The organism is Dyadobacter soli (assembly GCF_900101885.1).
GTDB classification, from domain to species: Bacteria; Bacteroidota; Bacteroidia; order Cytophagales; family Spirosomataceae; genus Dyadobacter; species Dyadobacter soli.
In genome coordinates, this window is sequence record NZ_FNAN01000022.1 from 1 (window position 1) to 56,789 (window position 56,789).

Sequence of the window (56,789 nt, forward strand, 5' to 3'; positions counted from 1 at the left end):
TGTCTTGGTATTAAGCCATCTGCGGCGTTTGATGTGAAGGAAGACCTTATGGCCCCGAATTGGAAAATCCTGAACAGTAATCATCGGAAAGAACCCTTTGGAGAGCAAATTCTTCCTCTCCGGGTCATTCTCATCCGCATTCTTCTCATCTATATGCACGTGAAATACTCCATCCTGACGGTCGATGGATGTCAATTCAAAATTTTCAAGGATAAACTCTGGTAATAGAAACTGGATAATAGGCAAGAAACTCTCCAAAACGAACTAGGTTGATTAAAAACACAAACCTAGAAAATCCTATGCGCTCCACAAGTTTTTGATTTGATCCGCGATGGGCATGGAGCATTGCCGCGTCTGCGCCGAGATGTGCAGGTTGTGTGCGGCAAAGTGCGAAACGATGGCTACGGCTGTCTGAAATGGGCGTAAAAAAAACACGCAGGTTTCAAAATGAACCCGCGTGTCAAATTACACTTCATCAACAAACTAAAAACCAAATAAAACTAATACGAAAAAAATCGCTTGTCAAGTTTTTTTTGCTGTAGGAGGGGGATTCGAACCACCCACGGTGCGGTTAGCTACGGTACAAATACTGTTGGTGGTCCACCCCAGTCGACTTGCGTCGGCATTATGCCGCGTTTATCCCTTATTCACCACCCCCGAGACAGGAGGGCATGGCTGCCAATTTCATCACCCTACAATGTGATCCCGAATTGAGTAAAAGCGATATTGCTACCAGCTTTTTCTAATTTGGTTCTGCAAAACTAAAACTTCTGATCTGAATTATAAAATATTTTCATTTAAAATTGTTAAAATTTACGATTCTTTCATAAATTGACTCTCATTGTTGCAAAGAATTCAAACTTTCGACACGGAATGCATAAATATTCAGATATTGATAATACCGACCTCCGCATCCTTTCGCTGCTGATTGAGAACGCAGCGTTACCGTACACGGAAATCGGAAAGCGGGTGTTTGTCTCGGGTGGGACGGTGCACGTGCGCATGAAAAAACTGGAACAAATGGGTATCGTAAAGGGCTCCCAGCTCGTGATCGATCCTACGAAGCTGGGTTGGGATATCAGCGCGTTCCTGGGAATCTACCTCGACAAAAGTTCGTTATACGAGCAGGTTGCAACCGAGCTGGAAGGCATACCCGAAGTTGTGAATATCCATTATACCACGGGGATTTACAGTATCTTCCTTAAAATCGTTTGCAGAGACACCGGGCACCTCCGCGAAATCCTTCACGATAAGATACAAAAGGTGAATGGCATCCAGCGGACGGAGACCTTCATTTCACTCGAAGAGCGCATTAATCGCTCTATTCCATTGGCAGAGAGTTAGTTGGAAATTTCTCTTGATCTCATTAAAAGAAATTTGTAGATTTGTGTTGTATATATAAAAAACTTATATATATTTGCTATATAAAAATTTCACTCATGGAGAATAACACAACGAGTAACGAGTATGTACGGGGTACATTAAAAACCATCGTGTTGAATTTGCTTGCTGAGCACGACCGGATGTATGGTTATGAGATTACCCAGGAAGTAAAAGACAGAACAGGCGGAGCTATTGCCCTGACGTTCGGCGCGCTTTACCCCGTGCTCCATAAACTGGAACAGGAGGGTTTGTTGCTGACCGAGTCGGTGGAGGTGGACGGACGCCTTCGGAAATATTATTCCCTTACGCACCGTGGTAATGAAACTGCGCGTACTAAAACCAATGACTTAGAGCGTTTTATAGATGCTGTAAGACTGCTGCTGGCTCCCAAAAATCTGGCAACCGAATAAACACAGTTACATGGCTAATCTCTAAACAGATCGATCTATGAAACGCCTTCAGGAAAATCGCATTGACCAAATAAGCAAGTATTTGCAGGCAAACAAGCTGGACCCGGAATTGCTTCCGGAGATTCTCGATCATCTGGCTTGTGAAGCGGAGGAAAGTCTTTGGGATGGCAAGCCATTCGAGCAGGTTTACCACAATATGGTAAAAACGGCTGATGCGCAAACCCTCCTGAATCTGAGTGTTGATCATCAAAATCTATTAGCCATGGAAAAATCTTTGAATGACATCGTCTTCGAGAACCGTAACAAATCGTACGGTGCGTATGATCTGAGAAAAGGTTATGGTCAGACCGTCCAGCGGGCGGTGGTGATGGGGGTTGCGTTTTTCTTGTTGCTGGTAATGTTCCCGAAACTATACGCGGAACTCGTTCCAGATCTCAAATCGGACGCCATTGCGTATGAAGTGTCGGTGACTCCGATAGACATCAAAATGGAAGAGCCGCCCGCTGCGCCTCCGGCCAAAGAGGAGCCTGCCCCGGTCCAGAAGGCCGTGAAATCCCTGACACCAGAAGTACTTCCGGATGAAAAGGTAATGATTGAAGAATTGCCACCGGTAGTAGAAGATTTGCAAAATGCGCAGCCTTCAACCGAAACGGTGGACGGCGTCGAGAACCTGGACGTGATCGCGCCACCAGTAGAAAATGCACCGGCAGCGAAAGCGGATGTTGCGGGAGTTGCGCCTAAAAAAGAAGAAACTTTTACGTATGTAGAACAGTCGCCACAATATGCAGGCGGTAATGAAGCGATGGCGGCTTTCCTGCGCAAAAATCTTAAATATCCGAGACCGGCCACCCAGGCTGGCGTACAGGGAAGGGTATTTGTACAATTTACAGTAGGTTCTGATGGAAAAATAGAGAATGCGACCGCAGTGAAGGGCATCGGGTTTGGTTGCGATGAGGAAGCGGTGAGAGTGGTGAAGATGATGAAAGACTGGATGCCTGGCAAGCAGGCCGGCGTTCCGGTACGGGTTAGATTTACGCTGCCGATCGCATTTCAACTGGACTAGTCATCGCTCACTTGCGTAGATGCCTCCCTGTTATTGAAGAAAATCCTCGCTTCGGCGGGGATTTTTTCGTTTTTTTGCATTGTTAAAATTTTTTCTTCCAATAAACCGGCTTACGGCCGTATTTGCGAGTAACCATTTCAGTGTGAGTAATTAATGTATGCGATAGTTGATATTGAGACCACAGGCGGAGGAGGGACTTCACGCATTACCGAAATTGCTGTTTTCAGACACGATGGTACCCGGGTCGTCGATTTCTTCCATTCGCTGATCAACCCGGAAATGTACATTCCACCATTCATCACCCGCCTTACGGGTATCGATAATGAAATGGTGAAGGATGCACCTACTTTTTATGAAGTTCAGGATGCCGTGAGGGCCATGACGCGTGACGCCTGGTTTGTCGCGCACAATGCCAAGTTCGATTATGGCTTCATCAAACGGGAATTCGGTGCGCTGGATGAATATTTTCAACGCGATTTATTGTGTACCGTTCAGCTGAGCCGGAAAATCTTCCCAGGCCTCAAATCGTACAGCCTCGGTAATCTCTGTGAAAGCCTGGAAATCATGATCGAAAACCGTCACCGCGCCCACGGCGACGCCGAAGCGACCGTGCGACTCTTTGAAAAATTATTAATGAACGACCGGCAGAAGCTCATCCCGATGGACATGTTTCAATAGTAAAATTCTCCACGGAGCTTTCATGGAATGGTTTTTGAAGTTAAATAAACATCACTAACCTAAATGATTCCTTCTCATGAAAGCTTACATCAATCTTCTGATAATCCTCCTTCTTTCATTCACGCTTACCAGCTGCGAACTGATCGGCGACATTTTTAAAACCGGTGTCTGGACGGGCGTAATCCTCGTCGTAGGTATCATCGCCATCGTGATCTGGCTGCTTGCCAAGGCATTCGGCGGTGGCTCGCGGTGATGGTTTGAAAAAGATTCTGTTTGAAACATAAAAATCATGCAGGTGCTTGCATCTGAAAATTCTCCGTTTCATCTTTGCACTCCTCAAACGGGGGCCGGGATTCAAAAAGTGAATCCGGTAATGATTGAAATGGGGGATTAGCTCAGTTGGCTAGAGCGCTTGCATGGCATGCAAGAGGTCGTCGGTTCGAATCCGATATTCTCCACTTGATAATCAACCACTTACAAATGTTTTGTAAGTGGTTTTTTTATTTAGGTCGAACATAGGTCGAACATTTTTTCTAGGATTTGGCGAGTTTTTTTGAGCATTCGAGGTACCACAATTACTAATTTTAGATTTTGCAGTTAGTCATTTGTAGGCCGCTTGTATGTCGTCATTGGCTCCTCCTCTATGAAGACGAGATTGCCTTATTAGTCTACCAAAAATAAAACGTTGAAAAACAGTTATGTAAGTGGTGGGGCCCTGCTATAACCATTTAAGTTCCCTATCTTCCTGAATGGAAAACAAACATCTAGTAGGGTCGGTGGTCTCGTTGTTAACGGACCCCAGGAAGCGGTTGACGGTCAACAAGTATTTGAAGCGTATTTACTATTGTGAGGAAATCGGCGACGGTGACAAAAAGATGTTGTCTTTTTTTGAAAGGGAATTGATTCCGATTCCATTGAACTGATCGATTTAATAAGACTGTGTGCGGCGAGCCCAAAATGCAATTTTCTAGGGCTCGCTTTTTGTTTGCTGCCCTTCACCTGCTTACGACCCAGCCTTAAGGGGTTTTAACTGTGGCTAGATTTTTGCTTCAATTGACCACCCACCAATCATCGCCCACAAATCAACAGAGACGGAGAAATCATCATTATTGAGGATAACGAAGAGGATAGAAATGTGCTCGAATACGTATTTGAAAAGCTGAGCTATCCCGACAGGAGGGCATATTTCAAGGATGGAGAGTCAGCGTTAGCCTATATGAATGCACCCTATGCCGAACCCTTCCTTGTATTGTCTGACATTGATCACTCGTATACAGATGGTGCCGATCTTAACACCCAGCTTAGCACCGACATTGAAATCAGGCGAACAGGCATCCCTTATCTTTATCTGACGAATAGGGCAAATCACGAGCTGATAATTGATGCATACGATAAAATGGCATAAGGCTTCTTTATTAAACCCAATTCACCAAAGGAACTTGTTTCGACGCTGAAAGCCATCACAGTTTATTGGCTGGCATATGCTATTTCCTCTTGAACGTCGGGGGGCGGCGCAGTGGTGGCTCTTAGTAATCTATGGCTATCTCAACAGTAGATAACCAACGCGTGTGGAGGTATTGTTAAGCGGATTGCCTTCCCGTTTCTCGCTTCAATATTTAATTCTGCCGGGCTCAAGTTCGAGGCAAACAAGCACTTCATCGAGCTATCAATAGGGTGCATCACATCATCGACTGTGACGTATACACTAGCGTTATTTTCCTGGTCTAAATTCATAGCGCATAGTATTTCATGGTCGTCCAAGATGCGCGACCTCGCGATTACCTCCTTATCGCCGGTTTCGTCATCCGGGTAGCCAAAAATGGTTCCATTCCGGGATGTCGACCGGAGAAAAAAGGCTCCGGATATGAACGTAAGGTATTTTCGAATTAAGCTTTCAAGCCACCCCTTATGAGACGGGCGCAACTTTTCCAGACAGTGCTCACGGACACCTCAGAAGTCAGGATCTGACTGGATGTCGAGCAGGTTTTGCATTACAGAAGTCAAGTTTAGCGGAATGTTCCTTGAAGGTAGTTGTTTTTTGACGAAATAAAATATTATTCTAAATTTTTCCAATAATATTTTTATTGTCAAAATTTTATTTTACATTTGATAAATATTTTAAAATAAAAGTATGAATATAGGAACGGTTAAGTTTTTTAATGATACCAAAGGTTTTGGTTTCATTGCTCCGGAACATGGCGGAGCTGATGTTTTTGTACACACTACTGGTCTCAATGATGATATCCGTGAAAATGACAGTGTGTCTTACGATGTGGAAGAAGGTAGAAAAGGCCTGAACGCAGTTAATGTAACCATTATCTAAGCGGCATAAACATACAAAGCAATAGAAATCCTCCCGGTGCGGAGGATTTTTTGTTTTTTAGACCATACAGATGAAATTCAACATCCCGAAATATCCGAGATCGTTATCGCGAACAGTAGCGCAGCTATTAACAGATCTGCCAGCTGCCCTTTTGAGTAAATCGCTGCTTTGCCTGACCTCACTCCTCTCTGTTTTACTTTCCTTATTGCTCCGGTTTATACTGCAATACCGGAAAACAGTAATCCTTAAAAACCTGACAAGTTCTTTTCCCACCAAATCCCCTTTGGAGATCCGCAGGCTTACGAGCGCCTATTACCGTCATATGAGCGATCTTTTGCTCGAACCTTTTTTGTTTTACCTGGCGCCTGAAAGGCTTAGAAAGCGCCTGGCGAAGTATATCAACCCGGAAGTTCTGGAATCGCTCCATGCCGACCAGCGACCGGTGATAGTCCTCGCGTCGCATTATGGAAACTGGGAGTACCTGATTAATCTTCCGCAAGTGACGGACTATCCGGTCTACACAGCTTACTCGCCGATCAAAAATGGTCTGCTCGACAGGATGATGATCAGGTTGCGTTCGTTCCTGGGAGTCAAACTTATTCCCAAGAAGGGATTTTACCGGCAAGCGTTGTCGCTGTTGCGCCAAACTGCTATCCCAAACTTACTGGTGGTCATCGCAGATCAGCGGCCTGCACCTGGCAGCGATAAATTTCACATTTCATTCCTGGACCAGGATACTGCCGTTCAAACGGGAGGAGAACGGATGGCGGCTTCATCGCAGGCGGCAGTCGTGTACGTTGAATCCCAAAAAAGGTCTCGTTTCAGCTACGAGTTCACATTTCGGCTGATGGAGCACCTTGACCGGTCAACGCCTTTGAGCATTACAAAATCCTACTATCATTTTCTGGAAAAAAGCATCAGCCGCGCGCCATCTTACTGGCTATGGTCACATAACCGGTGGAAAATTCCGGCGGCGGGTGCTATCCATTCATCTTAAATATTGATCATGGCCGTACATCTCATTCGGAAAGACACCATTTTTCAACCTGATTCGAGCCGGGTCATTGCGCGATTTCTATACAATGGCGAGGATAGGAGTAAAGAACTGATATCGATTATTCTCGCGCTTGATGCAGGCAGCCAGGTACGGCAACTGAACAGCGTTCTGAGAAAGTACGCGAAACGGCACCGGAATATCCTCAAAGTATTCGAACGACATTTTCGGAAGCTGGAAGTTCTGCTCAACGCCATGCAAATAGACCCGCAGGATATGGAGACGAACCAACGTCTGCTGATCGGTGCCTATTTCACGATGGAATACTCCATCGAAGCTGCGGCCTTTTTCAACCCGTCGATTGTGGCCGATCCCGATCAATCCGGGGTCGAACCGGGTGAAACGCGGGTGATCCTCAGCTTTCGGGCTACGGGGGAAGGACATATATCATCTATTGTATTCCGTTCTGCACTCATTGACCAAAACGATGATATTGTCATCGATACGCCTGGCCGGTTACTCGATTCTCCCGAGCATGTGCGCAACCACATCTATAAGAAAAAGTCGTTTCTGTCAAAATTGGGTGAAATGCAGGATTTGGATAATCTTGCGTATCCGGCTTTGGAAAGAAAGTTGACCGAGACTTTTACGTACGAAGAACTCAAACGGTATGTGGAAGAAACCAGCGGGTTGTCGGAGATGGACATCGCGGGCGCGGTGTTTCTCCGCGAGGTAATGTGGCTGGCCTCTTCGCACTATGAAATGGATTTTTCCCTTGATACCGACATCTCAGAACGTGTGATCTTTCCCATCGCCGATACGGAAAAAAGAGGTATCGAAGACGCGAGGTTTGTCTGTTTCACCGATGACAAGCAAGAGCGGACCTACTATGCTACCTACACGGCGTACGATGGCGTCAATATCCTACCCAAGCTCTTGACTACCCGCGACTTCTATCATTTCAAAGTACTGCCGCTGCACGGAGAGATTGCGCAAAACAAGGGAATGGCACTTTTTCCCCGCAAGATCAAGGGTAAATACGCCATGCTTTGCCGTATCGACGGCGTAAATAATTACATTGCCTATTCGGATAATATCAGCGTTTGGCGCAAGGCCACGTTGATCCAGACACCCAAATTCCCCTGGGAATTCGTTCAAATCGGCAATTGCGGCTCACCCATTGAAACCCGGGCCGGATGGCTGGTATTGACCCACGGAGTCGGCCCGATGCGGGAGTACGTGCTAGGTGCATCGCTGTTTGAATTGGAAAGTCCTGAAAATGAGATAGGGCGTCTGATTAACCCCCTACTGATCCCCAATGCAAGCGAGCGCGATGGTTATGTGCCGAATGTCGTGTATTCCTGTGGCGCATTTGTGCACAATCAGAGTCTGATTATCCCCTATGCGACTTCCGACTATGCTTCTACTTATGCAGTGGTCAATTTAGAAGAATTATTAGAAGACCTTATCGTCGACAAGAACTAATGCCGGAGAATTTCTTCGTAGACGCTCATGTAATTGTCCACCATCTTTTCTTTCGAAAACATCGCCTTCGCCCATTGGCGGCATTCCTGCCTGTCAAGCTGTGCAACCCTTTTTACAGCCTGAACGGCCTCACCGATTGTATGGACCAGGAACCCGGTTTTCCCGTCGATAATCAGCTCGCACATCGAGCCACGGTTAAAGGCGATCACCGGTGTACCGCAGAACATCGATTCTGCGACGCTTAAACCAAAAGGTTCGTCGAACTGGATCGGGTGAAGCAGAGCGAGCGCCTTTCCGAGTAACGTTTTCCGCTCGGATGGCCCGACGTTCCCAATATAAAAGACTGATCTTTCGTCGACGCAGGGCTCGATCTTTTGCTCGAAATAGGCATCGTCCTGAATCAGCCCCGCTATTAGCAGGACTTTCCCTGACTCTCGGGCTATTTGAATCGCTTCCAGCGTTCCCTTTTCGGGATGAATACGTCCGAAAAACAGCAGATAATCTTGCGGGTTTCTCTCGAAAGGGAAATCCTTGCCGTCGACACCGTTATAAACTGTTGCAATGTAGTCCAGCTCGTCGCTACGATCGGCATTGCTAATGGATGCGTAAAAACATGATCCGTTATACTTCCGGTAGACATCCAGGATTTTCGGGGATGAAAACCCATGGATCGTCGTCAGCATTGGGGTCCGGATGAGTTTGGAGTAGGTTAATGGGAGAAAATCGAAATGATTGTGGATCAGATCAAATCGGGAGGCATTTTCCATCAAATGGCTGATGTGCAGACATTCGGCCACTTTTGGGTCGATGTCCCTGTCTTCCGCATAGGGAGCGTGCGAGGTTCCTTCCAGTTTTGCCGTAGTCATCGAATCGGTTGTGGCAAAAAGCGTTACATCTACCCCCTTCTCGACGAGCCCCTCCGTCAGATACGAGGCCACCTGCTCCCATGGCCCATATTGCCGGGGCGGCGTACGCCATGCGATCGATGATAGTATAGCCACTCTCATACCAGTTCGGCTTCCATTTTGGTGACTTCCTCAAATGCTTCGAGCACGCTTAAATGGGAGATCAGGTAGGCCAATGTGCTCTCGGCTCCCTGGTTTCGGTTGACGCCTGTGCTTTCCAAACCGTCGCAGCAGCCCTTTGTTTCAAAATCGTAAAGGCTTACCCGGAGGTCGTTTTCTCCTAAAAACCACATGAAACAGGTGGATAATTTCTGGATATAGGATTGATCTTTGGTAAGCCGGAATGCCTGATGGAACATCAATACCATGGCAAGGGCATCCAGTGGTTGCTGAGCAAACATCGATTGCTCGCGATCTCTGCCGTACCAGTTCTCGTTGCCCACCACCGACAAATAGCCGTTACGGAGCGTTACATCCGAAAGGAAATCCATGCTTTCTATTGCTACTTCGAAGACGCGGGGATCATGCAAAAACTCAGCAGCATGCAGGAGCGCCAAAGGCAAAAATGCATTGTCATAGGCCAGCAGCGATTCAAACCATTGCCAATCATTGCTGCGGTGGATATCGTATTCGGTGAGAAGCCTGCCGGTCAGGGCTTCCAATATCTTGATCATCCCTTCGTCTGTCGGATTGCTTTTCAGGTAATGGCATATCCCGACGATGGTATTGGCAATGCTTCGGATAGATCTGAGATTGGTGAAATTCGGCACGGCGTCAAAGAAAATCTCGCGGCCGGTCTGGTAATAGGCGTCATTAGGCGCATTCCCGAGCAGATAGCCCAATGACCATATGGTACGTCCAAAAGAGTCCTCTGACCCCACTTCATCCAGAAAGTTCCGGTTGAAGCTCAGGAAGTTTCTGAACATGCCGTCCTGGGTCTGCATGTAATTGATGTAGCTTAAATAGGTGGGCGACAGTTTCAAGGCAAGTGGATGCTTGTTTCTTTTGTAGGTCATCAACACCATCAGCAAGGCCCTTGCATTATCATCCAGGCAATAGCCTTCTTTCAGGTTCGGGATCCCGTATTTGGCGTGCTGGATAATGCCGGTGTCGTCGGTGAGGCGCTGAACATGATCGAGCAGGAATGGCGGGAGCGCAAGCGGGTCCAGAATCATCGGACTGCCCGATTCAAGATCCAGTCCGATTTTCGCTATTGATTCCGCCAATTCCAGGTATTTTTCCCCGATTTTCGGCCAGGTTATTTCGCGACCATAATCGAATGCATTTTTGCGGAGCTGTTGCATCTGGTCGGGATGATCCAGTAGTTCAAGCAATATCTCGGTGAGTGCCGGTGAGTCGTGGAAGTTGAAAAGGCGGCCCCTGCCATCGGCGAGCAGTTCTGCCGCATGCCAATACGGCGTAGAAATCACTGCATTGCCGGCGCCGATCGCATAGGAAAGTGTCCCGCTGGTGATCTGAGCCTCGCTGGTATAAGGGGTGATATATATATCGGAGGCGGAGAGGTATTTGAAAAGCTCGGACTGACTTATGAACTCGTTCAGGAATACGACATGCTTTTCAATACCCAGCTGTTTGACCAGGCCTGCGAGGAAGACACGGTATTCTTCCCCGGCATGCCTGACTACATTGGGATGTGTTTTTCCCAGCACAATATAAACTAGTTGCGGATACTTCTTCACTACCTCGGGCAAGGCCCTCAGGACTGTCTCAATCCCTTTATTACGCCCGATAAATCCGAAGGTCAACAGCACCTGCTTGGAGGAAAGCTTGAACTCTTTCTTAGTCAGAAGTTGACCAAAGTGTATGTCCGGCACACCATGTGCAATAAGGGCGATTTTGTCGATGGGTACCTTGTAGACATCCGACAGCATATCTACCGCGGTCTGGCTCATGACCACTACCGACTGCGCAATTTTACATATCTCGGTCATCACAGCCTTCTGATTGTAGGAAGGCGTTTTCAGGACGGTATGCAGTGTCACAATCAGCGGAATTTTGAGCCGGTATAATAACGGCAGGATGTAGATGCCGTCCTGCCCACCGAATATACCGAATTCGTGTTCGAGGATGCAGATATCAGCCCCGCTCAGGTTAATGAGATTGGCTGCTTCCAGGTAATCGGTCTGCTCTTCTTGCCGGATAGTGAGCTTGACCTCTTTGGGGTAATCATAATGCAGGCCATTGTCGTCAATCGCGATCACAAAGCCTTGCGAGCCGCCTACCACGGCTTCCTCTCCGACGCTAGAATGAAATAAATTTTGAGTGAAAGTGCCAATTCCGCACTCCCTTGGCGGGTAAGTTCCTATAAAGGCAATTTTCATTTCGGCCGTTTGTTGATTTGTTGTAAGATAACCTAATTAAACCGCATTACCCGGGAATATTTCAGCTGCCACCAAATATTTTACAGAATCCTCATGAATCCATAAAACATGTTGAATATCAGGGAAAAGGACCTACCTTACAACAAAACTAAAAACCATGTCAAAAGAAAAAAACCAGCAGAAAAGTGACAAAAAAAAGCCCGCCAAAAACCTGAAAGAAAAGCGCGCGGACAAGAAGGAGAAGCGGGATAGTAAATCGAAGATCGACTAGATGACGCGCGTTTCAGTTAAGCACAGAATAGACTACAGATACGATCACAAAGTACTTCTGTCCCCACACAGATTCCGCCTTGCTCCGCAGCGCGATACCCAGGCGGTCATCGAAGGATACAGCTTTGTGCTGCGGCCCGCTAATCGCCTATACTGGCAACACGATGTTTACGGCAATAAAATGGCGCGGGCCGATTTCGATGAGACAACAGATTTTATGTCGGTGGACGTTACTCTGGAAATCAAGCTGACCGGTTTCAACCCCTTCGATGTGCTAGTCGACGATGAATCACAGTACTTCCCATTTTTGTATCCTTCGATCGTTAAAAATGCTTTGCTGCCATATTTGCAGATCGTAGACAGGAGCTCTGCCCTCACCGCATTCGTTGGCTGCGCTGAAAAGTTTCATGGTGAAACTCTCTCTTTCCTGGTACAGCTCAATCAGCATATTTGTAATTATATCCGTTACGTGCAGAGAGTAGAGCCAGGCGTGCAGTCATGCGAGATGACCCTGAGAACCCGTACTGGTTCTTGCCGCGATTCTGCATGGCTCATGGTTCAGGTGCTGCGACGATTAGGACTGGCAAGCAGGTTTGTATCAGGTTATCTGATACAATTAGGAACCACATCGGGCGACTCAGTTGAACTGCATGCCTGGGCAGAAGTTTTCATACCAGGGGCCAGCTGGATTGGTTTGGACACAACCTCGGGCCTGTTTACCAGTGAAGGCCATATCCCGCTTGCGATTGGACCCGGTCCAGCGCAGGTGGCACCTGTCGAAGGATTGACCGAGCAATGCTCGGCTTCAATGACTTATCAATTTAAAGTCGAATCTTCGAAATACTTGTAACACTCGCCTCTGGTACCGCGAAACCTGTCTTAGCCGACGGTATCCAGATAACGCCTAACTTCGTCGAAAATATGCTTGTTGCTCGCGTTGGGAACGTTACACTCCAGTAATTTCCTGAGAAGTTCAATCGGCTTATCAGTCAGTACTTCTAGCTGCTGCATCAATGCCAGATTAAGTCTCTCCGAACTAAGGTGCCTGTTACCTTCCATGATGGGGTAAACCTTATCGGCAATTTGTTGAGCCAGTTTCATGTCGTTTAATTTTCGTTCAGTCCAAGAATCTCTTTAAGTGCAAGAACATTGTCAATGCCTACTTTCGCAAAAATGGCAGCTTTAAATGTGCTGATCGTTGAGAGATGCAGCCCCGTTTTTTCAGCGATGGACGAGGTCGACATTCCTTGTACGAGGTAGTCGGCAACTTCTTTTTGTCTTCGCGTAAGCAGATCCCCTCGTCTTTGCGGGGTATGGCTGGCAATCAGGTACTCGAATATGAACGCCATATGCTCAGCGCCCAGATACCGCTTCCCGCCCATGACAGACCTAATGCAAATCAGCATTTCCGATATATCCGCATATTTGGACAGGTAACCATTTACCCCCTTCTTAAAGTAATCGATGATCACCTCGGGTTGCATTTCAGGCCCATACACGATCACCCGCGAACCGGAATATTTCTGCCTGATTTCTGAGATGGACGGATACCCCTCCTCTTCAAAATCCGCATGCAACACATAAATAACCAGATCAGGCTCCGGCCGCCCTGCATTTTGATCATAATCCCGGATATTGTTTGATTCTACAATCTCTGCTTCCTCAAAATTTTTCCTGAGAAGAATCGCCAGACCCATGCGCATTACCGGGTGAGTATCAAAAATTGCAAACGTCGGACGGCGCGGTGCCGGGTGGATATTCATAGATAAAGGTAGCTGCAATTAACGTAGCAATCACCCTTTCTTCAGCTTATTAAAAAGTTTTTAGCATCTCGAAAACGATTGATATCACTCTCGAATTTCTTTGAGAATTTTCTACAATAAATATTGACTTTCAGCGTTTTACATCAAACGGCCCATGCCAGAGCAGATTTAGCATCCCTGTATCTTCCAAAGTCATTTTACCACAAGGACTAAAAAAGGAAGATATGAGCAGAGAGAAAAAAATCAAGTTTGTCGCAATCGACAAAACCCTTTTCTTCCCCACCCTTAAAAAAAGGGTTGAGCAGTATTTTACAGAAAATCATAAATCAAGGTACGCCGACGGAATGATGGTGCTCAAAACGATCATCCTGCTGGCGTGTTACGTATTGCCCTTTGTCGCAATACTGGCGTTCACGCCAGGAGTATGGGTTAGTATGCTGTTATGGCTGGTAATGGGTGCTGCCATTTCCGGGATCGGAATGAGCGTCATGCATGACGCCAATCACGGCGCGTTCTCCAGAAGGCCGGCGGTAAACAAATGGCTGGGTTTTACAATATACCTGGCCGGCGCAGGCGTATCGAATTGGAAATGGCAGCACAATGTCCTGCACCATACCTACACTAACGTCGCCAACCTGGACGAGGACATCAGGGACCGGGGCGTTATGAAACTTTCGCCGCACGAGGCGGTGAAATCCATTCACCGGTTTCAATGGACGTATGCATTCTTTTTTTACGGGATTCTGACATTATACTGGGTGCTTCTGAAAGATTTTATCCAGTACGCCCATTTCATTAAATCCGGATTGAACCGACAGACAAAACGCGAAAACCTGCAAATGCTCACAGGAATGATCGTGATAAAACTGCTTTACTTGGGCACATTTTTCGTGCTTCCCACACTGGTTTTTCAAATTCCCTTCAATGCGATCCTGACCGGATTTTTACTCATGCATTTTACCGCCGGCCTCGTGCTGACGGTGATCTTTCAGCTTGCCCATTCGGTGGAAGGAACCCAATACCCATTGCCCAATCCGGAAGGTATTATAGAAAAGGACTGGGCTGTGCATCAGATGGAAACCACCGTCAATTTCTCTCCGCGAAACAAATGGCTCAGCTGGTATGTCGGAGGACTTAACTTTCAGATCGAGCACCACCTCTTTCCGAAAATATGCCACATACATTATCCGGCCATCGCTCCCATCGTCAAAAAAACAGCCCAGGAATTCGGACTGAAATATATGGAGCATCAAACTTTTATAATTGCCCTGAGGTCCCATATCGCGATACTTAAAAAGTTCGGAATACCCCGTTTTAATGAAGGAATTGTTTAGCTTCAATGCACACTTCTAGTTCTCGTCCGCCCTGAAATGCATGCCGAGCGAAATACCAGAGTGGCAGCAATCTTTCCACTTCCCGTTCCCACAACCGGATTGCTGTGACATTCGTAAGCACATCCATCCGGAGTACCGGCTCAAAGAAAAAACATATACAGACACCGCCCGTATGAATGCACACCATCATATCATCTCCATCGGCGCCTCCGATTCCGGCATTGACGACATCGCGAGCTTCTTCGATCAAAAACCACTCGCCGGAGTCGCCTATGTAATCATACAGCATTTACCGCCCGATTTCCGCGCTAGACTGGCAGAAGTACTGGCCAAGGATTTATATCTGGTGATCAGTGAGGCGCAAAATGGAGTGCTCGTCGAAACAGACCACGTCTACATCATTCCCGAAGGCAAATCGATGAGCATCCGGAAGGGAAGGTTATACATCACCGAAAAACCGTATAATCCACGGCTGCATAACAGTACCGACAGTTTTTTCACCTCCCTCGCAGCAGATCAGGGGGAGAAAGCCATAGGGGTAGTCCTTTTCGAAATTGGCGAAGACAGCCTTGAAGGGATAAGTGCGATCCGGGATGCGGGAGGTATTGTCATCGCGCGACGGCAAGACGCCATTCACCTTGCTCCCGCCATCAATGAGGTTGACTTTGTCACTGAGCCCGCCCTTATACCCCAAATCATAGAAGATTATGTGATGCAAAGCCGCAAAACATTGCTGGATCAGAATGAAGAAGTGACCATGGAAATGATAATAGATGCGATCCGCGAGAATACCACATTTGATTTTTCGGGTTACCGATTGGACATTCTATCGCACAAGACCCGAAAACGAGCTTTGGATCAAAACTTCTATTCGCTGGCGGATTACCTGTCTTTTCTTAAAGTCACGTCGACAGAAATGCATTCACTATCCTGGGAATTTCTTACCGGCGGGATTGCCGCTCCGGTCAATGAAAACACCCCAAATTCTCCGGGAACGAATCCGGAGCCCGAAATTTTCGGATTCAAACGGGATGGGGATAAACTGGAAAATAAAGTTACCCACGAAGAACAATTGATGGAACTTGAAAAAGAGCTTAATGAATTGAAAGCAAGACTGTCCCTAGTGCACAAATCAGATGTATCGATGAACAATTTGAAAGTCGCAAACGCGTTGTTGCGACTGGCTAATGGGCGGCTACGACATGATAATAGTGAAATGCGATCAGCAAACCACCAGCTAGACGCAAAAAACAAAAAGTTGACCGAAGCTAACAAAGAGCTAGACAACTTTGTCCACCTGGCGTCACACGATCTGTTGGCACCGCTTGCTCATATTGAAGGTAGTATCGCCCTTATCAACGAGATAGGCGTGACCGATACCCAGCTAGCCGAGATGATCGGTATCATCAACGCATCCGCAAAGAGATTTCGCGCACTGGTGGAAGATATGGGTAACGTGGCGAAGGCCGAACATGATTTAAAATCAAAGGAAAAGGTCGATATAGAAGAAATAATCCAGAGCGTATTGTGGCCGCTGGAAACCAAGATCAAACAATCCCACACTCAAATAATTGTCAGTCTGCGGGAAAGATCCATTTACTTTTCCAAAAAGAACCTCAGGAGTATTGTCTTCAATCTGATTTCCAACAGTCTTAAGTTCAACGAAAGCCTGCAACCGTCGATCCTTATCATTACGGAGAAGATCAACGGCCAGGTCGTCCTCTCCGTGGAAGACAACGGGATGGGTATTCCTACACCCGAACTGGAGCATGTCTTCAAACTCTACGGAAGAGCGAGATACGACATAGAAGGCAACGGGGTGGGGCTTTACCTAACAAAACGGATGATAGATGCGTCTGGGGGAAGTCTGGTGGTTGAGAGTACTCTTGGTGAAGGAAGCAAATTCACCATTAGTTTCGCAGCTGAATAGCGTCAAAAACGGGAGAGTTCCTACGATCTTATCCGGCCTCAAAAGCCGGGACGTTGATGTTACCTGGTGCTTATTTGATAATGTCTGATAGCTGGATTTTTAAAATCGACGCGCCAATGCCGCGTAACTGCTCATGTTCTAGCCCATTCCAACACAGTACTAGAAGGCCTTTTATCCAACCATCATAACTATACGTTGATCTCTATCATTAGCCTTTCCCGGCAACATATGCGTATCTTTATAGATGGTCCATCAAAACTTGCTGCTCGTACTGATTCTTTTCTTTTTCATAGCCTTACTATATCTGTGGAGCGAAAGGTTGAAAATTTCTTACCCGATTCTACTGGTACTGGGAGGACTGGCTATTTCGTTAATTCCCACAGTGCCCAATGTCAGTTTGAACCCCGAAATCATCTTTTTGATCTTTCTTCCTCCATTGCTTTTCGAAGCGGCCTGGACCACGTCCTGGAAAGATTTCTGGGCCAGAAAAGAGTCGATCTTCTCACTGGGCTTCGGTCTTGTATTTTCAACGTCTCTGATCATAGCCCATCTGTCAGTGGCCATCATCCCGGGCTTTACGCTTGCTTTGGGCTTTCTGCTCGGCGGAATCATTTCACCACCTGACGCGGTAGCGGCCGCCTCCGTCCTGAAAGATCTGAAATTACCCCGGCGCGGGATCACGATTCTGGAAGGAGAGAGCCTGGTTAACGACGCCGCGTCATTGACTGTTTTCAGGTTCGCAACGATTGCAGTACTGACAGGGCACTTCACGTTCACGGCGGCAATAGTCGACTTCGCAGTGCTCGCATTTATGGGGATCGCTGTGGGGCTGGTTATCGGACATTTGCTGTACTTGGTTCTTCGGTATTGGGCAAAGTCGTCGCGCATTACATCTCCCATTATCCTGATGGCTCCCTATCTGATGTACGTAACTGCCGAAAAATTCAACTGGTCCGGTGTGCTTGCGGTAGTAAGCGGCGGCCTCTACCTGTCATTCCACGCAAAGAATTTTCTGAATTATCAGACCAGGCTACAAAATCGCGAGATATGGCTCATGCTAGTATTCTTGCTGAATGGGTTTGTTTTCATTTTGATCGGGTTGGAGTTGCCGATGATCGTCGATGGCCTTGTTGGTTATTCGTTAAAGGAAGCGATCGGCTACGGTCTTCTTATCAGTGCAACCGCCATTTTGATCAGGATCATTTTGGTGTTTCTTACGACTTATATCCCGCGTATGCTCACCGGAAGCGAAAAAGAGCGGGAAAATGATCCGGGTTGGAGACTCACTTTTGTGATGGGCTGGGCTGGCATGCGTGGAGTGGTATCGCTTGCTGCAGCGCTTACCGTTCCGCTCACCACGCCGGAAGGCTCCACTTTCCCACATCGTAACCTGATTCTGTTCATCACCTTCATCGTGATACTCGTCACACTTGTTTTTCAAGGCCTCACCTTACCGGTTATCCTCCGGATTCTTCAGGTACCCCAAGTCGAAGAAGACCTCTCCGTGGATGACCAGATGGAAACAATCCGGCTCCGCCTCGCCAGACGTTCGGCCGATTACATGCATGAACACTACCATTCAGAAATTCATAGCCACGGGGCGGTCAGGCGAATTATGGAACAGCTTCAGAGAACGACAACTTTGGGCGATCCGGCCCAGGACGACCGTACTTCAGTCAAGGAGTTAAAAAAGAAAATCATGTTAGAGCTCATCGCATTGCAAAGGGTTTATCTCCATGAGATCAATGACGAGAACAAGTACGATGAAGAAGTGATACGGGATCTGGAACATAATCTAGACCTGGAAGAATCGAGGCTCGAAAAGAAATAGAACGCATGTGTTTTATATTCAAAACGCCTCTCCCAGCGTCAGATTGACTATTGCATGATGCTCGGGATGATAGCCTATTCCAAGTTGACAGCTCACGTTTATGATCGAATTATTGGGTTATCGACGAACGTTAAAGATGCACATATCAAAATCAGCATGCTCATCGCAAGCAAATCGGAAAGGCCAAAGGCGGTAACGAATTACAAAGATCAAGAGGCATGTGTGAAATATGTAAATGTAAAAATGGTGGATGTAACGTCTTAGGCTTCGGTAGTATGAACTTTGTATATTAATGTTAAAGTTCTCTGTGATGAACAAACCCGACACTTTACCCGACGGCGATGAAATTTCCGACTTTGCCCTCTCGCTAGTCCACGAAATTCGTAACCCGCTGACAAACATAGATTTGTCATTACAGGCGCTATCCCATGAAATAACCGATGATGATCTACGCGCATATCTCGACATCATAAAAAGAAGCTCGGACCGTATCGGAAAGATACTGAAGAACCTTCTCAGTCATCAGAAACTGAATGACAACGCCCATGCTGACCATTCCTTACATACTCTATTGGACGAAGTGATCATGTTGAATACTGACCGCATTGCCTTAAAAAAGATCAAGGTTACCCGGGATTATGATTCGAATGATTGTGTAATGAAGATTAACGCGCAAAAAATAAAAATCGCTTTGACGAATATCGTGGTCAATGCCATTGAAGCTATGAATCCACGGCAAGGCGAGTTGAAGCTGGTTACTAGGTCGACAGACACGACGCACCTGGTCCGCATTGAAGACAATGGATGCGGGATCAATGATGCGGGCATGAAAAATCTGTTTAAAAGAGGTTTCTCTGATAAAGCGGGTGGTATAGGAATCGGCCTCTTCTCGACCTTGAAAATTTTGAGATCTAGTCATGTGGATATAGGTGTGCAGTCCCGGGCCGGCTCCGGAACATGCTTCATCCTGACATTCAACAAGAAACATAACACCGGAAAATCGACCCGAAGGATGTTGTAAACCCGACATTATCAGCTATATTGTACAGGATGGCTTTGGATTCATTGTCGGCTACAGTAACTTCGCTTATCGATTATGATATTGTATATCAAATACATGGTTAGCCTGAGATGTAAAATGATGGTCGAGCAGGAACTGAACAATATCGGCTTGCACTATGTGGTTGTGGAGCTGGGAAGCGTCGAAATTCTTGAAGATATCACACTCGAGCAGCGCGAAGCACTCAAAAGGAATCTGCTCAAATCGGGCCTGGAGCTACTGGACGATAAGAGGAGTATTTTGATTGAGAAAATCAAAAATGTCATCGTGGAAATGATACATTATCAGGATGAACTTCCTAGAACTAACTATTCGGATTACATCGCAGAAAAACTGGGGTACGACTACACTTATATTTCCAACATCTTTTCCGAGGTGAAGGGCATCAATATCCAGCAATTTATTATCCATCACAAGATAGAAAAAGTTAAAGAACTGCTGCTCTACGGAGACTTGAACCTCACAGAAATCTCTTACAAGCTACACTACAGCAGCGTGGCGCATCTTTCCAATCAGTTCAAAAAGGTCACAGGTCTTTCTCCTACCTTTTATAAAAAACTTCGGAGAAAGCGCGACGATAACCTGGAAAATATCTGAGGCTTATTGGCCTTCCTCTGAAAAGTATTGATTTCCATTTCTGACAATCAGTGATCAATGTAACTTTTCAATTCAGTTATGTAACGCATAAGGGCCCGCCGGTGTCGACCTTTGTACAGGTTGATTCAAATCTAAAAAACCTTGCGGGGCTCAACAATGAAAAAGTTATCAATAACACTTATACTATGTGCAATGACCATCACGTCGTTCGCACAAACGTTTGGTTTCGGACCGAAGGCTGGCGTAAACCTCAGTAATTATCAAGGCGGTAATATTCAAACCGAGGCGAAGGCGGGCTACCATTTTGGGGGTATGCTTAATTTTGGTTTTGGAAATGTCTTTTCTATTCAGCCTGAAGTGCTTTTCTCCACCCTTGGGGCCAAGGTAGAGAGTAGTGGCAGCGAAGCGGACTTCAAGATCAACTATCTGACGGTCCCCGTCATGCTGAAATTCAGAACCAGAAGTGGTTTTTATCTGGAAGCAGGACCTCAAGCGGGCTTCCGGTTATCTGAGAGTGTTCCCGACCAGACCATTGATCATTTCGCTAAAAATCTGGATATATCGCTGGGCGCGGGTTTGGGTTATCAGACTAATATCGGACTTGGAATCGGGGTTCGATATGTGGCGGGGCTATCAAAAGTGGGCGACTTCTCTTCACAGGAAATCAATCCGGACTTCAAAAACAGCGTTATCCAGGGCAGCTTATTCTGGGTGATTCCCATCGTTAAAGAATAGCATGCTTCTGCATAAGCGTCGCAGTACGTTAAAATAGGCATCATGTATGACATCAGAAAATATAGCGGATATGGATACGGATCGTGAGGAGATAGAAAAAGCAAAGGCCCACATTGTCGTGGAGATTATCGAGTACGTACCCAATGCGGTTCTGAGCAGAACTATTATCAAAAAAATGACTGGTAACGTTACAGTTTCGGCTTTCGATGCCGGAGAGGAAATCGCCGAGAAATCTTCCGCCTTTGATACCTATATTCAAATTATCGACGGTTCGGCTGAAATTGTCATCGATGGCAAAAAGCACCAACTTACCAGAGGTCAGGGGATTATCATTCCTGCACATCAGAGAAATTCCTTTTGCGCCAAAGAGCCTTTCAAGATGATTTCGACGGTTATAAAGAGTGGCTACGAATGATCCGGACATATTCTTAAATAAACTCACTATGATGAAAATGGAGAAAGTATCCCCTGTGTTCGTGCATGTCACAACCTTAGGGTTTGCGCTGGCAGCCTGCTCTGCATCCGGCATCATATTTCGTATACGTAGTAGCGTTAGAAAAAGAGCAGACCGCAGAGATGGCACGCTGGATGAGATCAACCGCAGGGTGACCAGGTTCAAGGGTGAAGTCAATAGAATCCTAGCAACTCTTCCCTTAAAGACACATGGGCATAAAAGTAAGCTCCACTTCCAGGAAACGAGAGCAAAAGCAATTACTGAATTCTTCGGTCCGGAAACGATCTTATCCAGTGAACCGGTCGTCTGACAAATGTGATGTTTACGCTGAAAGATTTTCGGCGAGTTGTATCACAGATAATTTTTGGAGTCAGGACAGTCATTAGGCCTTCATCTGCTCGGGTTGCTCGTTAGCACTGCGGTGCCCGGGTGGAACAAGAACTGATTCTATACAATTCCTGCAAAATTGATTAAAGATCACAATTAAAATAAAGAACGTATGAAAACTGGAAAAGCATTTTGGGGATGGGTAACAATGGCTTCAATTTTTGTGGCTTTGGGAACTATGTTTCTGCCGAAAGGGAAATCCTACAAAGCAAGACGAATAATTGACAAAACGAAAAAGCTCTTGGGGATGCAGGACCAGCTGCTGGCAAACCCGGACGAGCAGAAAACAACGACCTTCCAGGGGAGGTCATAAACAAGATTGAGGTCACCGCAAAAGACGGCAAGCGTCAAACTAGCCAGGGAAATGGTCATTCGGGATGACGCTGATCTGGGCGCGGCAGGCCTGCCACCCCGGTGTCGAGATCATTTGCAACAAGTTAATTGTAGAAAACTATCCCGCTGGCTCAAAAACAAGGTAGACTGTTCCTGGCGGGAAAAACATTCATTTAAAACGAGAAACAATCATGAAAACCAACAAGATCATATTTTGCCTGGGCTTAGTCTTGCTCGCTTTTCCCTTAACCGCGCAAGTGGTCTCGAAAGACTCTCTTTCAAACCTGAGAGAGCAGAAGCAAATGCTCGAAATAAGCAAAAGGTTAAACGAAAACAAGATGCAGCTGGCCAAACTTGAAAATGAGCGAGAAGAAAAAATGATGGAAGTATCGCAAACATCCGAGAATGCACAGAAATCGGCGGATGCTAATAAGCAGGCCGCAGATAAACTTAAAGACGAGTCACAAGACCGCAAATTGGCCCGTAGGGCTAACAATAGCGCTGGCTCAGCCAAGTCGGATGCGAAGAAAGCCCGGAAGGCCGGGTATAGTCTGGGAAAACTCGACAGCAATATTAATGCTCTGAAAGCGAGTATTCAGAAGGATGAAAAGGAACTGGCCGACATGCAGCCTAATATACACCCGGAGCCGATGTATTGAAATCCAAGGGTTGTATGACTTCTATCGATCTAATAATATGAACGAGCCCATATTTGATAACAAGTACTTTGATGGACAATGTGTCTATGTTAATGAGAATCCCGGTCAAAAGCTAGTTATCAGACGTTACTATAAGAGAATCTATTATTGTCGGGCGGTAGATGGCTCAGAGAAGGAGTATGCCTTTTTTGAAAGGGAAATTTCGCCCGATTATGAAAGTGGTAAACAGCTGTATTGCCACTTTCCGAGAGAAGACGTTTAATAGCTAATCACTAAAATGAAAACTGAATTCACATCCTTCACCAACGGTGCTTTCAACAATCAAGCAACCACCTGATGCATCGATAATACGTTACGTAAGGTAAACCCGACACGGTTTCCTTATGAGATGTATGACTCTTTAAGGATCGACGATATGATCCAGTCTGTTGTGGGCAAGCCCAGGCCTTTAGACCATGTAGCATGAGCGCATTTACGGAAGAATCAACCCCAAAAGGGGCTGGCGTAGAACACCCCTTAGCTACACGCGATGCTCTTAATGGCTATTATCCTCATTTGCCTTGTATGGACAGTAATTGTACAGCTGCATCCCCGGGCAGATCCCTAACACCTGGTCTGTTAAATCAAAACAAATGAACAAGTTAGCTGACACAACCGAACTGATCGAGACTACAACCGGTCTTCTGATGGGAGCGAAGCCTCCCTTACGCCACAAACGGGTATCGAAGTAATCGATCAATGGCATGGTCCGCTTTCAGTAAGTGAGAGTACCCAGCCCATTGCCGACGAGTTGGACAAATTAAAATCACTGCTTGCTTCGGTCCCCACAAATGCCGGCGCCATTGTGGAACAAGTGAAGGAGGTGGCTGCGAAAGTTTCGCGGATTGCTCCGGAATTAGGCGCGGACGGCGAAATGCCCTCTTTGCTTACGGCGTTGGCGACCGCCCTGAGAATGGGGACGGATTTATAAAGCCGAACGGCCAAGTTAGCAGGGCTGCATATCCAGATCTACCAGATCTGTCAATTTAAATAACCGTTAGTTATGAATGTAAGTAAAGTAAAACAGATACACGAGTTTGGTCAGAGCATCTGGCTCGACTTTATAGACCGCAAGTTCATTGTCTCGGGTGGATTGCAGAAGCTGATCGATGAGGACGGCGTAAAAGGCGTGACGTCCAATCCTGCCATTTTTGAAAAGGCAATCAGTAACAGTTCGGATTACAACCCAGATATTGCGGAACATTCAAAAGGCGATATAACCAATGAGGAAATCTTCTTCAAGCTTGCCATATCCGATGTAAGGCAGGCATGCGACATTTTGTGGCCGGTCTACAACGAGGAGGGACTTGTTGGGGCCGATGGGTATGTCAGCCTGGAAGTTTCCCCGTTCCTAGCTACTGACACCCTAGCGACCATCGACCAAGCCCGCCAGCTATGGCAGGAGGTAGGCAGGGATAACGTGATGGTCAAGATTCCCGGAACCGAGTCGGGCCTGGTTGCAACCCAGGCGGCGATTAGCGAAGGCATTAACGTAAATGTGACATTGCTTTTCGGTCTTGACCGGTACGAAGCCACGACAGAAGCCTACATTTCTGGACTTGAAAAACGGGCTGCGGATGGTTTATCCATTGACCACATTTCCTCTGTCGCCAGTTTCTTTCTGAGCCGTATCGACATTCTGGTCGATCCATTTCTGGACGATAAGGGCCTTGGCGAATTGAGGGGTGAGGTCGCAATTGCTTCGGCAAAAATGGCGTATCAAACTTATGAACGCGTTTTCAGCACAGACCGCTGGAAGGCCCTGGCAGCAAAAGGTGCAGTGCCGCAACGGCTGCTCTGGGCAAGTACAAGCAACAAAAATCCTGCGTTTACCGACACACGCTACGTGGAAGCGCTTATCGGTGACAGCACCGTCAATACCATTCCAATGGAAACATTAGAAGCGTATCGCGACCACGGCAATCCAGCTAGCAGGCTAAATGCTGATCTTGATAAAGCTATCGAGGTCATGGCACGGGTGAAAGCGGCCGGAATCGACATGGTCGCAGTAGCGAAGCAACTTGAAGAGGAAGGGATTGAAAAGTTTAACCAGCCGTTTCAGAAACTGTTGGGCGCGATCGAACTACAAAAGCAAGGCAATCACTTAGATTAAATAAATTAAACAATGTCAAACGATAAAAGTGCCCCAAAAGGAGACAAGAAAAAGTTAGTCAAGAACCTTAAAGAAAAGCGCGCTGACAAAAAGGATAAACGCGACAGTAAAAGCAAGTGCGATTGACACATCAGATCACCGACACCTACGACTGGCCGGCTTTTCTTCGCCGCATTTGATCAGGCTTGACCTACGCTTGTACGCATATTGTCCCCGAATCCTTTTCATTAAACCCTACTGCCGGCCCACCATATGCACTGGCAGCAGGATGTGTATGGAAACAACGAGGACGTGTTGATCCATTCAATTTTAGCAAAGGTGGTCTGATAATGGTGAGATCCGAGCGATAACTTAAAGCTACCAAGTATGATTCTAGAGAATAAACTACCACTACGATACTTGATCGGCATTGTAAAATTTGAGCTTACGGCCGTCTTGATATTGAGTCTAATTACCCATTTCGGAGCCTTCCGGCTTACCAACTTCCTGCCGGACATGCCGCTGGCTATTCCGGCTTTTCTGGGAACATCCATTTCGGTCCTTTTGTCATTCAAAATGAACCAGTCGTACGACAGGTGGTGGGAAGCAAGAAAAATCTGGGGTGCTATTACCAACGATTCGCGAAGCCTGATTATGCAGCTGCTGGCTTTTGCGACGCACGATCATGACGGAATCGTAAAACGGATCGCCTACCGGCAGGCGGCCTGGGGATATACGCTTGGGCGCTCCCTAAGAGGAAACGACCCGCTTGCTGACCTGCATCACCTAATCGACGCTGAGGATCAACGGAAGATCCTGGCACACACTAACAAACCTTTGGCGATATTGCAGCTTACGGTGCAGGACATCCGTGCAATGCGCGCAATGGATGCATTGGACGTGCATGCGCACATTCACCTTCAGGAGACAATTATCCGACTAACGGATTCGATGGGCGGCGCAGAGCGGATTAACCGGACGGTGTTTCCCTCGACATACCGGCTAATCCTGCACTTGATCATTTATCTGTTTGTGATCACACTCACAATTTCGCTGAGCAGCATTAACAACGTGCTCGTCATTCCGCTGCTGATGCTGATTTCCGCCGGGTTTTTCTGCATCGAAAAGATCGCGTACCATTTACAAGATCCATTTAAAAATAGCCCAAGTGATATTCCAATCACGGATATCGCCAAAAACATAGAAGTCAACACAAGGCAATTGCTGGGTGAAGAAGTGAAGACCAAAGAATTAGGCCTGGAAAGTTATTATGTAATGTAAATGCTTCTATAATAAAAATGAAGTACGACTCATATTACTCCGTAAAAATTAATTATACTGATTACAAAAAAGTATCATTATTGAATGAAAAACAACCACGTGATTGGATCTGTTGTGCAGAGATCGCCGTACAGGGGCAACCGGTAGACTTATGACTGTGTTACAGTATGGAACGATTATTGCTTCGTTTATGGATAACTTAATCAGGATACCCATTGAAAACCAACCTCCAAAAGCTCGACATATTGACAAGATATGAACGCAGAAGGGCCGCGCTGGCCAATAAGCATCTTTCAGACTTCGATTCATTGTCTCTCTCAGGCGCTCGAAAACTTCGAATTCGCCAGTCGATTGAAGTGTTGGCCTTGCAGGAGCAACTATTTCGAGACCTTGCTGAGTGACATAAGCCTGACATCACTCCTGTCAATTTTACTATCCTTATTGCTTCGTTTTGTACGCATAGGGTCCAAATCAGACACCTTATTCTATGTCTGTCTACTTTGTCCCAGATCGTTTTTAGCTCGGGAGCTTACATAGCTTAAGATTCTAAAAACATTCTTCATGTAGTCGGCTTGATGCAGAAGCAGTCCAATAGCGAATAATAGTTTCCAACAGCTCTTTTATCTCCTCAAAGCCGGCCGGTTTCACGAAAAAACCCTGCACCGAATCGCAGTAGGCATCGACCACATGAGCATGGTTAAGCGATGTCGTCAAATACAGGTAAGGCACACATTTAAGTGCTATGTCCGCATTCTTCTTTAATTCGACTCGTAGCTCTAATCCTGTGAGCTTTGGTAGGTTTACATCTGAGACTATCAAGAAAATGGTGCTATGGTGCGCGCGCAAATAGTCCAGTGCGGCAAAGCCGTCGGGGAAATAAATCCTTTTGTTGGGGAAATCAAGCTCTAAGAAGGCTTCTTCGAACACGAATTGATCGTCTAAGTCATCCTCAATCACGATAATAATGCCTTTTTTGTCCATTTGATATGAGGATTAAAACGGGTTGTTTACAAATCTCGGCCCAGTCCAAGATCGTTGATTTCATTGATAACTGGACACAACGTCTCTAAGCCGACTTTTGACATGCTCCGGTATAAGAGCGTAACAAGAAAGTGCCCCGGTTTTGACTCGAAAAATGGTGCTTGCGTCGACATCAACCGCTACTTAGTTCATTGTCTTTTCCGGAGGTTATTATCAGGCTTTCGTGAATTTAAATCCAAAGACGCCCACACATGCCGAAGGGAATCTATCGAGGGGGGAGCTGTTTGGTCAAAGGCTTGATCGATCATGCTCGTTAAACGAGGAGATAATTGCTGAGCCACTTCATACCTCTGCGCAGTTCGGCTCGCCTGTTCAATTTTCTCATTCGAGCATCTAACTGTCACAAGCGAGGCAGCAGTAGTACAAAGCAGTACTGCTAATGAAACAAAATAGCTTTTAGCCTTGAAATCGAATGTGACTGGCTTGGGATTTTCCAGAGCGTACGATAGTGCGTCAAGGTGCTTTCGAATACCAGCAAGTTCGGAAAGCATCATGTTGCCTAACGGCATTTTTGCCACACTGGCCTGAATATCAGCCAGCATCTGGCGTGCTAAGTCATCGACCGGCACTTTGGGATCAGTTAAAAGGCTTTCCATCACTGAGACCTTTTTTACCAGGATAGCCAGTACCTGCTCGAAGCCATCGAGTTTATCTTCAATATTTTTCATAAATGTAGTCCTCTCGATTTTTTGCGTTTCTGTTTTCTTCTAAGGTTGGGGTTGATTGTGTCGTGTTGAGTTACCGGATCCATCAAGTCTTTCAGCAAGTTTTCTTCCCTGCAGTGCGGCAAACCATATCGGTGCGTTAGCATTTTTTCTTGCGCGGGTGGTAGTATCCCCTGATCCAACATCCGACGCCTCACCGCCATTTGGTGCTGAAAATTTTCTCGCAGTGTTCTATCGAGTGCCGGAAAACTCATGCTTCGGTCCACTTTTGAGCCCTTCAACACCGTTCCGTCCTTTTCGAAGCTGATACCCTGCATTTGATTAGTCCCAGACTTATACTTGTAAATGATGCCAATCCCCTTCGATGAAAGCGCGCCTTCCAATTGTTTCCAATTCACTGCCGATCTGCTTGCCATCTTGATCTGACCTGCAAGCTCATAACGTGCTTTATCAATCCCTTTAAGCCTCGCTCGGTTAACCAGCGTTTTTCCCTTACCCATGTAGTAGCCATGTTTCATGGTCATCTCTTTGCAAACCTTCTGATTGATTCGCTTCTGAAAGCGGTCCGAAATGGATTTGCCAGCATTATCAACCCGGTTGTAGAGAATATGAATGTGCGGCTGATTGGTGTCGCGATGTTCAACGATCAGATATTGGGTATTCTGGATTTTCATTTTGGCCATGTACTCGGCAGCCCTCTCGACCATAATCTTTTGTGAGAGCTTATCCTTGTCAAACGAACTCCAACTCAGCACCAGGTGGCCGACCGCCTTGCCCAGCTCGGGATTCATCTGGCGCTGAGCATTGAAGTCATGGATCGCTGACTTTACATCATGGGTCCTGACGCCTTCACCATGAAGCACGATAGCCTGCTCTTTCTGCATGACATACCTGACTGCCCCTCCGAAACTTGATCCTATCATTATCTTACCGATCATCGTTAGTGAGTCTTTTGAGTAAATGATCAATGTCTGATAGAAGCTGCGCGGCTTTTTTTGTCTCGTAAAGCAGCCCCTGCATATTCGTAAATCGGAGCAGCTGGTTTAGGTTATTAGCCAGGCCAGCCAGCATTCTGACGAACCCGGCTTCCTCTGCCGAGAGCCGCGCAATAACCCTGGCCTTCCTGGCCGCTTGCCTCAACCAGGTGCTTGGTCTAAGGCCTGCGTCCTTGGCTTTCGACTCGATTAAAAACCGCTCGGTTTCCGAAAGCCGGACCATCAGCTGCGCGTTTCGTTTAACCTTCTTGGGCGGCCTTCCACCTTTGGATTTGTGTGAATTTTGCTCCATGCTTTCTACCTCTTTCATTCGTTGACAAGAACTGTTGATTACCTTTTGCGACCATCGGGAGTAAAAGCAAGTTTGAGTTTCGGCGGCGCCGGAACGAGTTTTTGCGAAGCGAAAACACAAACTTGCTCCCTTAAAGAAACTCATAGGCCCAGCCCTCGGGTCTTCTTAGGTCGGTGCTGATGTTGGGGCTGCTTTTCCAGCTGCTTGCTTGCAACCAGCATCTGGTTCAGATCCTTGTAATCCTTATAGATACAAGAGGCATCGACGCAATTGAGCCCCGCTTTCTCGAATTTTTCAAGCAGCTTTTTCCCGGCTGCATCGTGATCTGGATACAGAAAAACGGTGCTGTAACCTTTGACAATGTCCACACTTCGCTCTGCCAGACTCACCGAATTGAGCACTACAAAGTCGGTCTGGATCTGCTCCAGTTTTCGAAGTGAGAGAAGCGACAAAAAATCCATAAAGCCTTCCAGCACGCAGACCGTGCTATGACCATTCTCGATATGGGATATGTCCTTCGGAGATGTCGAACCCTTGAAGTAGGCACTTCTCAGCTCATAGCCGCCAGACCGATTTTCGAAACCTGCGGCGAAATAGTTTTTGTCGCTAACCCGGTAGTATACCTCCTGACAGTATGACTTGGCAACGGTCAGATCGATACCACGGGATTCCAGGTACTGATTAATTGCCGGGTTAGTGCCTAACTCCTTCACAGCAGTAATTTGGATGGCAGGCTGATCGATTGATCTGGCTGGTGTAACGCCGCTGCGTATATGGAAGCCTGCCGATTTTGGATCTTGCGGTTGAAATGGAAAAAGACCAGAATCCAATTTCTCCAACAACGCCTTTGTATCGCAGCGAAACAGGGTGCGTCCCAAATCAATAATATCACCTCCCTGACCGTTTCCGTGATCATAATAGAGATTCAACCGCGCATTGACCTTGAAAGAAGGCGTTTTTTCGTCCCTGAACGGAGAGAGGTACCAATGGTCTTGTCCCCGGACATATTGAGGACGGATATGGCAGTGTTCCAAGAGATCTACAATAGATATCTTTTTGGTTTGCTCACAAGTCATAATTACTGGGGCTTGAAAGTGAAAAAATTGATGAATTGATGCGAAGAGCTAACAACTGGTTGATTTTAACTATTTATGCCCGCATCAGAAAAGCATCAAAATGCATCAGGGGCCGCATCGCTATTTTGGGATTGATGCGCTTTGATGCGGATTTTGATGCGCTGTAATTATTTATTAATCAATTAATTAAATATGATGCGCATCAAAGCATCAAAAATTAGGGCAATTCGTTGAGCTCATTTATGCGTCTTCGGGATAGTGTATAGAACCTGCCCTTGCCGGTCTGCTCGAAGACGGAACCGTCGGTTAAAAATTTGTATTGCGGGTAAGTAAGTGAATTACTCGCCGGGCTCAACTTCCAGGCATTTTGCAGGATCCGCTTGATCTGTGAGAGGTCTTTGAAACGGATGTGCTTTTTATTGAGCCAGTCCTGGACATCGCCAGTGCAAAACCGGATTTCATCCAGCTCCTTTTCGTCTGCGATCGTCAGCAGGATATGGGCGATCTCCACTTCCAGCTTATTCCGATTTTGGTTCAGCAGCTTTTTCAATGCAGGTGTCGCAATTTGATCAGCCGTAAACCACATTCTTGTTTTACTGGGGTGGACGAAGTCACGGCTCACCAGAAAATGCAAAAAGAACGGGATTTGAGCCCGAAGCTGGGCCAGCAAGTGGTGATTATCTGATTTTAGTGGTGGCACCTTTCTCACCCAGTACCGGATTTCCCCCGGCTCGGCGATGATGAAATGATCTTCATTGTTACTGCACAAAATGAATTTCCCGAAGAATTCTACCTCCTGCCGGTCATGACCTTTGGCCTCGACTTTGTAAAACCGAGCCGTGCTCAGATTCTTGATCCGCTCTGAATCTTCCTTTCTATCCAGGAACGTTTCGTCCACGCCTATGACCAGTTTCTGCGCCCATTCGATGTTGAAGTTGGAGCGAAAATCCTCGTTGCTGTTGATCGTCATATTTTCGCCAAAGATGGACTTGACAAAATGCAGGAATGTGGTCTTTCCGGTTCCGCGCTCCTCGCTGACCAGGCACAGGATCGGCAGGATTTGGGTAGGACGTTCGAGCAGGATTTTGAAGTAATCGTAACCCATCTCGATCTGCTCGCCGAAAATGTGGCCCAGAAACTGGAAGATTTCCGAGGCATCGCCCTGCCGCGACTCATGTTGGAATGGCTGGTAGCGGTTGTAAAACCCGCCGACCTTTTGTTGGTAGTCCAGATGGCTCGGCACAAAACAAAATCCGTCGAAGCAATCCACGCGGTCTTTCAAATAGTCACGGCTGTGATCCAACCGGATGCATTCAGCCGACCAGGGGATCAAGGAGGAAATCGTGTCGCCGGAAGATAGTGGCCGGTTGACTTTCTTAAAGTAACTGGTGCCAATGCGCAGATAGACCGGATTATCTTTCATGATTACCTTCGATTTTCTGCTGACCATTGGCTATCCATTCCAGAAGCTCCCTGCGCGAGAAGAGCAACTTTCCTTCCATTTTACAGAACGGGATCTTTTTTCTTTTCACCAGCCCATAAATGGAAGTCTCCTTGTATTTGGTAAGGCGCGCGGCCTCCTTGGTGTCCAGCAAAGTGTCACTGGTATCGGCGGCAGCCTCCAGTTTTGATTCTAAAACCCGGCGCAGTGAAGACTCGATCAACTCCGATAACTGCTGATCGTTCATTGAAACTAGAACTGTTGTGCTCATCCCTTTTGCGTTTTGGTGATGGGCAAAGCAAGGCTAGAAAATCGGGGAAAAACAATATGAAGTTGACTAAGTCAGGTCTTCAACTCCGTACTCGTTTATTTTCCTTAATGTTTTCAAAACATTTTTAGAATGGGGGCTATCGGCCAGACTACCAATACTCTGCACGATATTGCCACGCGCTTTATTGATGTTACTGCGAAGACTTTCCAGCTTGGTTTTCGAATAGCAGGAAAATGTATCGAGCAGCAATTGACAGTATCTGTCAAGCCCAATATTGTTCCGATCTGTGTTCAGCTTATAGGTGGCATGCATAAGTAGGTTTAAAACACGCTCGTAGTTTCCCGGAGGCATTTCAAAGTACTCGTGTTCAGGTCTAGGCAGTCTGCCTCCTTTTTCTTCAAACATCATTCCTAACAGCTGCAACACTTCCTCTTCACTGGTGAAAACCTGAATGGAGCCCACTGCCTTACATTTCCACGCATCAATTAAAATCAACCACATGGATATGATTTCGTCAACCGCGTAGTCCAGGGGAATTCGCTCCGGACCTTTCGTTTGCGCTTCGGCTATTGGAAATTCTTGACTCTGTAACAAGACCGGAGATTTATACTTAGGAAGGCGAAGGGTATTTACTCTATCGCCGCACGCACGTACAAGGTAGGCCTGGATAAATCCGAGCGCGTATAAACAGGATGGAACAGCAAATCCCTCGAAGTATAAATGATAGGAGCAAAATTCAATGAATTGCTCTAAATGAGCGATTTTGCCTTCGTGGTCAGGATTATAAAGAATGGAGACTATTTGTTGTGGGTATTCCTTCATCGCATCGAAGTACCCTCTTTCAAATTCCGCTCTCAGTTCGTCGGCATAAGACTCCGAGATTGGGCTATGATGATCTACAATGACATTCGCCCGGTTTTTCTGGTCGAAAATGGCAGCCAGATTCGGTTCACTGAGGAAGACCGGTGGCGCTGTTTTCTCAGCAATGTTCTCAAAGTGAAAATTACATGATAGGTAGTCTACTTTTCCTCTGCGAAAAACATGATCTGCAAACCTTAAATATGGAAACCTTCCCTGATCGTCCAGGTCTATACCGAGGTCAGGATCGAAGCCGGGCAAATTGAAAAAATACATGCGTTCAAAGCGTTGAGTTAATCAGTTCATCCAAAATTGGATCCCCGATGTCTTCCAGATAAATATCAGTTGTTTTTAAGCTGTCATGGCCCAATGATCGGCCTATATTCTCCTTGGATACTCCGTTTCTCCGGAGCGTGGTTGCATATGAATGTCGGGCCACGTACGTAGTCAGGTTCTTCTGAATGCCTAAGATTGCACCTAATTCTTGTAAGTCCTTGTTAACCCGCGTTCGAATCTTCTGCTTTCTATATCTGATCGACTGTATGCTGTCGTGTCTTTTATATAATATGGGAAAGATGTAGCCGGCATCGCTATTGCCTCGAAGGTTGCGGTAAAAATCAAGGATCCGCATGGCTTCTGGATGGAGCTTAAAACGAAATTCTTCCTTGGTTTTCGATCTGATATATTCGAGTTCGTCATCAACAATGTTATCCCATTTTAAACTTGCAAGATCCGTAAAATTGATTCCTCGGCAATAAAAACTGAAAAGGAAGTAATTACGTGAATTAATGAGTGTATTATTCATTGGATCGATCTCCAGGGCTGAGATTTGATCAATCTGCGATTTTTGAATCGCTCTTTTTTTGGTCCTAGGGTTGTTGTATTTGCCAAATGCGAGCTCTTTAAAAGGATAGTGACCCTCGGGGCAAAATTTTTCTCGGATTGCCACCTTCCACATCGTTCTAAAGGTTCTTAGATAGACACTTCTTGTGGTAATAGCGCATCCGCGTTCCATCAAGTATTCTTCATATTTCTTCAGAAAATTTAGATTGATAGATAGGAGATCTCGGTCTTTGTTTTTCACAAACCCTTTCAAGCTGCTCAGCGTAAATTTAAAGGTGTCCGCGTAGCCAATCCGGTTTTGCTGATTGAGCAGAGAAATATGGTCCTCAAAGAGCTTAAAAAGTGATTTGCTCTCTGGTTCTTTCGTTGCGCCGGTCAAACTACGAACCACACTTTTCATTTCTTCGAACGTTGGCTTTCGACCTTTTTTTCCTTCGGATATGATGAGAAAATCTAACTCAGAAACGATTGTTCTAAGGAGTAAATTGATCTCCTGATGCTTAGGGTGACCGCGGGCAACTTGCTGTTGACTTTCGAGCCAATTTTCTTGTTTACAGCTCTTCTTTGTGCTGACTAACTGGTTCTTACGATTAATAATGATGCGGAGCATTATAGGATACTCGCGCGAATCGTTAACTTTGGAAGCTAGGATAAACTTGGTTGAGAGTGCCATCAGTGCATATTTTGATCAAAATTAGGTCGAACATAGGTCGAACATTTCTTGTCTAAGGATAATTAAGCAAACTTAAATAAACTCAATTAACTGACTAATATTCAATATGTTGGACTGTTTTTTATAAAAATCAAATATACAAAAAATCCTCAAAAATCTGGATGGCATGCAAGAGGTCGTCGGTTCGAATCCGATATTCTCCACAAACGCATTAAATCGCTCGTGAAACCTTCCAATTTGGAAGGTTTTTTTGTTTCCTACCTCTCTTACCCCCAGAATTTTAGCTCTTCTTTTCACCTTTTCGGTACGCTAGGCGGCACTAAAAAGCTCGCGGTGGCACCAAATATATACTACCCGTTCGTAGTATGTATTGCATGGTCAAAAGGGTGATACTTTGAAATAGGTAGTTTTGCGGGGATTGCTACGTAGTTCTCCGTATACGTAAAAATACTTATTGTGCGGTGACATAGCTTCGTGGGTTTTAATCATTTTTTAATGCCCTACCCACATCAGTACCATGAGTTTTTTCTCTAACAAAATGGAAGTTTTATTCTGGAAACATGCAACCAAAAGTCAAGAACAAAAAGGCACCAGTACTTTGTATCTGCGAATTACTGTCAATGGAACGCGCGAAGAATTAGGCTCGACAGGCCTGAAAATTACATCTGCCGATTGGAATGACGCGTCAAGACGACTTAACGGCAACGATCCGCTGAATTCTTTTAAAAATGAGCAGCTGGGCATATTGGAAATGCGATTGTGGGGCATTTTCAACGATCTGCTGCGCAAGTCCGAAAAGGTTACTGCGGATCGTATCAAACGGGCCTATCAACTACCACCAGCAGTTTCATTCCTGTCGGCCTTTGATTTTTATCAGAAGGTGTACGAAAAGCGAAAGGATGTCTCGGAAAGCTCGAAAAAGACACTTCGGAATCATCGTCAGCTTGCATTTAGGTTTTTAGTTGACAATAACCTTCGCGAAGTTCTTGTCGATGAATTTACGCCCGAAGTGATGGAAGATTATCGCGCCTGGTGCAAGGGCTGTGGATATAAGGACAGCTATTTTACAAGATCGGCTCGCTCGCTTGCCGCTATTACGAAATTTGCAAAGCGTAAAAAGTGGGTATCTGAAAACCCACTCGAAGACTATGTTATTGGTCATGAGCGAATTGAGCGCCCCGAATACTTGGACTCGGTACAACTGCGCTTATGGAGAAACCACGAATTCAGCCACCCGACCGCCCAAAAAGTAGCAGATATATTTGTTTTATATGCGCGAACAGGCTTTCATTATCAAGACCTTATGCAAATTATACGTAATCCAACGGACTTTTTAATTACAGGTATTGACGGCAAGCAGTGGATCGTCAAGCCACGCCAAAAAACGGAAGTGGAAGCGAAGGTGCCCATTGATAATTTCCCTGAGGTTAAGGAAGTAATAAATAAGTATGGAGGTTGGAGCAAAGTGCCAACCTACTGCAATGCTAAAATGAACGACTGGCTGAAAATTTGCGCTGCCGAACTTAACATGAGGCTTGTTCCGGCGCAGCGCATTTACCCTCAGTTGTCAGTGAAGCATGGCCGGACAACGTTTTGCGATTACTGTCTGAATGAATTAGGGCTCTCGAGGGAGGCAATCCTGACCATGATGGGCAGGATATCGGCGGCAGAGCTGGACCGCTACGTGAGAAGCGACGAACGCGCCGTGATCACTTCGTTCAAAATCAGTGAAGCGGCTCTGGCTTCATAAAGGGAAAGAGGGACCCGAAGTCCCTCTTTTCGGTTAATAATTCCAGGTCAGGCATTCAACCTTTGTCCGGTTGGCCTTTCGACGCCCGTCGACGGCCAGCGTTTTCACGTGATCCTGCACCTTCCAACCATGTTTTTCCCTGTATTCCATCAGCACATCTTCTGGGTAGCTACTTAACAGAAACTTTCCTTGCATTCCCGCGCATGCATCCAGCAACGCTCGAAAATCCTCCGTCGAGTAACCTGCATAGTGTCCCTGATCAGCGCTGACGTATGGCGGGTCGAGGTAGAAGAATGCATCAGGGGCATCGTATGCACGGATTACTTTCAGAACGTCATAACTTTCAATGGTCACCTTCTTGAGACGCTCGGTATAGGCCTCAGTAAACCGGTTTTTCTTGTTGTAGGTGCGGTAAGCAGACTTCCCGCGGCGGTCATAGCCGAAGCCACCTCCGATCGTGCTTGAAAAGCTCATATTTGTTTGCACCCATACTGACCAGGCACAATGGACGGGGTCGGAGATTTCGTCTTTTTGGCTTTCGTAAACTTGCTCGGATTCCTTGTGCTGCGCGCGGGAATGAAATGTCTCGTCCACCAAGCGCTGGATTTCCTCAAAGTCGTATTTCAAAACCTTGTAGAATGTCACTAGCCGATTGTTGATATCATTGACCACTTCGGCTGGACTCGGATGTTTAGCAAAAAAGATGGCACCGCCTCCAAAGAACGGCTCAATGTAAGTGTGGTGTTCGGGGATCAGTGGCAGAATGTGACGCACCATGTTCTGTTTGCCGCCGTAATAAGTAATCGGAGTCTTGAGTTTTTCTGTTTTCATGGCTAATAGGTAAAATCAGCCTGCAAATTCGGTGGCACTTATTTCGTCGTGAAAGGACGGGAAAGCGTCACAAAAATGCCGTACATTTGGAGTATTGCGGCATCAGCAATTAAAAAACGATAGAGAAAATGAAAGAAACAATCAAACTAGGCAGGGAGCTTGGGAGAAAGCACTTTGCCGCGATCGCCGCGAAAGGTGAGCGATGGAAGAAAAGGAACGTGCCCGGCTGGATTCGGCAGTCAATGTTCGTGCCGTATTATGTCGTCGAGCGCGACAACAAACAGGAGTTGCACATCATTCATCCACCACTTCGGAGCGGCGATAAAGTTCATTTTATCGTTTATGCCAGATCCGAAATCGAAGAAGAAGGTACCCAAATTCGTAATTGCTAAGAACGAAGCGGCGGCACCTGGTGTCACCTACCTGGTGCATACACAGGAGCCGTCGTTCATTGGCGAGATAAAGAAATTTGTACGCGGTATCGAACGCGACGAATACATCGCAATCAATAATGACCGGGAGTTTATAGAAATAGGCCCGCTGCAATTTGTCGAAATCAAAAAGTATTTGACATCCAATGACTTTGATAACCGTCGAGACTACCTTCGCAAAGCCGTAAAACATTGGATAGTTGCCAATCATATCCGTTTTGATGCTTTTAACGATGGTGCTCTGGGTACGCAGGAGCTACCTATTGAAGAGTAGAAATTGAAGCCAGAAATTTATGAGAAATTGATAATCAGATAGATGTAGAGATAGAGGTGTAGCATTGACTTGAATTGTTACTGCTGTATGTCTCGATCTACGGCTTCTTGAATACGTGAGAAGTGAATGGATATCTTCAAAAGCAGGAGATAAAAGCCGTAATTGCTTAGGCTGAAAAGTCTTTTTTCTTTCAAATTATCCCTGGGCACGAGCTTATTAGGGTAATTATTGATCCTGTCTAAAAACACTATTCCTTCATAGGTCAATCCACCTCCAATAGGCAGATATACAATCGAAGTCACATGCTGTCTCCTTATCGATTGAGCGAGAGTCGATGCATAGTCAGGGCCTTTGACTTTGGCCACCATTTCGGCGAATGACTCGAGGCGCATAATAGGCGAATAACATATTTGGACAGGGTAGGCCCGGTCATTAGCAAGGTCTACGTCACATGTGTTTGTTAAAACGAGCGCAGGAGTTGGCCGAACGGTAGTGTCCGGCAAGTTTATTACATGTAAATCTAATAATCCATCACCCTGGAAGATGACAGGTTGCTCTACTAGCTCGTTGGTATACAGGCTATTATCAATGTTATTTGGAAATCCGCCTAACTTTTGAAGTAATTCTTTGGTAGAGTCTTCAGACAAATATTGTGGTAAATATTTTTTAATCTCCTCAGGAAGACTCATACCAAATTCCAAAAGTTCTCATTAACCATGTCAACTATATCACCATCTAAATCGACACTATTGACTAACAAGTTCGTTGCACAGTTGCTAAGAAGGTCACCTGCATTTACTTCCTCGTCTCCAGTGTTTTTCTTGAATGCAACATTGAGATGTGGATAGACGGTTTCATAGGGCGCACGGATAGACTTGTAGTCACCGCTCGGAACGTAGTTGCCAGTTGGTATAATAGTTGAAGCGCAGATCGTGATAAGAAGCCCGATATTAGATGAAACTCTGTTGTGCGAGATTTGGATAGGGTTCATGGGTAGACCGGATTTAGATTTTCAACAAATCGTGTTTTCAACAAATTAAAAAATATCCTCTTTTCCCGTGTGTGCAATTTTTCAACAGTTTCTTTGAAATTGTTCAGGCCCTCCACCTTGTTCTCAAAAACACTAATATCCATTAACGAGCCTGTAAAAGAGGTGTTTGGTCCAGACAATAGTGTTGCGTTGTTAGTGATCTGTAAAACTTCAGTCAACCCTTCTACCTCCTTCTCAGACCGTATGAGCAAATTTGGACTTACAAAAGCACTGTTTGCCATACGCACTTCGACATCAATATCCGGAAAAATGTCCATATCCGGAAAAAAGTTCAAATATCTGATGACGAGGCTCACGGGGCTCTGAATTACGCCACTTCCTGTGAGCGTTTCAAAAAACATATCGAGCTCCGTAGAAAAATTATTCCATCCTACATATCCTTTATTAGAATGAATTGAAATCACGTCGTTACCAATTTGTAGATCATACTTGTCGTTGGATAACTTGTACAATGCCTGAAAGTTGAACGAAGGATCACTAGCTCTCACATCTTCGGGAATATTTAAAATGGGAAGGGCTGTCGAAATGGGATATTTCTGTTGGAACTTAGTATACAGGACTCCAAACACGGCACCTCTCGGTAAAGAGGATTGGAATTTCAACTCGACTGTGGCTTCTACGACAGGATTTGGATCTATCGATAGCGGTATTTTTTTCATAAAACGCACATATGATCACAACTTTTTGGAATCGAATGCAGTAGTGATTTGGCTGCAAATGTAGGAAGCTTTATCATCACAATTTATACTTACGGAGGTTTTCTATTATTTGGCATTGAAAATTATTCATCAAAGTTTTGTCTCATTTCTCCATAGATCGTAAATGTCGATTGGTGTAACTTGTTGATTGCAAGCGTAGTAATTCGGAATTTTGAAAAGTTGCACCTTTTTTTGTGGGACAAAAATTACAACCTGCTGAAAATAGGCCAATTACGCGCCGAAATAATTTTTAAAAGCCCAAAAATCCCGAGATCAAGCCCGCCCTTTCGCATTTTGGCAATTGCCAAAAAAACGATTTTCGAATATCTGAAAGCGCCCTCAGGCCGCCGCGACCTGAGGGGTGGGGTAGGGGTACCGGGGGGTAGGTGGGTCAGATGAATCCGACGTCGAACGATCCACCGCCGCTGTTATCGATCTGCATCCCACCTTGAAGTTTGAACACGACGTAGTAGTCGACCGTGTCACTTAGGTGTGTGGCGTACTGTTGGTCTTCGTCCTTCTTGTTCTCACTCCTCTTGTCCTTGGTGTAGTTGGGTAGGATGGGTGCACGCTGCATGGACACCATCACGCTCTTCGCATCATAGGGGTGGAAGCGCAGGTGCAGGCCATCGTCTCTGGTCTCTTGAAGTACCTCCTTCATGAGCTTGTATGTCTCATCCTTGAAAGGGTTGTATAATAGGGGGCAGCAATATACTGTCCAGCCCGCGTCCTCAAAGACCTGAGTGAATTCGTCATAAAGCGTGATCCAGGTACCATCATTGTTCTGCTTGCTGCTGGCGCTGGCATTGAGACCATTGCGGTCGCCAGTCAGGTAGATGGTGCGGTTAGGGTATGGGGTTAGGCGGGACAGCAACTCGGTTGCAAGGGTCTGGCTCATGTCCTTGTCCGGATCAGGGTCTGTTACAAAACAGCCCATCACACAACGCTGCTCTGCACCCAGATCCTGCCAGACCGAGCAACTGGTGAAATGCGCATTGAAGTCAATGCACGCGGCGACCGGCTGACCAGGTTGGAAAAACTCGTCAATTTCAACGTCGCTATGCCTTTCGTCCAGAGACGAGTAATACGATTTGGGCATTTTAGAAAGGCGCTTGCCTTCCACTTCAACGCCAAATTCCAGCGGGGTGAGCTTCTTTTTTAAGTTATCGATGTAGTTGGATGGTAAAAAAGCCTGATTGTCCCTGGTGGTAATCTGCATGAAGAGGTACCTGCTGGGCTCCTCACGCATCATATCCTCAATATCGAACATCCAGTCGCCTTGTCCGTATGGCGGCGAGCTGAAAACCATGATCATCCAGTGTAAAGGCGAGTTAAATTTCGACTTATTGGCCCGGATACGGCCTTCGAGAATTTTGAGCCATTCGCGTTTGAAAAGCAAGGCTTCATCCATAATAGCAAAATCGTCGTTTCGACCTCGGTGGATGTCAGCAAACATTTTGTATGCGCAAATCTCAATCACCCATCCATTAGGAAAGGCGATGCAGTTTTCCCAGTTGTCAGGTTCCTGATAGGGCGTGTCCCAGTCCTCCGGAGGTTTTCTCCCGACAGCGTAATCGCCCTGGCCGGTTTTGAAGTTGTATTGGCGCAGTCCGAAGTTGTCCTGCCAGACGGATTTGATCCCTGGAAATATTGACCGCTTAAACTGCGTTACCGTTGCGCATGGAAACTGACCTTTTGCCCTGGGGAGCTCTTCTTTCGAAAGGAGCATCATCAGGGCCATTGCGAATGTTTTTCCAGATCCGATACCGCCAATTAGTGCCGCAGTTTTGGTCCCGTCAGCCGTCAGGGTGTAAAATGCCGCCTCAATGAAGTCGGCTTGCTTGTCATTTACTTCAATTTCTTGAATAAGGTCACTCGCCCGAGAGCTCATAGGTTGCTTGCTCGTTTAGTTCGTCAGATTTAACCACGCCATCGGGTGTGATGACCGTTTTGCGCTTGATCACGATTTTGGTCGGTTTTTTCTTCTCATCGGTGCCGATTTTCGAATTATCATAAGCGCCGTCGATCAGCCCCGCTTCTTTCATCACCCGGGTATACTCTTTCATCAAAAGTGAAATTTCCTTTGCGCCGCCGGTGTCTTCCTGCATCAGGGCGAGCCGCATTTCAAGATCGGTCATATCTTCGGCGTCCGGAACATTCGCCAGCGCAACGATCTTGGACATGATCAGCTGGCCAGCGCGGCGGAACTGCTCAGCATACATATACTTGATACCGTCGCGGCTTCGGAGCTGGCGCAGGTCTGCAAAGACCTGGTACGCCATGGCAAGCAGTTCGCGGGCCCGACGGTCTTGCACCTGAATTCGCGGGTCGTTCTTGGCAAGCTTGATTACATCGACGTCCGAAAAGCCGTCCCTGAGCCAGCCACGTATGACATCGATCTTTTGGAAGGTTTCTTGCTGCTGGACAGTCAGCTCCTTTCCATCGAGGAGATGTTGCTGGTAGATATCCATCTCCTCATATACTTTTTGCAGGTATTTGTTATTTTGACGCATAGGTGAGGGTTACGATCTTGTCTTTGAGTTCTTGTTTCAGGGCCTCCATTTTGGCAAGCTGCTCGCGCCATAAGTCGACTTTCTTATGCTCGGGGTTATCCGTTATTTTCTTCTGGTACTTGCAGATATTGCTGTTAAGCCGCGCGAGTTCTACGCGTTGCTCGGCCACTTCGGCAGACCCGGGTAGTGGCGCCAGCAGATCCTGCTCGGGCTTGGGTTCAGGCAGTTTTCCAGTTTTGTCGAAGTATTCGATCGTTTTATGAGTGACAGTCCATTGACTGCGGATCGAGAGAATTTGCGCAACCACCGCATTTGCACCATCGATATCGTCGTCACGGTATTCGTGCAGGGTGTTAGACAAAAGAGCAGCTTCCATGTGCAAGCGGTTCGCCTGCACCAGAAGCTGCTCTTTTTCTCGATTGTCTGGCTGCTGGCTTACGCTTGAAGCACCGGCTGCTCTTCCGTTTTTTTTTCTTCATTTTCGCCGACCGGTACCGCATCACCAGTAGCGGCGGTGGTCGACGGTTGCTCGCTGGTCGGTTGATCGCCTGCCAGATCGGCAAGCGTTGCGACTATTTTGGAAACTTTCCGGTCTTTTTCAGAAATGATATTCTCGCCGGCAGCATCGCCGGGCTTGACGGGGTTTGCCGGAGCAACGTAACCGCCGGTAGTCCCAGAAACCTGTGCATTTTTTTCGACTTTCGAATTTGCCAGGGCATCGTATGCTTCTTTTGCCTGATCGTAAAGGGCCTGAGTTGCATCCGAAGGAGCGGCCCTGAGTCGCATTTCCGCAAGTTGCAGGGATGCTTTTAGTTTTTTGATATCCATGATAATGAAGGGAACGCGTTAGAATTGACGATATGATCAGATCAGGTGGTGGGAGCAGCTACGACCTTCGCAGGTTTTTTGTCTTCCGGCGCTTCTTCCACTTTCACACGCGGATCGCCGTTTTTGGCGAGGATGGCCAGCTCTTTCTGATCCATATCTCTGAGGTATTTGGTGTTACCACCTACGAACACATGGCCTTTTTCATCCTGGCCAACTGAATAAGTTTTCATCGGGTATTTGTTTTAGAGGAAAAAAATGGGAGGTACCGAAGGGTACCTCCATAAGTTAGGCTTAGGCCCCGCCTTCCGGAGCTTCTGCACCGACGAGCGGCTCAACGTCGAAGGTTACAGTCGCATCGAGTGGGAATACCGGCACCATCAGACCGTCCTGCTTCGAAGTGAAAGTAGCTTCCTTGCGGGCGGTGCCTTTTTCAGGCAATACGCCTTTCATTTCGACCATCATGGGAATGTACTTCTGGCCTATAAAATACAGGCGATCGTCATTGCCTTGTACGATGAAGCAAACCGGTGTCTCGTACATGAGTGCAGAGAATTTGACAATGGTCTCATTGTAGCCAAGGATTTTAAATTCCAGGCCCTGGGTGAAACCGGCACCGATTTTCTTTTCAGTGTCGAATTTGGTGGTATCGTACCAGGCTTCAACCTCGATAAACTTCTTGCCGACAACAAGCGGGATTGCGCCGGTGAACTTACCCATCGTTTTGGCAAGTTCGTAGGTCAAAAATTCGGTTGCCAAATCTTCTGCCAAACAGATGTAAAGACGTTTCGCACCGCCGATCGTCAACGTTTGGCACTGGCGCTTGATACCCGCCAAGGCGAGACACCCTGCGACGCCGCTAACATCAATAAATGCGCCTCCGGTGATTTGTTGGATGCCGACCACCGAGAATATGGCCGCAGCAAACCCGATAACCAGGTTGCTTGTGGCAAATGTGACTGCGGACGCCACAAGCACGAGTCCAGCTGCTAACAGGGCTTTTTGATAATTCTTCATTGAGGATACTTGAATGAAAGTGGATAAAAGATTTAAAGCCCACCGGCACCAGGCCGGCAGGCGATAGGGGAGGGTTAGACGTTGTCGTTCAGGAACACCCAGTCCGGCGTCGCGTAGTCGAAACCAAGGCTTGCGCGGATGGACATTTTCCAAGATTTCACGTCTTTCACGATGTTCAGGCGGTATTTACCCGGGTCATCATTGCAGACGAAAAGCATGTTTTTCTTCGGCGCGATCACGATCGTGTCCTTACCGATCAGTCCCGGGTCGACAGTGAACTTCATGTTTGAATAATCGTCCAGGATGGTCGGGCGGTCAGCCGGGCCGACGTGGTCGGGGAACAGCGCTCTACGGTTACGACGGTATTTGTCGTAGTTGGTTTGGGAAAGGTAAACGTTAAGCTCCTCTTTGAGCAGGAGTTCGTCAGCCGACGCAACCAGGTTTGCTACCCCATTTACCTGTGCGTAAGCGTTTGCATCAGTCAGTGCGGCGCCGTCAAAGACATGGGAGGCAACGATGTCACCACCAACGCCACGTCCGGCGGTAAATAGTGTAATAAAACCGTCAGCAAGTGCACCAGCACCTTTACCTGCAGGATTGTATACACCGCCCCAAGTAGTTTTAGTGCGGACAAACTGGAAGTGCTTTCCAATGATGTGACCCAGGAAGAACAGCTCGAATGGGTTGTCGTTCACGTCGTTTAACGTGCGGTTCGGAGCCTTCGTCCATCCCAAATAGCTCTGGTAGATCTCTTTGATCTGGGAAAGTGTGATTTCAAGGTCGATATCGCCTTCCTTGAAGGTTGCAAAACGGCTTCTTACCGCGATCGCTTCTTCTCCTGAGAATGTATCAGATGCTGGCTTCCAGGCATCTTTTACATCTAACTGAACAAGCGGAGCTTTGTCGCGCGTTTTTAAGACAGTAAAATCGTTTCCGAGCGATTCTGCACCGTACGCGACCGCCTCCATGATGATCTCGCCGTTGCCATCGATGGTGCGCAACAGATCTTCTCCGAAATTTTCAAAATTGACAATTTGTGCCATGACAGTATAAAAGGGGGTTATTTACTGGTTTGAGATAGGGTTATTTGTGGGTCTTGTGCCACACGTTAACAGCGTTGTCGTTGTAGCTGGACTTGGCACCCTTGTTGCGACTGTTGTGATCCTGATCAGGGTCCTTGTCGCCTTTGTCAGCCGCCTTTTCGTAATGCGCCTTGTAGGTGTCGCGTTCGCTGGTCGCAGTCGAAAGCTCGGCGCTCAGCGTAGCGATCTGCGTGTCTTTTTCAGCGATTGAAGCCTCCAAAGTTGTGATCTGGGCGGTAGCTGTTTCCAACTCGGCTGTCAGCCGGGTGTTCTCGGTTGCCTGGGCTTCGATATTCTGGTCTATATCAGTCACGTCGGCCGCAAATTCTGCATGCTCTTCGCTGGATAGTTTCTCAGAAATGGCCTTTTCGGATCGGCCGAAAAATCCGGCAATGATCGATGATAAGGTTCTTGGTTTGCTCATTGTGGTATAGAATTAGAGTTTACGTGCGAGTTTGATTGCGTCGGAGAGACTGCCGGTTTTATCCACGAGCCCTAGGCTCAGCGCCTTTGATTTTTTGTACATTTTGCCGGAAAACACTTCGTCGCTTCGTAGTTGGCCTGCACGGCCGCGACGGACATAGCCCTTGAAAACATTCATGGCCGCATCCAGATCCTGCTGAATTTCTGCCTTCAATTCTGGCGTGAGCGGTTCTACGGCATTGATTCGAGCTTTGTCGACCGATTCGCCTGCCCTGAAAATCGTCACTTCGTAGCCTGCCTGTTTTAGCGCTTCGGATTGGTTGATGTAAACCATCAGCACACCGATACTGCCGATTTCAGACGAGCTCGAATTCTCCATCACGATCTGGTCGCATTGGCTCATAGCGAAAACGCATGCGCTGGCCGCCATACCGTTCACGTAGCCTACCGTGGGCTTCGGGAAATATTTGATAGCGTCGGCAAGCATCTCGACGGAATCGACGGTGCCACCTGGCGAATGACCTTTGATTACGATCGATTTTACAGCCGGCTCTTCGGCAGCTTCCTGGATAACTTGGGTTAGGAATTCATTGCCCATGCCACAGTATCCGAAACGGCTCATAGTGCCTTCGATGGGAATCACTGCAACGTCGCCACCGCCAGCTGTGAGGTAACTGTCCAGGTAAGCACGTGCGCGGCTCCAATTGCCGTTTTTGTCGCGGGTTGATATCGCTGCGTCGATGTGACCAGCCTTAAAGTGGGGCGGGATTGGATCGAAGCCGGCCGCGAGCCGTGGAAGGATAATTCCTTCCATGCGGCTGGCGAAGGGTTCATCAATGTACCATAGTCCCGAAAAGGTTTCTGCGTTCACACTGTCGTAGATGTTAGTTATGCACTTAGCAGATACGAAGTAGGTGCATTATCAACCGATCAGGAAGGACGAAAAAGCAGGTTGACCAGCATCGTTTTACGCTTGCGCATAACAAATGGCGTCATAGCCAAGGTATGCGTATGTTCTCACACCCAATGCCGATGGATGGATGTCACTCAGATACAGTTTAGACTGCTTTTCCTTGTAAGTAGTCGCCACTCCCCCCAGGTAGAGTGTCTTTGAAGGCATATTCTCGGTAGGGTATTGCGTAACATCAACCGACGTAGTTTGCATTGCGTACAATCGATGTGGACTCATATGCCATGGGCAGATATAAATCTTTTCCGCTTCGCGGTTGTCAAACAGGGTCAAGTATGCCTCGGTTTGGCTGAGTTTACGGTTTTGGTCGAGATTGGTGTCAATGTTGCGCCGTGAAATCGAAGCAGGAGGCACCGTACATATAATGATCGGAATGGTTGCGCTGTAAGCACGGATCGACGCAACCATCTCGGCGATCTTCGCGCCGGAAGGTGTTGACGGGTTTGTCCCCAGCGCTATGATGATGAAATCCAACGCTCCGATCGCGTAGGTCGTCATGTACTCGCTGAAACTGAAATAAGCATTTGCCGCAGTATCGTCAGGAGAAAACATGAACGGACTGTGCAAGTTTGATCCTCCGGCGTTAACGTCCGCGCGGTCGGCTATCGGTACATAACGGAAAAACGTGCCTTCAGTCCATCCGCCGCGGGCCTCGCTTTTAATGGCTCCGCCTCCATAGTTGGGGGTTCGAATCCCTTTCCAGTTGATTGTGTTGCCGTTTCCGGTAGCCAACGTAGATATTTCTTGCAGAATACCACGTCCTTCCCATCCGCTGTCCTCAAAGCTGTCGCCAATGAAAATGCCGTTTAAAGTTTGTCCAGTTGGGCGAACCTTCGGCGTGCAATTGACAACTTTTGAGCTGATCAGATCAGGCTCGTCGATGGAATTAACGTGCTCATAATCGTAGATTGAGAAAGTCAGGTTTACCGGTGAGCCTGCACCCATGATCTGACCTTCTTCATCGGAGTACTGGTAATTGCTGGTTACCGGGCTTCCGTTGGAAACCAGGCGCGAGACCATCTGAAAGCCATAAGGCTTTTTATTGTACACATGGAAGTACTTGATGATGTTGTTGGCGTAAAACCACAGAGTGGAATCGGCCAATAGGTAGAACTTCGAAGGAAGCACAAAGCGGACATCAGCCCTATCACGCTGCTGATCAGAAACTACTACATTGCTGGCCTTTGAAAGCTTGTAGGCGGTTGCGTTCCAGCCGCCCGCCGCAACTGTGCCATTGCTAAATGGGTCCTGCACCAGGTTCAAGTAACTGATCGTTGCAGGAGCCAAATTCGCATCAGCTGGGCCACTTCCCCAACTGATGTTTACACCAGGCTGGAATGATTTGAAGGAAGCATCCAGATATCCAAAGGTAATCTTGACGGTCTCCTTTAGATTTATCATCCGGCTCATCTGGAACTCATAGTCGGCGGTGCGTTTGTCGAATGGCTGGAAGTGGAATTCTGGCTCGCCTGCCGCGGTCTTAACTATACAGAAAGCATATTTTGCCTTTGTCGTAGCGAAATTGTGCCCAGGGAAAGAAAACAGGTTGAAATCCTGGTTGTTGGTTTTGAAGGAGATGATGACTGCGGACATATTTGCGTGCTGAACAGTCCGGTTCTCCGTGTTTTGGATAGATAACGTCTCGACTTTCGACACAATGCGCCGCTGATAAGTCGCGCGAAGCGGGGGCAAGCTCTCCAGCTTTCGGTTCAAATATTCGGCATAGTCGTCCTGGCTCCGGTAGGTCAATGGAGAAATACCGGTGTGTGATGGAGTCATGTTGGTCTCGCTCGCTCCGTCTTCCACCAGGTTCCAATTCACTGTAACCATGGCAAACTGGTTGCCCGGCCCTTGGAAACGAATGACCTCTGGATATGCACTTGGCACATAGCCGGAAGCAGTCATGCCCATTAGGTACACGGAATTGCTCGGGGAATTGTACTGATAGATGTGCAGCACATATTGTGTCGATCCGCTGGGCTTTTTAGCGAATACACCAACAAAGTACTGCTTTGATGGATCGACGTTATAAAGCTTGATGTCCTGGATCGCAGTTCGGGCCTTTGATCCGTAGGCAATAGTCGCTGTCGGCGAGAAAGGGAGGTTTTTAGCCTTCACATCTGAACCTAACTTTTGAATTGTAACGCCTCCATCGGCAATGCCGTCAGATTTGAAATACCATTTATTGGCGGCAGTACCGCGAAGGCTTCCGGGACCGATCACCGTTCCCACGGCGAAATTGTCGCCGGCAAATACAGCCGGTCCTGGCGTGGTGATATCCAGAGATGGAAGCTTATTAGGGTTTGTCCGCCATGCCGAAGAGTCGGCGGTCAGAGTGGTTGCGTTGTTTGCCTGGTTGGTAGTGGCATTGTAAAATCCCTTCTGGTCAAAGTCACCGGTTACGTTCACCGCCGTTTGCGCGGCCTGCTGAGCCTGATCGCGGAATGTTTGGATTGCTGTGAACTGGTTGTCGACCTGGTCGGCGACGGCTTCGGCCTGAACGAGGGCAGCCTGGATAACCTCCGACGAGTTTAATTCTTCGATGTACTGCACAGCGGTCGAGACCTGACCGCGGATCGCACCCCAGAATGCTTTAAAGAGCCCGCGCACCGAGGCGGCGCTGTTGACTGCGGGAGGATTCGGCGGAGAATCTTTCATGTTGGCGTCAACAATCCCGTTTATTTCATCGTCGTCGTAATTCCAAGGCATAGTCAAGAGGGTAAAAGTTATGAGAAGGATAAATCAAAGCTGTAATCGAATTCCATTTCAGGGAAAATCTCATCGAGATCGATCGTTGGTATGAACTGGACCGGATGCCAGTTAACCATTGTCAGTCCGAGCTGGTGATAACTTTGCTGGGCAATCTGCCGAGACCAAGAGAGCCGCACGCCGTTGTCAGGTTCGCCCAGCATATAGCAGTTGCCGAGCGTGTCGCGGGTAAGCACTACATACCGGCGCTTTGAGTTGGCGTGAACCCAGTTGGTCACATCAGCAGCCGTGCCTTTTAGTTGCCAAGAAAGCGAAGTAGTATATGCAACACCGTCGACGGTCTCGGAGCTGGTTTCAGAAAAGCTGGCGGTTTTGGGACGTAGCCGTATTTGGGTGATCGCCGCGCCTGGCCGGATGCCCAGAGCGCTGATAGTCTGCATAACCGAGTTGCCGGCTGGCGAGAGTACATAGACGATCTCATCTGTTCGTATCAGGTACAGATGGGTGAGAAACCCGGCATTGAATGGGGATTGGCAAGGTTCGCCAATTTGATGTACAGCACCTAACATGCCCGAAAATTACCGGGATTGCAAGGCTGGTAAAAGGACGAAATCGGCCTACTTTTGAAACTGTAATTCAATGAAAAACCGCCATCATTTAATGCATTGGCGGTTTTTTTCTTAAAAATGGGTGGACTTCTTACGCGTTTGCGTTACTTCTTTCGCAAATCCGTTACTTCTTTCGCATTTCCGTTACTTCTTACGCGTAACTTTTTTCCTTTTTCCTGTTGTTTTTGGCGATGTAGTCGCGGTAAATTTTTCTGGCCGTCTGGTAATCTATATCGACATCGCGCTCAATGCCGCGCCGTTTCAAACTCTCCGTCACAAGCGGCCCATAGTCGCACAAGGCAAGTTCATGCCCACCACGCACCTCGCAAATCAATGACCGACGGAAAATCTCGTCCATGTATTGGGCAAGCAATGGAAGCTTGTCATTGGGAACTTCATAAGCCTGGACATGTATGTAATACCTGATCGAAAGAGTTCCAGGATCGTCTGATTGAATCCGCTTTTGGGTGAATGGGATCGGGCGGGAAATCAGGTGGATTAGCTTTCCCAGTTCGCTGTTCTTGTCGACGTGGATTTCGTCAATCCCATTTTTTTTTGTGTAACCATCGTACTCGCTAAAAAAGAACTTTTTGACATATACCGGAAGGGTAACCACGATTTTCTTGACCATCTGAAAGGAGTAGTTTTTGTTGACTAAAGTTAACTATTTCTATACTTATTTCATAGTATTTGGAATGGCATTTTATGCGGCGCTGAGATTGCTGATCGCGCCGATCAGTTGATCAAGTTTCCCATTTGTGTTGGTTGAGTGGACCGCACCTTCTACGTTCCGGACAGCACTCTCGACGCCATTCACCGCGCCTTTGAGCGATTCGGTCGAATTGGCGACTTTGTCCAGCTTTTCACCATTGGAGACGGTGAATTTTAAAATGTCTTTGATTGCTGCAAGCTGTTCGATTCCTTGCTTTTTGGCTTCTTCGTGGGCTGCCGCAGCAGAAGCGGTGTCACCAGTGGCCGACGGGTCATTTGCGTTCACTCCGTTGTATGCGGACATATCTACGCCGGAATCTGCCATTGCTGCATCTGCTTCGGCCTGCGCCGCTGCTGCTTCTTCTTCGGCTTGTCGGGCTGCTTCTTCTGCCTTGCGTTTTTTGGAGCCAAACAGGTACATTCCTCGCTCAAAATAGGGACTTTCAAACATTCCGCCATTCCGGAACGCCATAGGCGCTTTCCCACTAGTAACAGGCGTACTGGCCAGCCCTGGTGTGCGTGCATTTTGAAACATCTTTTGAATAATAGGCCAGTTGGCTTCCGTCTGCTTGGCTGAGATAATCGCTTCATCTCCTTCCATTTCACCCACTTCCCGACCGGACATGCGATCCACTAGGGCGATACCTCCCTCTCCATAAGAACTTCCGTGTTTCCCACCTCTGGCGACAAAGCCACCTTGCTCGAAACTCGGTTCTGGCTGGTTTTTAATCTTGGCAATCTGAACGCCGGTTACAACGGCAGCGGTCGCGGCAAGAATGATGTTTAAAGGGAAAAAGTTAGCGAGCGCCTTCAATACCGCTAATGCGCCGGTGATCAAAGCGGTGGCGATATCGGCTTTCTTTTGAGCGGCAAAAGCCTTTTTCTTTTCAGCAACCTCGGTAGCACGCGCTTTGCGGTTTTCCGCGGCGATCGTTGCTTCCAGGTCTTCCTTGAAAGTTGCTTTCTGCTCGGCTTCGTCCGAGGCCATGACGATCTGCTTCTCCGAGGCTTTGCTTGCTTCTTCCAAAGCTGCCTCGGTGGTTTCAGTCGTAAATTCCGACAGCTCCTCGATCATGGTCGCCTTCGCTTCCGCTTCTTCTTCTGCCAAGCGGATCTTCTCCTCGGATTCTTTTTTTGCCAGAGCGATCTTCGCTTCGATCGCCTGACGCTCGTCTTCGGTTTTGGCAAGATTGGCCAGACGCTGTAAATCCTGGATTTTCTGCTCTTCTGCTGCTTTCATCTGTTGCAGCTGCTCAGAATAGTACTTTTTGAGCGCATCCCGTTTCTGCTCTTCCGTGCTGGTTTCGCTGGTAAGTATACGCTGCAATTCGGCAAGCCGGTCAGTTTCTGCCGATTTGAGGGCTGTAACATAATTGGAGCTACTGGTGATCAGCGACTCGGTAACCGATAGCTCGTTTTGCAGGATTGCGACTTTCTCGTCGCGCTCGCGATTGGCTTCGGCAATCGCTTTCTCTGCTTTCTTTTGCGCAAGATCGTTCAGAAACGCGACTGCTGCCTGCGCAGCTTGGCCAGCAGCTTCATAATTGGCGGTGTCGGCGGCAAGCTTCTGCTGCCAGGCCGTTTTGTGCCCCTGCACCATCGTTTGCGCAGCCGACAAGAATCCGCTCACATCCCCCTGCAACAGGGATTGAAACATGTTGCTATAAGCCTGAACGTTCTCCTGCTTCTTTTGCCGAAGGTCGTCATCGATCGCTTTTTTGTCTGCGGCGGCCTTCGCGTCGGCGGTGATCGATGCCTGATGATAGCGGGCTTCCACGGCCAGGATTGCAGCTGCCGCCTGATCTTTGTCGACGATATCGACCGCGATTCGAGCTTTCTCTGCGGCTTCTTCCTGGGTGAGCTTTTGGTGAAGGAACCGGAGCTCCATATCTAGTCGGTCCTTTGCGATCACCGCCAGCTTCGAAGCGTTGCCCTTGGCCTGTATTTCGCGGAAATCAAGCAGGGTTTGTTCGGCTTGTTTCTGCTGTTCATTGATGAAAGCGGTAGCTGCTAGCCGTTTTTGGTCGTAATCGCGCTCGGCCTGCTCGGCCTTTTGACGGAAATCAGCTTTTGATTTCTCAATTTCGGCGTCGGCATTGCGGTTAATAGACTTGCGCGCCTGTTCCTTTGTTTCTTCATCGGCCAATGAGTCGTTGATGTCTTTCAGCCTTTTCCGGCGCCTCTCGTTGATTTTGGCTTCTTCGGACGCAAGCGAGCTGGCCGCAACTGTGGCGTCGTGTTCGCTTTCCAGCTGTGCAATCAATTCGAGAGCCTTCGCGCGATCATTGCGGACTTTCTCGTCGTATTTGGCTTCGGCATCCTCGTACGCTTTCAGCTCTTTCTCTTTCTCTTTTTTGCGCTTTTCGGCTTCTTTTTTCTGGGCTTCGGTCTGCGCCTCCTGATACTTTTTGCCTTCGGTTTCACCAGCAAATTGCGCATCCTTCGCACGGCCGTTGTCTGACCAGAGCGCTTTAATATCGGTCGCGGTCTTCTGCATGTTGGTCTGCACATGCTTCGAGTAGTCGCTGGCAACTGTTTTTGATTTCTCAAAGCTCTGTTTGGCGGCATCGAAATTACCCTGCAAAAGCTCGTAGGCAGCGGTCGCTAATGATGAAATGCCCTGGCCGGCAGCTGTAAAGAATGCAGACCAGTTATTCCACTCGTTCCGGATACCCAGGCCGACTGTCGTGATCACTTTCCACAGGAAGCTTATCAGGTCAATTCCTTTGTTACACAAGTCCAGAAAGAAAATGAAAACAGGCGTGAGTGAATCCCCGATTTGGGCGCTCAGGCTGGTGAAATTGTCGCCAAGGTTGCTGGATTTGCCCGTCAGGGTTTGCATCATTTCGGCATTCTGTCCGGCCACGCCTTGCATCGCTCCCATGGCGGTGATGGCGTCAAAGATGGCTGCTTCGTTGTTTTTTACAACGGTAGTCTGCCCTTTGAACATCAGCGAAACCTTGTCTCCTTCCTTACTGGCGCGGATACCGAATTCTTTCAAGCGCTCAAACTCACCGGTCTGCGCATCGAGCACCGCTTCAACGAGCTGATCAAAGGTTTTGCCCTGGCTGGCGGCAAGGTCGGTAAGCTTAACCATTTCGGCCTGGGATGGCCGCAGACCGCGATTGACCATCTTGACATACCCATCGGTCAACTCATCGACTGAGAAGGCGGTTTGCGCAGCAAGCTGTTTGAGCGCTTCCATGCTTTGTTTCGCCGCCTTCGGATCGCCCAACGCCGTGGCCAGCACCTTCTCGTACTTTTCGAATTGGGCGGTAGTGGTAAATATCGCCTTCCCTACATCGAACAGCCATTGTGCAATTTGAATCAGGAACATTGCTTTAAAGGCCGTATTGACCGCATTCACGCCGGATGAAATCTTGCTCCAAAGGGATGGGTTTGCAAGGCCCTCGCCTTCCTTTTTCAGCTTTGCTGCCTGATCTTTCGCCTTGCCAAGTTCCTTTTCTACCTCGCCCAGGCGCTTCACATTTTTGATGTAATCCTGGGAGGAACGGTCGGCGTTCTTCATTTCTTTGGCCAGGTCTTTCGCGGCTAGTTCCAGCTGTCGGATGGTCATTTTTGAGACGTCCATCGTTTTGAGCTCCTTGGAAAGCTTTGCCGCCTGATCCTGGGTTTCTTTGAGCTCCTGTTTGTACTTCTTCCACTCATCCGATCCCTTTCCACCCATTTTCTCAATTTCCGTAATGGTTGTTTTGAGTTTGGAGGCATTTTTATTGAGGTCGTCAATGGTTTTTTGGAGCTGCGCGCCTTCGCCTCGCATCTCGAGAGTTAATACGTCACCTATCATTTGTAAGCTGGTTTACGGGCTAATTTGGTCGTACGGGCATTCCACGCGCTTTGAATGCGGGATGCATTGATGTTTTCGGTAGGCAGGTTGATCGTCGTCTCAAAGCCGAAAGCTTCCCGGAATGCCTGCGCGGCGTACAGGTTCGCGGCTGCACGCATGTCTTCGTAGAATTGTGGGATCAGGAACAATTTGAGCTGATCGTTGTAAATCCCGCGGTAGCCGCGCCGGATGTTCGGCGTGGCGCGCAGATAGTACTGGATACCTTTGGCAATCCGATCGATCTTTTCGATCTCGGTCTGCGGGCCGCCTCTTTTGTAGCCAGGTATATAAGCGAAGCGGCTGACGCCGGTACGCTCTACCCAATCAGCAATAGGCCGGATCGGCGGGACCGAGCCATAATTGAGCACTTTCATGTCCTTGATCCGGAGCAGTTCGGAAAAGGAGATATGCGCGCTGATCCAGCCTTTGCCGCGATTGACGGTGCCGGCTTTGATTGAGTCGACCAGGTCGCCGGTGTCAACCACTCCTTCGCGGTTGACGGCGTCTTTAAGGGCGAATTCTACCCGTCTGACGAAGTCTTCGAGTAGTTTGGTAAGGATTGGGCTGTCTTCGAAATCGGCCATTTGCCAACGCGGTTTTTTACGTTGGCTAAATTGCTGGCATCATTCAAGAGGGGAAAGGACGGGGATGAAGCGAGAATTTAATACCTTTTGGAAACCAATTATTTCAGACAATGGCAAACTTTATAGTTGTACCCCACGACGGATCATACACCTTAGTCAATCTAGATCACATAGTTTCATTAGAGGTAAGCGATCCTGATTACCAAGGCCTTGGCGGCGGTACTAGAATTAACCTTACAGGAGGTAAATCGTTCGAAACTGGATTAGAACTACAGCATTTCGCGTTAGCAATTAAGAAAGCTGATGGATCAGTAACACCTGTTGAGCGACGCGATGACTAAACCCGACCAATATAAAACTTTCTATGAGCACAACTCCGACTTTAACTTGGCATCAAAAAATTCAAATTGAAGATGCAATCGAAACCGTCCAAAAGTTGCTTGATTCCAAAATTTTATGGGAAGGTAATAGACCGATATATCAGCATGCGGTATTTATTGAACTCTTAATTAACCTAAAGGATCTTCTGATAAAGGCAGATCGCTTGGGCAATCGGATAGCTTTCACCGATGGTATTCAAGAAAACGAACGATTTGGTATCAGGGATGTTACCGACCTTATTGGCAATTTCAGGGATGCAGCATGTCACAATGATTCCTATCGTAGGAAAATAGGTGATAATGTGTCTTACATGAATAAAGTTTTCCCTTTCAACCTACCAGTAGAGATTCGCGATGCTCCCTTTGACGGGAATCCAAACCATGACATCGGTTATGAAGTTGGAGGTATTTACCTTTATCAACGAAAGCATATTGAAAGAGCATTTAGCGAAATCAAATCGTTTTTCGAGCCGATAATTATCAACTGGGAGCCATGATCAAATTCCTCCAATCAGTAGCGCCTGCGCCGTTCCCTTCACCGGTACCCCGACGTTCAATTGAGCGATGATGTAATCCACTCCATCGACGTGGCACTTATTACCGAAATCGAGCTTTGCGATATCGGTTTCGGTAATAATAAATTCCTTTTTCAGATAGAATGACCGCTTCCTAAGCGCGATGGTTTCCTTCCAGCACGTCGCGGCCAGCGACGCCGGAAATAGCGATATCGTTCCCAGCGTAGGCAGCGCCCTCGGGAACAAATCTGACACGCCATGCCAGAATAACAATCGTGGGCCCCAAGGCTTCGCGTCCTGGGCGAACTGGCTGCTTTGTCCTTCCTGCTTGCAGATTGCCAGCCCAGTTTCGGGGTCGGTAAGCATGGTAGAAAACCTCATGTCCAGCTTTGCGATGCCATTGCGAGAGCCGGGTACTTCCTGTGAAATGTAGTCCTGCAATAGCGCCGGTTTGTCTTTGGCGATCGCATCGTTGCCGTCGACGATCATGCTCAGTTGGATACGCGTGTTGTTTTCAGGCGTTTTGTTTTCACCAAATGTGGCTTTGTTCGACCAATCCACTTGCGTCGGCGCGGCCAGACAGTCCTCCCAAAAGTCAATTTTTAGCGTCTTTTCGACGGAGTTAAAATCAAATTTGAGATTGGCGATCTTGCGAAGTTCCAGGATTAACCCAGTGATCGAAAACGGCGGCAGGTGATTCTTGACGGTTATCTGACCATTTTCCACCTCGCGAAGGTTCGCCAGTATCAGCTTGCTCCAAACGGGATGCGTTAGAAAGCTACCGGTAATTTTGGTGCCGGTGATCTGGCCGATACGTTCGAGCACCCAACCCACAAAGAACATTGGCACGACCGGGCTGTCGACGTACTCGCCCTCGGTCTCGGGGACGGTTTGCAGGTAATCGTTAATTCGACCGGCGTACGATGCGGCCGGGCCATTTGATCCATAGAACGATTCATTGATGATCGTCGGGAAACAGCAGATCTTGGTGATCCCATCGACGTCGAGCATTTCGGGGAGCACCGGCGTTTCAAGCGGAAGGTTACCAAAATCTATTTCCTGCAATG

General features: G+C 47.4%; 59 protein-coding genes and 1 tRNA gene (1 of these 60 running past the window's edge). 27 read left to right on the top strand and 33 right to left on the bottom strand.

What is annotated here, in order from left to right:
- Nucleotides 1-258, bottom strand: a 258-nt coding sequence (locus tag BLQ88_RS29615) for an ISAon1 family transposase N-terminal region protein (RefSeq protein ID WP_090156640.1), incomplete at its 3' end; no start/stop codon positions are given.
- A 79-nt stretch (nucleotides 259-337) separates the two neighbouring features.
- Here BLQ88_RS29615 and BLQ88_RS37725 point away from each other — a divergent pair.
- The 10 genes from BLQ88_RS37725 to BLQ88_RS29665 all read left to right on the top strand — a co-directional run bounded on the left by BLQ88_RS37725 (nucleotide 338) and on the right by BLQ88_RS29665 (nucleotide 8,336).
- The gene (locus BLQ88_RS37725; RefSeq protein ID WP_510185994.1) at nucleotides 338-415 is read left to right on the top strand and encodes a four-helix bundle copper-binding protein; all 78 of its coding nucleotides are present in this window, start codon (nucleotides 338-340) and stop codon (nucleotides 413-415) included.
- 458 nt (nucleotides 416-873) lie between these two features.
- Entirely contained in the window at nucleotides 874-1,344 is a 471-nt protein-coding gene (locus BLQ88_RS29620) for an Lrp/AsnC ligand binding domain-containing protein (RefSeq protein ID WP_090156641.1), read from the top strand.
- A 95-nt stretch (nucleotides 1,345-1,439) separates the two neighbouring features.
- Nucleotides 1,440-1,793 (top strand): PadR family transcriptional regulator, encoded by a 354-nt coding sequence (locus tag BLQ88_RS29625; RefSeq protein WP_090156642.1) that lies wholly within the window; start codon nucleotides 1,440-1,442, stop codon nucleotides 1,791-1,793.
- 37 nt (nucleotides 1,794-1,830) lie between these two features.
- Nucleotides 1,831-2,856 (top strand): energy transducer TonB, encoded by a 1,026-nt coding sequence (locus BLQ88_RS29630; RefSeq protein ID WP_090156643.1) that lies wholly within the window; start codon nucleotides 1,831-1,833, stop codon nucleotides 2,854-2,856.
- Nucleotides 2,857-3,009: 153 nt separating this feature from the next.
- The gene (locus BLQ88_RS29635; protein ID WP_090156644.1) at nucleotides 3,010-3,534 is read left to right on the top strand and encodes a 3'-5' exonuclease; all 525 of its coding nucleotides are present in this window, start codon (nucleotides 3,010-3,012) and stop codon (nucleotides 3,532-3,534) included.
- Nucleotides 3,535-3,610: 76 nt separating this feature from the next.
- Nucleotides 3,611-3,787 (top strand): hypothetical protein, encoded by a 177-nt coding sequence (locus BLQ88_RS36905; protein WP_176885155.1) that lies wholly within the window; start codon nucleotides 3,611-3,613, stop codon nucleotides 3,785-3,787.
- Between the two features lie 131 nt (nucleotides 3,788-3,918).
- Nucleotides 3,919-3,992: transfer RNA gene (locus BLQ88_RS29640), tRNA-Ala, on the top strand.
- A 1,673-nt stretch (nucleotides 3,993-5,665) separates the two neighbouring features.
- On the top strand, nucleotides 5,666-5,857 hold the full coding sequence (locus tag BLQ88_RS29655; protein ID WP_090156647.1) for a cold-shock protein: 192 nt from the start codon (nucleotides 5,666-5,668) through the stop codon (nucleotides 5,855-5,857).
- 70 nt (nucleotides 5,858-5,927) lie between these two features.
- Nucleotides 5,928-6,854 carry a lysophospholipid acyltransferase family protein gene (locus tag BLQ88_RS29660; protein WP_090156648.1) on the top strand — a complete coding sequence of 309 codons (927 nt, stop codon included), beginning with the start codon at nucleotides 5,928-5,930 and terminating at the stop codon, nucleotides 6,852-6,854.
- 9 nt (nucleotides 6,855-6,863) lie between these two features.
- Nucleotides 6,864-8,336, top strand: coding sequence for a glycoside hydrolase family 130 protein (locus tag BLQ88_RS29665; protein ID WP_090156649.1), 1,473 nt, complete (start codon nucleotides 6,864-6,866; stop codon nucleotides 8,334-8,336).
- On the opposite strand, the gene BLQ88_RS29670 is transcribed toward BLQ88_RS29665, so the two are convergent.
- Both BLQ88_RS29670 and BLQ88_RS29675 read right to left on the bottom strand, forming a co-directional pair.
- Entirely contained in the window at nucleotides 8,333-9,343 is a 1,011-nt protein-coding gene (locus tag BLQ88_RS29670; RefSeq protein WP_090156650.1) for a glycosyltransferase family 4 protein, read from the bottom strand. The two genes, BLQ88_RS29665 and BLQ88_RS29670, sit on opposite strands and share 4 nt — an antisense overlap.
- Complete coding sequence (locus tag BLQ88_RS29675; protein WP_090156651.1) at nucleotides 9,340-11,583, bottom strand: glycosyltransferase family 4 protein; 2,244 nt, start codon at nucleotides 11,581-11,583, stop codon at nucleotides 9,340-9,342. Before BLQ88_RS29675 ends, BLQ88_RS29670 begins: the two co-directional genes overlap by 4 nt.
- Before the next feature lie 271 nt (nucleotides 11,584-11,854).
- Between BLQ88_RS29675 and BLQ88_RS29680 the strand changes: the two genes are divergently transcribed.
- A complete protein-coding gene (locus tag BLQ88_RS29680) occupies nucleotides 11,855-12,703 on the top strand; it encodes a transglutaminase family protein (protein ID WP_090156652.1) in 849 nt (282 codons plus the stop codon).
- A gap of 29 nt (nucleotides 12,704-12,732) precedes the next feature.
- Here the strand turns inward: BLQ88_RS29680 and BLQ88_RS29685 are convergent, their stop codons facing one another.
- Both BLQ88_RS29685 and BLQ88_RS29690 read right to left on the bottom strand, forming a co-directional pair.
- Nucleotides 12,733-12,954, bottom strand: a complete 222-nt coding sequence (locus BLQ88_RS29685; RefSeq protein ID WP_090156653.1) for a hypothetical protein — start codon at nucleotides 12,952-12,954, stop codon at nucleotides 12,733-12,735.
- 5 nt (nucleotides 12,955-12,959) lie between these two features.
- On the bottom strand, nucleotides 12,960-13,550 hold the full coding sequence (locus BLQ88_RS29690; protein ID WP_218132968.1) for a response regulator transcription factor: 591 nt from the start codon (nucleotides 13,548-13,550) through the stop codon (nucleotides 12,960-12,962).
- 290 nt (nucleotides 13,551-13,840) lie between these two features.
- Between BLQ88_RS29690 and BLQ88_RS29695 the strand changes: the two genes are divergently transcribed.
- The 12 genes from BLQ88_RS29695 (at nucleotide 13,841) to BLQ88_RS29765 (ending at nucleotide 26,348) form a co-directional block, all read left to right on the top strand.
- Nucleotides 13,841-14,950, top strand: a complete 1,110-nt coding sequence (locus BLQ88_RS29695) for a fatty acid desaturase family protein (RefSeq protein ID WP_090156655.1) — start codon at nucleotides 13,841-13,843, stop codon at nucleotides 14,948-14,950.
- Nucleotides 14,951-14,990: 40 nt separating this feature from the next.
- Nucleotides 14,991-16,880, top strand: coding sequence for a chemotaxis protein CheB (locus BLQ88_RS29700; protein WP_090156656.1), 1,890 nt, complete (start codon nucleotides 14,991-14,993; stop codon nucleotides 16,878-16,880).
- 244 nt (nucleotides 16,881-17,124) lie between these two features.
- Nucleotides 17,125-18,711, top strand: a complete 1,587-nt coding sequence (locus BLQ88_RS29705) for a Na+/H+ antiporter (protein WP_090156657.1) — start codon at nucleotides 17,125-17,127, stop codon at nucleotides 18,709-18,711.
- 310 nt (nucleotides 18,712-19,021) lie between these two features.
- The gene (locus tag BLQ88_RS29715; RefSeq protein WP_170118946.1) at nucleotides 19,022-19,732 is read left to right on the top strand and encodes an ATP-binding protein; all 711 of its coding nucleotides are present in this window, start codon (nucleotides 19,022-19,024) and stop codon (nucleotides 19,730-19,732) included.
- A 75-nt stretch (nucleotides 19,733-19,807) separates the two neighbouring features.
- A complete protein-coding gene (locus BLQ88_RS29720) occupies nucleotides 19,808-20,368 on the top strand; it encodes a helix-turn-helix domain-containing protein (RefSeq protein WP_090156660.1) in 561 nt (186 codons plus the stop codon).
- A 156-nt stretch (nucleotides 20,369-20,524) separates the two neighbouring features.
- Entirely contained in the window at nucleotides 20,525-21,103 is a 579-nt protein-coding gene (locus BLQ88_RS29725; RefSeq protein WP_090156661.1) for a porin family protein, read from the top strand.
- Between the two features lie 46 nt (nucleotides 21,104-21,149).
- Nucleotides 21,150-21,518 (top strand): cupin domain-containing protein, encoded by a 369-nt coding sequence (locus tag BLQ88_RS29730; protein WP_218132969.1) that lies wholly within the window; start codon nucleotides 21,150-21,152, stop codon nucleotides 21,516-21,518.
- A gap of 37 nt (nucleotides 21,519-21,555) precedes the next feature.
- The gene (locus BLQ88_RS29735) at nucleotides 21,556-21,867 is read left to right on the top strand and encodes a hypothetical protein (protein WP_143016956.1); all 312 of its coding nucleotides are present in this window, start codon (nucleotides 21,556-21,558) and stop codon (nucleotides 21,865-21,867) included.
- Nucleotides 21,868-22,056: 189 nt separating this feature from the next.
- Nucleotides 22,057-22,257, top strand: coding sequence for a hypothetical protein (locus BLQ88_RS29740; RefSeq protein ID WP_090156663.1), 201 nt, complete (start codon nucleotides 22,057-22,059; stop codon nucleotides 22,255-22,257).
- A gap of 211 nt (nucleotides 22,258-22,468) precedes the next feature.
- Nucleotides 22,469-22,936, top strand: coding sequence for a hypothetical protein (locus tag BLQ88_RS29745; protein ID WP_090156664.1), 468 nt, complete (start codon nucleotides 22,469-22,471; stop codon nucleotides 22,934-22,936).
- A gap of 1,042 nt (nucleotides 22,937-23,978) precedes the next feature.
- Nucleotides 23,979-25,088 carry a transaldolase gene (gene tal / locus BLQ88_RS29760; RefSeq protein WP_090156667.1) on the top strand — a complete coding sequence of 370 codons (1,110 nt, stop codon included), beginning with the start codon at nucleotides 23,979-23,981 and terminating at the stop codon, nucleotides 25,086-25,088.
- Nucleotides 25,089-25,454: 366 nt separating this feature from the next.
- Nucleotides 25,455-26,348, top strand: coding sequence for a bestrophin family protein (locus BLQ88_RS29765; RefSeq protein ID WP_090156668.1), 894 nt, complete (start codon nucleotides 25,455-25,457; stop codon nucleotides 26,346-26,348).
- 546 nt (nucleotides 26,349-26,894) lie between these two features.
- Here BLQ88_RS29765 and BLQ88_RS29770 read toward each other — a convergent pair.
- The 9 genes from BLQ88_RS29770 to BLQ88_RS29810 all read right to left on the bottom strand — a co-directional run bounded on the left by BLQ88_RS29770 (nucleotide 26,895) and on the right by BLQ88_RS29810 (nucleotide 34,503).
- Nucleotides 26,895-27,329, bottom strand: coding sequence for a response regulator (locus BLQ88_RS29770; RefSeq protein ID WP_090156669.1), 435 nt, complete (start codon nucleotides 27,327-27,329; stop codon nucleotides 26,895-26,897).
- 188 nt (nucleotides 27,330-27,517) lie between these two features.
- Nucleotides 27,518-28,057, bottom strand: coding sequence for a hypothetical protein (locus tag BLQ88_RS29775; RefSeq protein ID WP_090156670.1), 540 nt, complete (start codon nucleotides 28,055-28,057; stop codon nucleotides 27,518-27,520).
- A complete protein-coding gene (locus BLQ88_RS29780; protein WP_229212927.1) occupies nucleotides 28,054-28,938 on the bottom strand; it encodes a relaxase/mobilization nuclease domain-containing protein in 885 nt (294 codons plus the stop codon). The genes BLQ88_RS29775 and BLQ88_RS29780 overlap by 4 nt, the downstream gene beginning before the upstream one ends.
- Before the next feature lie 43 nt (nucleotides 28,939-28,981).
- Nucleotides 28,982-29,359 (bottom strand): plasmid mobilization protein, encoded by a 378-nt coding sequence (locus tag BLQ88_RS29785; protein WP_090156671.1) that lies wholly within the window; start codon nucleotides 29,357-29,359, stop codon nucleotides 28,982-28,984.
- A gap of 122 nt (nucleotides 29,360-29,481) precedes the next feature.
- Nucleotides 29,482-30,417, bottom strand: coding sequence for a DUF8464 domain-containing protein (locus BLQ88_RS29790; RefSeq protein ID WP_090156672.1), 936 nt, complete (start codon nucleotides 30,415-30,417; stop codon nucleotides 29,482-29,484).
- A gap of 217 nt (nucleotides 30,418-30,634) precedes the next feature.
- Complete coding sequence (locus tag BLQ88_RS29795) at nucleotides 30,635-31,840, bottom strand: primase-helicase family protein (protein ID WP_090156673.1); 1,206 nt, start codon at nucleotides 31,838-31,840, stop codon at nucleotides 30,635-30,637.
- Nucleotides 31,830-32,129, bottom strand: a complete 300-nt coding sequence (locus BLQ88_RS29800) for a helix-turn-helix domain-containing protein (RefSeq protein WP_090156674.1) — start codon at nucleotides 32,127-32,129, stop codon at nucleotides 31,830-31,832. The genes BLQ88_RS29795 and BLQ88_RS29800 overlap by 11 nt, the downstream gene beginning before the upstream one ends.
- 66 nt (nucleotides 32,130-32,195) lie before the next feature.
- The gene (locus BLQ88_RS29805; RefSeq protein WP_090156675.1) at nucleotides 32,196-33,263 is read right to left on the bottom strand and encodes a hypothetical protein; all 1,068 of its coding nucleotides are present in this window, start codon (nucleotides 33,261-33,263) and stop codon (nucleotides 32,196-32,198) included.
- A 4-nt stretch (nucleotides 33,264-33,267) separates the two neighbouring features.
- Entirely contained in the window at nucleotides 33,268-34,503 is a 1,236-nt protein-coding gene (locus BLQ88_RS29810; protein ID WP_090156676.1) for a site-specific integrase, read from the bottom strand.
- Between the two features lie 538 nt (nucleotides 34,504-35,041).
- Between BLQ88_RS29810 and BLQ88_RS29815 the strand changes: the two genes are divergently transcribed.
- Complete coding sequence (locus tag BLQ88_RS29815) at nucleotides 35,042-36,253, top strand: phage integrase SAM-like domain-containing protein (protein WP_176885156.1); 1,212 nt, start codon at nucleotides 35,042-35,044, stop codon at nucleotides 36,251-36,253.
- A gap of 33 nt (nucleotides 36,254-36,286) precedes the next feature.
- On the opposite strand, the gene BLQ88_RS29820 is transcribed toward BLQ88_RS29815, so the two are convergent.
- Nucleotides 36,287-37,084, bottom strand: a complete 798-nt coding sequence (locus tag BLQ88_RS29820; RefSeq protein WP_090156678.1) for a DNA adenine methylase — start codon at nucleotides 37,082-37,084, stop codon at nucleotides 36,287-36,289.
- 128 nt (nucleotides 37,085-37,212) lie between these two features.
- Here BLQ88_RS29820 and BLQ88_RS36540 point away from each other — a divergent pair, with 128 nt between their 5' ends.
- Together BLQ88_RS36540 and BLQ88_RS29825 are read left to right on the top strand one after the other, a co-directional pair.
- On the top strand, nucleotides 37,213-37,476 hold the full coding sequence (locus BLQ88_RS36540) for a hypothetical protein (RefSeq protein ID WP_143016958.1): 264 nt from the start codon (nucleotides 37,213-37,215) through the stop codon (nucleotides 37,474-37,476).
- Nucleotides 37,427-37,789: a hypothetical protein gene (locus BLQ88_RS29825; protein WP_090156679.1), complete on the top strand. Its 363-nt coding sequence runs from the start codon at nucleotides 37,427-37,429 to the stop codon at nucleotides 37,787-37,789. The genes BLQ88_RS36540 and BLQ88_RS29825 overlap by 50 nt, the downstream gene beginning before the upstream one ends.
- Nucleotides 37,790-37,866: 77 nt before the next feature.
- Here BLQ88_RS29825 and BLQ88_RS29830 read toward each other — a convergent pair whose 3' ends face one another.
- From BLQ88_RS29830 to BLQ88_RS29915, 17 genes are all read right to left on the bottom strand, one after another.
- Nucleotides 37,867-38,478 carry a hypothetical protein gene (locus BLQ88_RS29830; protein ID WP_090156680.1) on the bottom strand — a complete coding sequence of 204 codons (612 nt, stop codon included), beginning with the start codon at nucleotides 38,476-38,478 and terminating at the stop codon, nucleotides 37,867-37,869.
- Entirely contained in the window at nucleotides 38,475-38,780 is a 306-nt protein-coding gene (locus BLQ88_RS29835) for a hypothetical protein (RefSeq protein ID WP_090156681.1), read from the bottom strand. The genes BLQ88_RS29830 and BLQ88_RS29835 overlap by 4 nt, the downstream gene beginning before the upstream one ends.
- A complete protein-coding gene (locus BLQ88_RS29840; protein ID WP_090156682.1) occupies nucleotides 38,777-39,499 on the bottom strand; it encodes a TIGR04255 family protein in 723 nt (240 codons plus the stop codon). Before BLQ88_RS29840 ends, BLQ88_RS29835 begins: the two co-directional genes overlap by 4 nt.
- A 430-nt stretch (nucleotides 39,500-39,929) precedes the next feature.
- On the bottom strand, nucleotides 39,930-41,429 hold the full coding sequence (locus BLQ88_RS29850) for a terminase family protein (protein ID WP_090156684.1): 1,500 nt from the start codon (nucleotides 41,427-41,429) through the stop codon (nucleotides 39,930-39,932).
- Nucleotides 41,410-42,051, bottom strand: coding sequence for a hypothetical protein (locus BLQ88_RS29855; protein ID WP_090156685.1), 642 nt, complete (start codon nucleotides 42,049-42,051; stop codon nucleotides 41,410-41,412). Before BLQ88_RS29855 ends, BLQ88_RS29850 begins: the two co-directional genes overlap by 20 nt.
- Entirely contained in the window at nucleotides 42,038-42,427 is a 390-nt protein-coding gene (locus BLQ88_RS29860; protein ID WP_090156686.1) for a hypothetical protein, read from the bottom strand. Before BLQ88_RS29860 ends, BLQ88_RS29855 begins: the two co-directional genes overlap by 14 nt.
- Nucleotides 42,428-42,486: 59 nt before the next feature.
- Complete coding sequence (locus BLQ88_RS29865; RefSeq protein ID WP_090156687.1) at nucleotides 42,487-42,879, bottom strand: hypothetical protein; 393 nt, start codon at nucleotides 42,877-42,879, stop codon at nucleotides 42,487-42,489.
- Between the two features lie 41 nt (nucleotides 42,880-42,920).
- Complete coding sequence (locus BLQ88_RS29870; RefSeq protein ID WP_090156688.1) at nucleotides 42,921-43,109, bottom strand: hypothetical protein; 189 nt, start codon at nucleotides 43,107-43,109, stop codon at nucleotides 42,921-42,923.
- Nucleotides 43,110-43,170: 61 nt separating this feature from the next.
- Nucleotides 43,171-43,893 carry a hypothetical protein gene (locus BLQ88_RS29875; RefSeq protein ID WP_090156689.1) on the bottom strand — a complete coding sequence of 241 codons (723 nt, stop codon included), beginning with the start codon at nucleotides 43,891-43,893 and terminating at the stop codon, nucleotides 43,171-43,173.
- A 74-nt stretch (nucleotides 43,894-43,967) separates the two neighbouring features.
- The gene (locus BLQ88_RS29880) at nucleotides 43,968-44,936 is read right to left on the bottom strand and encodes a hypothetical protein (protein WP_090156690.1); all 969 of its coding nucleotides are present in this window, start codon (nucleotides 44,934-44,936) and stop codon (nucleotides 43,968-43,970) included.
- 40 nt (nucleotides 44,937-44,976) lie between these two features.
- Complete coding sequence (locus BLQ88_RS29885) at nucleotides 44,977-45,399, bottom strand: hypothetical protein (RefSeq protein WP_090156691.1); 423 nt, start codon at nucleotides 45,397-45,399, stop codon at nucleotides 44,977-44,979.
- 12 nt (nucleotides 45,400-45,411) lie between these two features.
- Complete coding sequence (locus BLQ88_RS29890; protein WP_090156692.1) at nucleotides 45,412-46,212, bottom strand: S49 family peptidase; 801 nt, start codon at nucleotides 46,210-46,212, stop codon at nucleotides 45,412-45,414.
- A 153-nt stretch (nucleotides 46,213-46,365) separates the two neighbouring features.
- Nucleotides 46,366-49,077: an SGNH/GDSL hydrolase family protein gene (locus BLQ88_RS29895; protein WP_090156693.1), complete on the bottom strand. Its 2,712-nt coding sequence runs from the start codon at nucleotides 49,075-49,077 to the stop codon at nucleotides 46,366-46,368.
- Nucleotides 49,078-49,094: 17 nt separating this feature from the next.
- A complete protein-coding gene (locus BLQ88_RS29900; protein WP_143016959.1) occupies nucleotides 49,095-49,517 on the bottom strand; it encodes a hypothetical protein in 423 nt (140 codons plus the stop codon).
- Between the two features lie 319 nt (nucleotides 49,518-49,836).
- Nucleotides 49,837-50,316, bottom strand: coding sequence for a hypothetical protein (locus BLQ88_RS29905; protein WP_090156695.1), 480 nt, complete (start codon nucleotides 50,314-50,316; stop codon nucleotides 49,837-49,839).
- Between the two features lie 72 nt (nucleotides 50,317-50,388).
- Nucleotides 50,389-54,177 (bottom strand): tape measure protein, encoded by a 3,789-nt coding sequence (locus BLQ88_RS29910; RefSeq protein ID WP_090156696.1) that lies wholly within the window; start codon nucleotides 54,175-54,177, stop codon nucleotides 50,389-50,391.
- 23 nt (nucleotides 54,178-54,200) lie between these two features.
- Nucleotides 54,201-54,827, bottom strand: a complete 627-nt coding sequence (locus tag BLQ88_RS29915; RefSeq protein WP_090156697.1) for a hypothetical protein — start codon at nucleotides 54,825-54,827, stop codon at nucleotides 54,201-54,203.
- 364 nt (nucleotides 54,828-55,191) lie between these two features.
- Between BLQ88_RS29915 and BLQ88_RS29925 the strand changes: the two genes are divergently transcribed.
- On the top strand, nucleotides 55,192-55,704 hold the full coding sequence (locus BLQ88_RS29925) for a hypothetical protein (protein ID WP_090156699.1): 513 nt from the start codon (nucleotides 55,192-55,194) through the stop codon (nucleotides 55,702-55,704).
- Here the strand turns inward: BLQ88_RS29925 and BLQ88_RS29930 are convergent, their stop codons facing one another.
- Nucleotides 55,705-56,789: the 3' portion of a hypothetical protein gene (locus BLQ88_RS29930; protein ID WP_090156700.1), read on the bottom strand. It continues 334 nt past the right edge of the window; 1,085 of the gene's 1,419 nt are visible here — the last part of the coding sequence; its start codon lies beyond the right edge, outside the window; the stop codon is at nucleotides 55,705-55,707.

Coding starts and splice junctions, on each gene's coding strand:
- BLQ88_RS37725 (WP_510185994.1), top strand. CDS start 338: ATGGAGCATTGCCGCGTCTGCGCCGAGATGTGCAGGTTGTGTGCGGCA.
- BLQ88_RS29620 (WP_090156641.1), top strand. CDS start 874: ATGCATAAATATTCAGATATTGATAATACCGACCTCCGCATCCTTTCG.
- BLQ88_RS29625 (WP_090156642.1), top strand. CDS start 1,440: ATGGAGAATAACACAACGAGTAACGAGTATGTACGGGGTACATTAAAA.
- BLQ88_RS29630 (WP_090156643.1), top strand. CDS start 1,831: ATGAAACGCCTTCAGGAAAATCGCATTGACCAAATAAGCAAGTATTTG.
- BLQ88_RS29635 (WP_090156644.1), top strand. CDS start 3,010: ATGTATGCGATAGTTGATATTGAGACCACAGGCGGAGGAGGGACTTCA.
- BLQ88_RS36905 (WP_176885155.1), top strand. CDS start 3,611: ATGAAAGCTTACATCAATCTTCTGATAATCCTCCTTCTTTCATTCACG.
- BLQ88_RS29655 (WP_090156647.1), top strand. CDS start 5,666: ATGAATATAGGAACGGTTAAGTTTTTTAATGATACCAAAGGTTTTGGT.
- BLQ88_RS29660 (WP_090156648.1), top strand. CDS start 5,928: ATGAAATTCAACATCCCGAAATATCCGAGATCGTTATCGCGAACAGTA.
- BLQ88_RS29665 (WP_090156649.1), top strand. CDS start 6,864: ATGGCCGTACATCTCATTCGGAAAGACACCATTTTTCAACCTGATTCG.
- BLQ88_RS29670 (WP_090156650.1), bottom strand. CDS start 9,343: ATGAGAGTGGCTATACTATCATCGATCGCATGGCGTACGCCGCCCCGG.
- BLQ88_RS29675 (WP_090156651.1), bottom strand. CDS start 11,583: ATGAAAATTGCCTTTATAGGAACTTACCCGCCAAGGGAGTGCGGAATT.
- BLQ88_RS29680 (WP_090156652.1), top strand. CDS start 11,855: ATGACGCGCGTTTCAGTTAAGCACAGAATAGACTACAGATACGATCAC.
- BLQ88_RS29685 (WP_090156653.1), bottom strand. CDS start 12,954: ATGAAACTGGCTCAACAAATTGCCGATAAGGTTTACCCCATCATGGAA.
- BLQ88_RS29690 (WP_218132968.1), bottom strand. CDS start 13,550: ATGGGTCTGGCGATTCTTCTCAGGAAAAATTTTGAGGAAGCAGAGATT.
- BLQ88_RS29695 (WP_090156655.1), top strand. CDS start 13,841: ATGAGCAGAGAGAAAAAAATCAAGTTTGTCGCAATCGACAAAACCCTT.
- BLQ88_RS29700 (WP_090156656.1), top strand. CDS start 14,991: ATGCCGAGCGAAATACCAGAGTGGCAGCAATCTTTCCACTTCCCGTTC.
- BLQ88_RS29705 (WP_090156657.1), top strand. CDS start 17,125: ATGGTCCATCAAAACTTGCTGCTCGTACTGATTCTTTTCTTTTTCATA.
- BLQ88_RS29715 (WP_170118946.1), top strand. CDS start 19,022: ATGAACAAACCCGACACTTTACCCGACGGCGATGAAATTTCCGACTTT.
- BLQ88_RS29720 (WP_090156660.1), top strand. CDS start 19,808: ATGATATTGTATATCAAATACATGGTTAGCCTGAGATGTAAAATGATG.
- BLQ88_RS29725 (WP_090156661.1), top strand. CDS start 20,525: ATGAAAAAGTTATCAATAACACTTATACTATGTGCAATGACCATCACG.
- BLQ88_RS29730 (WP_218132969.1), top strand. CDS start 21,150: ATGACATCAGAAAATATAGCGGATATGGATACGGATCGTGAGGAGATA.
- BLQ88_RS29735 (WP_143016956.1), top strand. CDS start 21,556: ATGGAGAAAGTATCCCCTGTGTTCGTGCATGTCACAACCTTAGGGTTT.
- BLQ88_RS29740 (WP_090156663.1), top strand. CDS start 22,057: ATGAAAACTGGAAAAGCATTTTGGGGATGGGTAACAATGGCTTCAATT.
- BLQ88_RS29745 (WP_090156664.1), top strand. CDS start 22,469: ATGAAAACCAACAAGATCATATTTTGCCTGGGCTTAGTCTTGCTCGCT.
- tal (WP_090156667.1), top strand. CDS start 23,979: ATGAATGTAAGTAAAGTAAAACAGATACACGAGTTTGGTCAGAGCATC.
- BLQ88_RS29765 (WP_090156668.1), top strand. CDS start 25,455: ATGATTCTAGAGAATAAACTACCACTACGATACTTGATCGGCATTGTA.
- BLQ88_RS29770 (WP_090156669.1), bottom strand. CDS start 27,329: ATGGACAAAAAAGGCATTATTATCGTGATTGAGGATGACTTAGACGAT.
- BLQ88_RS29775 (WP_090156670.1), bottom strand. CDS start 28,057: ATGAAAAATATTGAAGATAAACTCGATGGCTTCGAGCAGGTACTGGCT.
- BLQ88_RS29780 (WP_229212927.1), bottom strand. CDS start 28,938: ATGCAGAAAGAGCAGGCTATCGTGCTTCATGGTGAAGGCGTCAGGACC.
- BLQ88_RS29785 (WP_090156671.1), bottom strand. CDS start 29,359: ATGAAAGAGGTAGAAAGCATGGAGCAAAATTCACACAAATCCAAAGGT.
- BLQ88_RS29790 (WP_090156672.1), bottom strand. CDS start 30,417: ATGACTTGTGAGCAAACCAAAAAGATATCTATTGTAGATCTCTTGGAA.
- BLQ88_RS29795 (WP_090156673.1), bottom strand. CDS start 31,840: ATGAAAGATAATCCGGTCTATCTGCGCATTGGCACCAGTTACTTTAAG.
- BLQ88_RS29800 (WP_090156674.1), bottom strand. CDS start 32,129: ATGAGCACAACAGTTCTAGTTTCAATGAACGATCAGCAGTTATCGGAG.
- BLQ88_RS29805 (WP_090156675.1), bottom strand. CDS start 33,263: ATGTATTTTTTCAATTTGCCCGGCTTCGATCCTGACCTCGGTATAGAC.
- BLQ88_RS29810 (WP_090156676.1), bottom strand. CDS start 34,503: ATGGCACTCTCAACCAAGTTTATCCTAGCTTCCAAAGTTAACGATTCG.
- BLQ88_RS29815 (WP_176885156.1), top strand. CDS start 35,042: ATGGAAGTTTTATTCTGGAAACATGCAACCAAAAGTCAAGAACAAAAA.
- BLQ88_RS29820 (WP_090156678.1), bottom strand. CDS start 37,084: ATGAAAACAGAAAAACTCAAGACTCCGATTACTTATTACGGCGGCAAA.
- BLQ88_RS36540 (WP_143016958.1), top strand. CDS start 37,213: ATGAAAGAAACAATCAAACTAGGCAGGGAGCTTGGGAGAAAGCACTTT.
- BLQ88_RS29825 (WP_090156679.1), top strand. CDS start 37,427: ATGCCAGATCCGAAATCGAAGAAGAAGGTACCCAAATTCGTAATTGCT.
- BLQ88_RS29830 (WP_090156680.1), bottom strand. CDS start 38,478: ATGAGTCTTCCTGAGGAGATTAAAAAATATTTACCACAATATTTGTCT.
- BLQ88_RS29835 (WP_090156681.1), bottom strand. CDS start 38,780: ATGAACCCTATCCAAATCTCGCACAACAGAGTTTCATCTAATATCGGG.
- BLQ88_RS29840 (WP_090156682.1), bottom strand. CDS start 39,499: ATGAAAAAAATACCGCTATCGATAGATCCAAATCCTGTCGTAGAAGCC.
- BLQ88_RS29850 (WP_090156684.1), bottom strand. CDS start 41,429: ATGAGCTCTCGGGCGAGTGACCTTATTCAAGAAATTGAAGTAAATGAC.
- BLQ88_RS29855 (WP_090156685.1), bottom strand. CDS start 42,051: ATGCGTCAAAATAACAAATACCTGCAAAAAGTATATGAGGAGATGGAT.
- BLQ88_RS29860 (WP_090156686.1), bottom strand. CDS start 42,427: ATGGAAGCTGCTCTTTTGTCTAACACCCTGCACGAATACCGTGACGAC.
- BLQ88_RS29865 (WP_090156687.1), bottom strand. CDS start 42,879: ATGGATATCAAAAAACTAAAAGCATCCCTGCAACTTGCGGAAATGCGA.
- BLQ88_RS29870 (WP_090156688.1), bottom strand. CDS start 43,109: ATGAAAACTTATTCAGTTGGCCAGGATGAAAAAGGCCATGTGTTCGTA.
- BLQ88_RS29875 (WP_090156689.1), bottom strand. CDS start 43,893: ATGAAGAATTATCAAAAAGCCCTGTTAGCAGCTGGACTCGTGCTTGTG.
- BLQ88_RS29880 (WP_090156690.1), bottom strand. CDS start 44,936: ATGGCACAAATTGTCAATTTTGAAAATTTCGGAGAAGATCTGTTGCGC.
- BLQ88_RS29885 (WP_090156691.1), bottom strand. CDS start 45,399: ATGAGCAAACCAAGAACCTTATCATCGATCATTGCCGGATTTTTCGGC.
- BLQ88_RS29890 (WP_090156692.1), bottom strand. CDS start 46,212: ATGGAAGGAATTATCCTTCCACGGCTCGCGGCCGGCTTCGATCCAATC.
- BLQ88_RS29895 (WP_090156693.1), bottom strand. CDS start 49,077: ATGCCTTGGAATTACGACGACGATGAAATAAACGGGATTGTTGACGCC.
- BLQ88_RS29900 (WP_143016959.1), bottom strand. CDS start 49,517: ATGCAGACTATCAGCGCTCTGGGCATCCGGCCAGGCGCGGCGATCACC.
- BLQ88_RS29905 (WP_090156695.1), bottom strand. CDS start 50,316: ATGGTCAAGAAAATCGTGGTTACCCTTCCGGTATATGTCAAAAAGTTC.
- BLQ88_RS29910 (WP_090156696.1), bottom strand. CDS start 54,177: ATGCGAGGCGAAGGCGCGCAGCTCCAAAAAACCATTGACGACCTCAAT.
- BLQ88_RS29915 (WP_090156697.1), bottom strand. CDS start 54,827: ATGGCCGATTTCGAAGACAGCCCAATCCTTACCAAACTACTCGAAGAC.
- BLQ88_RS29925 (WP_090156699.1), top strand. CDS start 55,192: ATGAGCACAACTCCGACTTTAACTTGGCATCAAAAAATTCAAATTGAA.